This is a genomic window from Variovorax sp. TLI9-5A, assembly GCF_056867935.1.
Map to the genome: position 1 here is coordinate 4,413,680 of NZ_CP200310.1, position 54,084 is coordinate 4,467,763.

Annotated in this window: 56 protein-coding genes, 1 tRNA gene, 1 pseudogene and 1 riboswitch (2 of these 59 only partly in view); of the genes and pseudogenes, 36 read left to right on the top strand and 22 right to left on the bottom strand. The window is 66.7% G+C overall.

Going from position 1 to position 54,084, the window contains the following annotated elements:
- The 4 genes in view from AC1VNX_RS20910 to AC1VNX_RS20925 are tightly spaced (at most 49 nt apart) and all read left to right on the top strand, a layout consistent with a single transcriptional unit that may run on beyond the window.
- Positions 1-713 carry the 3' portion of a helix-turn-helix domain-containing protein gene (locus AC1VNX_RS20910; protein ID WP_483159021.1) on the top strand. Its footprint begins 508 nt before the window's first position, so only the last 713 of its 1,221 coding nucleotides appear in the window; its start codon lies beyond the left edge, outside the window; its stop codon occupies positions 711-713.
- 49 nt (positions 714-762) lie between these two features.
- The gene (locus AC1VNX_RS20915; protein ID WP_483159023.1) at positions 763-1,431 is read left to right on the top strand and encodes a Vgb family protein; all 669 of its coding nucleotides are present in this window, start codon (positions 763-765) and stop codon (positions 1,429-1,431) included.
- Positions 1,432-1,444: 13 nt separating this feature from the next.
- Positions 1,445-2,230, top strand: coding sequence for a DUF899 domain-containing protein (locus tag AC1VNX_RS20920; protein WP_483159025.1), 786 nt, complete (start codon positions 1,445-1,447; stop codon positions 2,228-2,230).
- Between the two features lie 40 nt (positions 2,231-2,270).
- Positions 2,271-2,843, top strand: a complete 573-nt coding sequence (locus tag AC1VNX_RS20925) for a hypothetical protein (RefSeq protein ID WP_483159027.1) — start codon at positions 2,271-2,273, stop codon at positions 2,841-2,843.
- Here AC1VNX_RS20925 and AC1VNX_RS20930 read toward each other — a convergent pair.
- The gene (locus tag AC1VNX_RS20930) at positions 2,840-3,742 is read right to left on the bottom strand and encodes a LysR family transcriptional regulator (protein WP_483159029.1); all 903 of its coding nucleotides are present in this window, start codon (positions 3,740-3,742) and stop codon (positions 2,840-2,842) included. The two genes, AC1VNX_RS20925 and AC1VNX_RS20930, sit on opposite strands and share 4 nt — an antisense overlap.
- Positions 3,743-3,817: 75 nt before the next feature.
- Between AC1VNX_RS20930 and AC1VNX_RS20935 the strand changes: the two genes are divergently transcribed.
- From AC1VNX_RS20935 to AC1VNX_RS20965, 7 genes are all read left to right on the top strand, one after another.
- A complete protein-coding gene (locus AC1VNX_RS20935; protein ID WP_483159031.1) occupies positions 3,818-4,687 on the top strand; it encodes an HpcH/HpaI aldolase/citrate lyase family protein in 870 nt (289 codons plus the stop codon).
- Between the two features lie 39 nt (positions 4,688-4,726).
- A complete protein-coding gene (locus AC1VNX_RS20940; protein ID WP_483159033.1) occupies positions 4,727-5,716 on the top strand; it encodes a tripartite tricarboxylate transporter substrate binding protein in 990 nt (329 codons plus the stop codon).
- A 19-nt stretch (positions 5,717-5,735) separates the two neighbouring features.
- Positions 5,736-6,917 carry a CoA transferase gene (locus AC1VNX_RS20945; RefSeq protein ID WP_483159035.1) on the top strand — a complete coding sequence of 394 codons (1,182 nt, stop codon included), beginning with the start codon at positions 5,736-5,738 and terminating at the stop codon, positions 6,915-6,917.
- A 3-nt stretch (positions 6,918-6,920) separates the two neighbouring features.
- Complete coding sequence (locus tag AC1VNX_RS20950; RefSeq protein WP_483159037.1) at positions 6,921-7,796, top strand: amidohydrolase family protein; 876 nt, start codon at positions 6,921-6,923, stop codon at positions 7,794-7,796.
- Positions 7,797-7,821: 25 nt separating this feature from the next.
- Complete coding sequence (locus AC1VNX_RS20955) at positions 7,822-8,784, top strand: tripartite tricarboxylate transporter substrate binding protein (RefSeq protein WP_483159039.1); 963 nt, start codon at positions 7,822-7,824, stop codon at positions 8,782-8,784.
- Positions 8,785-8,934: 150 nt separating this feature from the next.
- Positions 8,935-9,516 carry a thioredoxin family protein gene (locus tag AC1VNX_RS20960; RefSeq protein WP_483159041.1) on the top strand — a complete coding sequence of 194 codons (582 nt, stop codon included), beginning with the start codon at positions 8,935-8,937 and terminating at the stop codon, positions 9,514-9,516.
- 20 nt (positions 9,517-9,536) lie between these two features.
- Positions 9,537-9,662: a hypothetical protein gene (locus AC1VNX_RS20965; RefSeq protein ID WP_483159043.1), complete on the top strand. Its 126-nt coding sequence runs from the start codon at positions 9,537-9,539 to the stop codon at positions 9,660-9,662.
- A 13-nt stretch (positions 9,663-9,675) separates the two neighbouring features.
- Here AC1VNX_RS20965 and AC1VNX_RS20970 read toward each other — a convergent pair whose 3' ends face one another.
- A complete protein-coding gene (locus AC1VNX_RS20970) occupies positions 9,676-9,933 on the bottom strand; it encodes a putative hemolysin (RefSeq protein ID WP_483159045.1) in 258 nt (85 codons plus the stop codon).
- Positions 9,934-9,962: 29 nt separating this feature from the next.
- Positions 9,963-10,706 carry a response regulator gene (locus AC1VNX_RS20975; protein WP_483159047.1) on the bottom strand — a complete coding sequence of 248 codons (744 nt, stop codon included), beginning with the start codon at positions 10,704-10,706 and terminating at the stop codon, positions 9,963-9,965.
- A gap of 244 nt (positions 10,707-10,950) precedes the next feature.
- Here AC1VNX_RS20975 and AC1VNX_RS20980 point away from each other — a divergent pair, with 244 nt between their 5' ends.
- Together AC1VNX_RS20980 and AC1VNX_RS20985 are read left to right on the top strand one after the other, a co-directional pair.
- On the top strand, positions 10,951-12,339 hold the full coding sequence (locus AC1VNX_RS20980; protein ID WP_483159049.1) for an ATP-binding protein: 1,389 nt from the start codon (positions 10,951-10,953) through the stop codon (positions 12,337-12,339).
- A gap of 136 nt (positions 12,340-12,475) precedes the next feature.
- Positions 12,476-14,266, top strand: coding sequence for a cytochrome c biogenesis protein DipZ (locus AC1VNX_RS20985; protein WP_483159051.1), 1,791 nt, complete (start codon positions 12,476-12,478; stop codon positions 14,264-14,266).
- A 206-nt stretch (positions 14,267-14,472) separates the two neighbouring features.
- Here AC1VNX_RS20985 and AC1VNX_RS20990 read toward each other — a convergent pair whose 3' ends face one another.
- The 11 genes from AC1VNX_RS20990 to AC1VNX_RS21040 form a co-directional block, all read right to left on the bottom strand.
- Complete coding sequence (locus AC1VNX_RS20990) at positions 14,473-14,736, bottom strand: hypothetical protein (RefSeq protein WP_483159053.1); 264 nt, start codon at positions 14,734-14,736, stop codon at positions 14,473-14,475.
- 306 nt (positions 14,737-15,042) lie between these two features.
- Positions 15,043-15,119 (bottom strand) — tRNA-Pro (locus AC1VNX_RS20995).
- A gap of 26 nt (positions 15,120-15,145) precedes the next feature.
- Entirely contained in the window at positions 15,146-15,604 is a 459-nt protein-coding gene (locus AC1VNX_RS21000; RefSeq protein WP_483159055.1) for a MerR family transcriptional regulator, read from the bottom strand.
- Positions 15,605-15,669: 65 nt separating this feature from the next.
- Positions 15,670-16,041, bottom strand: a complete 372-nt coding sequence (locus AC1VNX_RS21005; RefSeq protein WP_483159057.1) for an integration host factor subunit alpha — start codon at positions 16,039-16,041, stop codon at positions 15,670-15,672.
- Between the two features lie 5 nt (positions 16,042-16,046).
- On the bottom strand, positions 16,047-18,488 hold the full coding sequence (pheT, locus tag AC1VNX_RS21010; protein ID WP_483159059.1) for a phenylalanine--tRNA ligase subunit beta: 2,442 nt from the start codon (positions 18,486-18,488) through the stop codon (positions 16,047-16,049).
- 41 nt (positions 18,489-18,529) lie between these two features.
- Positions 18,530-19,606 (bottom strand): phenylalanine--tRNA ligase subunit alpha, encoded by a 1,077-nt coding sequence (gene pheS / locus AC1VNX_RS21015; protein ID WP_483159061.1) that lies wholly within the window; start codon positions 19,604-19,606, stop codon positions 18,530-18,532.
- A gap of 112 nt (positions 19,607-19,718) precedes the next feature.
- Positions 19,719-20,078 (bottom strand): 50S ribosomal protein L20, encoded by a 360-nt coding sequence (rplT, locus tag AC1VNX_RS21020; RefSeq protein WP_007832499.1) that lies wholly within the window; start codon positions 20,076-20,078, stop codon positions 19,719-19,721.
- Positions 20,079-20,102: 24 nt separating this feature from the next.
- Positions 20,103-20,306 carry a 50S ribosomal protein L35 gene (gene rpmI / locus AC1VNX_RS21025; RefSeq protein ID WP_007832497.1) on the bottom strand — a complete coding sequence of 68 codons (204 nt, stop codon included), beginning with the start codon at positions 20,304-20,306 and terminating at the stop codon, positions 20,103-20,105.
- Between the two features lie 165 nt (positions 20,307-20,471).
- Positions 20,472-21,101, bottom strand: coding sequence for a translation initiation factor IF-3 (infC, locus tag AC1VNX_RS21030; RefSeq protein WP_483161997.1), 630 nt, complete (start codon positions 21,099-21,101; stop codon positions 20,472-20,474).
- A gap of 101 nt (positions 21,102-21,202) precedes the next feature.
- Entirely contained in the window at positions 21,203-23,110 is a 1,908-nt protein-coding gene (gene thrS, locus AC1VNX_RS21035) for a threonine--tRNA ligase (protein WP_483159064.1), read from the bottom strand.
- A gap of 220 nt (positions 23,111-23,330) precedes the next feature.
- Positions 23,331-23,642, bottom strand: coding sequence for a putative quinol monooxygenase (locus tag AC1VNX_RS21040; protein WP_483159066.1), 312 nt, complete (start codon positions 23,640-23,642; stop codon positions 23,331-23,333).
- A 116-nt stretch (positions 23,643-23,758) separates the two neighbouring features.
- On the opposite strand from AC1VNX_RS21040, the gene AC1VNX_RS21045 reads away from it, so the two are divergent.
- The gene (locus AC1VNX_RS21045) at positions 23,759-24,721 is read left to right on the top strand and encodes a GlxA family transcriptional regulator (protein WP_483159068.1); all 963 of its coding nucleotides are present in this window, start codon (positions 23,759-23,761) and stop codon (positions 24,719-24,721) included.
- Positions 24,722-24,794: 73 nt separating this feature from the next.
- Here AC1VNX_RS21045 and aceA read toward each other — a convergent pair whose 3' ends face one another.
- Together aceA and AC1VNX_RS21055 are read right to left on the bottom strand one after the other, a co-directional pair.
- On the bottom strand, positions 24,795-26,126 hold the full coding sequence (gene aceA / locus AC1VNX_RS21050; protein WP_301507465.1) for an isocitrate lyase: 1,332 nt from the start codon (positions 26,124-26,126) through the stop codon (positions 24,795-24,797).
- 205 nt (positions 26,127-26,331) lie between these two features.
- The gene (locus AC1VNX_RS21055) at positions 26,332-26,745 is read right to left on the bottom strand and encodes a gamma-glutamylcyclotransferase family protein (protein WP_483159071.1); all 414 of its coding nucleotides are present in this window, start codon (positions 26,743-26,745) and stop codon (positions 26,332-26,334) included.
- 47 nt (positions 26,746-26,792) lie between these two features.
- Between AC1VNX_RS21055 and AC1VNX_RS21060 the strand changes: the two genes are divergently transcribed.
- Positions 26,793-27,725: a DMT family transporter gene (locus AC1VNX_RS21060; protein WP_483159073.1), complete on the top strand. Its 933-nt coding sequence runs from the start codon at positions 26,793-26,795 to the stop codon at positions 27,723-27,725.
- 155 nt (positions 27,726-27,880) lie between these two features.
- Positions 27,881-28,318 (top strand): SWIB/MDM2 domain-containing protein, encoded by a 438-nt coding sequence (locus tag AC1VNX_RS21065; protein WP_301507468.1) that lies wholly within the window; start codon positions 27,881-27,883, stop codon positions 28,316-28,318.
- Positions 28,319-28,358: 40 nt separating this feature from the next.
- Here AC1VNX_RS21065 and AC1VNX_RS21070 read toward each other — a convergent pair whose 3' ends face one another.
- Positions 28,359-29,138, bottom strand: coding sequence for a helix-turn-helix domain-containing protein (locus AC1VNX_RS21070; protein ID WP_483159075.1), 780 nt, complete (start codon positions 29,136-29,138; stop codon positions 28,359-28,361).
- A 103-nt stretch (positions 29,139-29,241) separates the two neighbouring features.
- Between AC1VNX_RS21070 and AC1VNX_RS21075 the strand changes: the two genes are divergently transcribed.
- Positions 29,242-29,541, top strand: a complete 300-nt coding sequence (locus AC1VNX_RS21075) for a hypothetical protein (protein WP_483159077.1) — start codon at positions 29,242-29,244, stop codon at positions 29,539-29,541.
- Here AC1VNX_RS21075 and AC1VNX_RS21080 read toward each other — a convergent pair.
- Positions 29,501-31,231 (bottom strand): thiamine pyrophosphate-binding protein, encoded by a 1,731-nt coding sequence (locus tag AC1VNX_RS21080; protein WP_483159079.1) that lies wholly within the window; start codon positions 31,229-31,231, stop codon positions 29,501-29,503. The two genes, AC1VNX_RS21075 and AC1VNX_RS21080, sit on opposite strands and share 41 nt — an antisense overlap.
- Before the next feature lie 95 nt (positions 31,232-31,326).
- Between AC1VNX_RS21080 and AC1VNX_RS21085 the strand changes: the two genes are divergently transcribed.
- The 9 genes from AC1VNX_RS21085 to AC1VNX_RS21125 all read left to right on the top strand — a co-directional run bounded on the left by AC1VNX_RS21085 (position 31,327) and on the right by AC1VNX_RS21125 (position 40,729).
- Complete coding sequence (locus AC1VNX_RS21085; RefSeq protein ID WP_483159081.1) at positions 31,327-31,995, top strand: TetR/AcrR family transcriptional regulator; 669 nt, start codon at positions 31,327-31,329, stop codon at positions 31,993-31,995.
- 285 nt (positions 31,996-32,280) lie between these two features.
- Positions 32,281-33,276 carry a tripartite tricarboxylate transporter substrate binding protein gene (locus tag AC1VNX_RS21090; RefSeq protein WP_483159083.1) on the top strand — a complete coding sequence of 332 codons (996 nt, stop codon included), beginning with the start codon at positions 32,281-32,283 and terminating at the stop codon, positions 33,274-33,276.
- Positions 33,277-33,316: 40 nt separating this feature from the next.
- The gene (locus tag AC1VNX_RS21095; protein WP_132799491.1) at positions 33,317-34,090 is read left to right on the top strand and encodes an ABC transporter permease; all 774 of its coding nucleotides are present in this window, start codon (positions 33,317-33,319) and stop codon (positions 34,088-34,090) included.
- A gap of 48 nt (positions 34,091-34,138) precedes the next feature.
- The gene (locus tag AC1VNX_RS21100; RefSeq protein WP_483159085.1) at positions 34,139-35,140 is read left to right on the top strand and encodes an ABC transporter substrate-binding protein; all 1,002 of its coding nucleotides are present in this window, start codon (positions 34,139-34,141) and stop codon (positions 35,138-35,140) included.
- A gap of 57 nt (positions 35,141-35,197) precedes the next feature.
- On the top strand, positions 35,198-35,977 hold the full coding sequence (locus AC1VNX_RS21105; RefSeq protein ID WP_483159087.1) for an ABC transporter ATP-binding protein: 780 nt from the start codon (positions 35,198-35,200) through the stop codon (positions 35,975-35,977).
- Between the two features lie 16 nt (positions 35,978-35,993).
- Positions 35,994-37,424: an enolase C-terminal domain-like protein gene (locus AC1VNX_RS21110; RefSeq protein WP_483159089.1), complete on the top strand. Its 1,431-nt coding sequence runs from the start codon at positions 35,994-35,996 to the stop codon at positions 37,422-37,424.
- A 53-nt stretch (positions 37,425-37,477) separates the two neighbouring features.
- Entirely contained in the window at positions 37,478-38,653 is a 1,176-nt protein-coding gene (locus AC1VNX_RS21115) for a Gfo/Idh/MocA family protein (protein ID WP_483159091.1), read from the top strand.
- A gap of 1 nt (position 38,654) precedes the next feature.
- A complete protein-coding gene (locus AC1VNX_RS21120; protein WP_483159093.1) occupies positions 38,655-39,842 on the top strand; it encodes a dihydrodipicolinate synthase family protein in 1,188 nt (395 codons plus the stop codon).
- A gap of 8 nt (positions 39,843-39,850) precedes the next feature.
- Positions 39,851-40,729: a sugar phosphate isomerase/epimerase family protein gene (locus AC1VNX_RS21125; RefSeq protein ID WP_483159095.1), complete on the top strand. Its 879-nt coding sequence runs from the start codon at positions 39,851-39,853 to the stop codon at positions 40,727-40,729.
- 96 nt (positions 40,730-40,825) lie between these two features.
- On the opposite strand, the gene AC1VNX_RS21130 is transcribed toward AC1VNX_RS21125, so the two are convergent.
- Positions 40,826-41,065 (bottom strand): hypothetical protein, encoded by a 240-nt coding sequence (locus AC1VNX_RS21130; protein WP_483159096.1) that lies wholly within the window; start codon positions 41,063-41,065, stop codon positions 40,826-40,828.
- Between the two features lie 357 nt (positions 41,066-41,422).
- Between AC1VNX_RS21130 and AC1VNX_RS21135 the strand changes: the two genes are divergently transcribed.
- Complete coding sequence (locus tag AC1VNX_RS21135) at positions 41,423-42,889, top strand: aminotransferase-like domain-containing protein (protein ID WP_483159098.1); 1,467 nt, start codon at positions 41,423-41,425, stop codon at positions 42,887-42,889.
- Between the two features lie 305 nt (positions 42,890-43,194).
- Here the strand turns inward: AC1VNX_RS21135 and AC1VNX_RS21140 are convergent, their stop codons facing one another.
- Positions 43,195-43,464 carry a hypothetical protein gene (locus tag AC1VNX_RS21140; RefSeq protein WP_483159100.1) on the bottom strand — a complete coding sequence of 90 codons (270 nt, stop codon included), beginning with the start codon at positions 43,462-43,464 and terminating at the stop codon, positions 43,195-43,197.
- A gap of 509 nt (positions 43,465-43,973) precedes the next feature.
- Here AC1VNX_RS21140 and AC1VNX_RS21145 point away from each other — a divergent pair.
- The 5 genes from AC1VNX_RS21145 (at position 43,974) to arsC (ending at position 49,554) form a co-directional block, all read left to right on the top strand.
- Positions 43,974-45,068, top strand: coding sequence for a DNA glycosylase AlkZ-like family protein (locus AC1VNX_RS21145; protein ID WP_483159102.1), 1,095 nt, complete (start codon positions 43,974-43,976; stop codon positions 45,066-45,068).
- A 277-nt stretch (positions 45,069-45,345) separates the two neighbouring features.
- Entirely contained in the window at positions 45,346-47,532 is a 2,187-nt protein-coding gene (locus AC1VNX_RS21150; protein ID WP_483159104.1) for a TonB-dependent siderophore receptor, read from the top strand.
- A gap of 99 nt (positions 47,533-47,631) precedes the next feature.
- Positions 47,632-47,803, top strand: a riboswitch (FMN riboswitch).
- A gap of 100 nt (positions 47,804-47,903) precedes the next feature.
- Complete coding sequence (locus AC1VNX_RS21155) at positions 47,904-48,416, top strand: 6,7-dimethyl-8-ribityllumazine synthase (RefSeq protein ID WP_301507485.1); 513 nt, start codon at positions 47,904-47,906, stop codon at positions 48,414-48,416.
- A 40-nt stretch (positions 48,417-48,456) separates the two neighbouring features.
- Positions 48,457-49,143: a glutathione S-transferase family protein gene (locus AC1VNX_RS21160; protein ID WP_483159106.1), complete on the top strand. Its 687-nt coding sequence runs from the start codon at positions 48,457-48,459 to the stop codon at positions 49,141-49,143.
- A gap of 30 nt (positions 49,144-49,173) precedes the next feature.
- Positions 49,174-49,554 carry an arsenate reductase (glutaredoxin) gene (gene arsC, locus AC1VNX_RS21165; RefSeq protein ID WP_483159108.1) on the top strand — a complete coding sequence of 127 codons (381 nt, stop codon included), beginning with the start codon at positions 49,174-49,176 and terminating at the stop codon, positions 49,552-49,554.
- A gap of 8 nt (positions 49,555-49,562) precedes the next feature.
- Here the strand turns inward: arsC and queG are convergent, their stop codons facing one another.
- Positions 49,563-50,636: a tRNA epoxyqueuosine(34) reductase QueG gene (queG, locus tag AC1VNX_RS21170; RefSeq protein WP_483159110.1), complete on the bottom strand. Its 1,074-nt coding sequence runs from the start codon at positions 50,634-50,636 to the stop codon at positions 49,563-49,565.
- On the opposite strand from queG, the gene tsaE reads away from it, so the two are divergent.
- The 3 genes and pseudogenes from tsaE (at position 50,622) to AC1VNX_RS21185 (ending at position 53,033) form a co-directional block, all read left to right on the top strand.
- Positions 50,622-51,128 (top strand): tRNA (adenosine(37)-N6)-threonylcarbamoyltransferase complex ATPase subunit type 1 TsaE, encoded by a 507-nt coding sequence (tsaE, locus tag AC1VNX_RS21175; RefSeq protein ID WP_483159112.1) that lies wholly within the window; start codon positions 50,622-50,624, stop codon positions 51,126-51,128. The genes queG and tsaE overlap by 15 nt on opposite strands.
- A pseudogene (locus AC1VNX_RS21180) lies at positions 51,125-52,593 on the top strand (N-acetylmuramoyl-L-alanine amidase). Before tsaE ends, AC1VNX_RS21180 begins: the two are co-directional and overlap by 4 nt.
- 152 nt (positions 52,594-52,745) lie before the next feature.
- Entirely contained in the window at positions 52,746-53,033 is a 288-nt protein-coding gene (locus tag AC1VNX_RS21185) for a glycine zipper domain-containing protein (RefSeq protein ID WP_483159114.1), read from the top strand.
- Positions 53,034-53,109: 76 nt separating this feature from the next.
- Here the strand turns inward: AC1VNX_RS21185 and AC1VNX_RS21190 are convergent, their stop codons facing one another.
- Positions 53,110-53,781, bottom strand: coding sequence for a DedA family protein (locus AC1VNX_RS21190; RefSeq protein WP_483159116.1), 672 nt, complete (start codon positions 53,779-53,781; stop codon positions 53,110-53,112).
- A gap of 48 nt (positions 53,782-53,829) precedes the next feature.
- Here AC1VNX_RS21190 and AC1VNX_RS21195 point away from each other — a divergent pair, with 48 nt between their 5' ends.
- On the top strand, positions 53,830-54,084 hold the 5' portion of the coding sequence (locus AC1VNX_RS21195; protein WP_483159118.1) for a GNAT family N-acetyltransferase. 243 nt of this gene lie beyond the right edge of the window; only the first 255 of its 498 coding nucleotides appear in the window; its start codon is at positions 53,830-53,832; its stop codon lies beyond the right edge, outside the window.

Genomic DNA, 54,084 nt, shown 5'->3' on the forward strand with positions numbered 1-54,084 from the left:
CCCGTGCGCACGAGGCAGCGGTTCGCGCACGCGTGCCCGCCCTGCTCGCCGAAGTGGCCGAGGCGCAGGCCGCATTCGAGCGCCCGGCCGCACGGCGGATCGACGCGGCCGGCGAGCAGCCCTTGCGCCTCGACGAAGTCGCCGCCCTCCTCGCCTCGGACACGCTGGTGATCGATGCCTGCCGACGCGGCCTTGGCGCCGGCGATGCGTGGCGGCCGCTGGCCCGGCGGCCGGTGCTGTTCTCGCTCGCACGCTCGCTGGCCGAGGCGTGGCCGGGCGACGTCGATCGCGAAGCGCTGATCGAGAGCGCATTCCGCACCCGTCACCCCGACGAGACACATCGCGCCCGCCTGCGCGTGGAGATCGGCCGCCTGCGCGCACTGGTCGCCGCAATGGCGGGCATCGAGGCCACGCCGCGCGGTTTCGTGCTCAGGCCGCATGGCGAGTGCGGCGTCGCGGTGCTGGCGCCGCCCATCGACGGCGAACAGGCCTCGCTGGTGGCGCTGCTTTCCGATGGCGCCGCATGGTCGACCTCGGCCCTCGCTCTGGCGCTGGGGGCCAGCCAGCGCACGGTGCAGCGCGCACTGGTCGAGCTGGAGGCGCAGGGCCGGGTGCGTTCCATCGGCAAGGCGCGGTCGCAGAAGTGGCTGTCTCCGCCGCTGGCCGGATTCACGACGATCTTGTTACTCCCCGCTGCGCTGCCTATTGAATAGAGTTGTCTCCAGGCGCCGACCCCGGGGCGCTTCACACAAGGAGCCAACGATGAGCAGCAAGACAGGCAAGAGCAAACCCACGGTACGCGCCGCCGAGATCGTGCGCGAATACGGCCCGTTCGGCGGCGCCGGCCAGGTCCACGGCGTGACCCACGACGGCAGCCGCGTCTGGGCCGCCACCGGCGCGAAGCTGGTGGCCTTCGACCCCGCCAGCGGGGAAACCAGCCAGACGCTGGACGTCCCCTGCGACGCCGGCACCGCCTTCGACGGCAAGTACCTCTACCAGATCGCCGAGTCGCGCATCGACAAGATCGACCCCGCCACCGGCAAGGTGCTGGCGTCGATCCCCTCGCCCGGCAACGGCTACGACTCGGGCCTGACCTGGGCCGAAGGCAGCCTGTGGGTGGGCCAGTACCGCGACCGCAAGATCCATCAGGTCAACCCCGAGACCGGTGCCGTGGTGCGCACCATCGAGTCGAACCGCTTCGTCACCGGCGTGACCTGGGTCGACGGCGAGCTCTGGCACGGCACCTGGGAGGCGGAGGAAAGCGACATCCGCCGCATCGACCCGCAGACCGGCGCCGTGCTGGAGCGGCTCGAAATGCCGCGCGGCGCGGGCGTGAGCGGGCTCGAATCCGACGGCGCCGGTCTCTTCTATGCCGGCGGCGGCGCGAGCGGCAAGGTCCGCGCGGTGCGCCGTCCCCAGTCCAGCCATTGACTCAGGAGCCATCATGAACACCACGACCATCGAAGCACCCGAAGTGACGAACCATCGCGTCGTCTCCAGCGAGCAATGGCTCGACGAACGCAAGGCATTCCTGGCGCGTGAAAAGGAGCTGACGCACCTGCGCGACCAGATCGCCCGCGAGCGCCGCGCGCTGCCATGGGAGCGCGTGCAGAAGAACTACGTCTTCGACACGCCCGAGGGCAAGCGCACGCTGGCCGATCTCTTCAAGGGCCGCAGCCAGCTGCTGGTGCAGCACTTCATGCTCGGGCCGGACTGGGAGCAAGGCTGCCAGAGCTGCTCCTTCATGGCCGACCACACCGACGGCATGAACGTGCACCTCGCGCACCGCGACATCACGCTGGTGGCCATCTCGCGCGCGCCGCTCGCGAAGATCATGCAGTTTCGCGAACGCATGGGCTGGCGCTTCGACTGGGTGTCGTCGCACGGCAGCGACTTCAACCTGGACTTCCACGTCAGCTTCACGCCCGAGGAACTGGCCACGGGCGAGGTCTACTACAACTACGGCAAGCTGCCCTTCCCGCACGACGAAGCGCCCGGCATCAGCGCGTTCTACAGGAACGAAGCCGGCGAGGTGTTCCACACCTACTCGACCTTCGGCCGGGGCGTGGAAGTGATGATGGGCGCCTACAACATGATGGATCTCATGCCCAAGGGCCGCGACGAGCGCGAGGTGCCCTACAAGATGGATTGGGTGCGCCACCACGACCGATACGAGCAACAGGCCGAAACGCCCGCCATCGGCGCGTGCTGCTGCGACAAGCAGGCCTGAGCAAGCGCCGGCAGCTTCGAGGCATGAAGGCGTTCGCATCATGGCAAGCCTCTGCCCATGGCTCGCGGTCGCGGGAGTCGGCGCGCTTCACGGGCTGAATCCCGCCACCGGCTGGGCCTTCGCGGCCGCCTGCGGCCTCCGGTCGGGAGACCGGTCGCGGGTGCTGCTGGCGCTGGTGCCGATCGCCCTCGGACACGCCGCGTCCGTCGCGCTGGTCGCTGCCGCAGTCCTTTTCGCGCCCTCGATGGATCGCATCGCCCTGCAGTGGGCGGCGGGCGCGCTGCTCGTCGCCGTGGCCGTGCATCACCTGTGGCGCGGCAGGAAGGCCGGCCACGCCGGGCTCGCACTCTGGTCCTTCATGATGTCCACCGCCCACGGCGCCGGACTGATGCTGGTGCCGGCGCTGCTACCGCTGTGCATGGGCGAAGCGCCGGCGGCCCGGGAGATCACGGCGTCAGGCTCGCTTGCGCTGGCTTTCGCGGCTGTCGGGGTGCACATGGCGGCGATGCTGGCGGTCACGGGTGCGGTCGCGATCGGGGCGAGCCGCGGCTTCGACATCGCGCTCGCGCTTTTTCAGCGGCGGCCGTTCGGGATGCCACGGCCTCGACGCTAGCGCTTGCGGGAACCGCCGCCCTCGCCCTTTGCCGCCGTGACCAGCCCCGCGCTCTCGACGAAACCATGGATTAGCCTAAGCCGCGGCGATGACCGCATCCACAGAATGCCGAAGCGCCGCGTTTCCGAGGGCAGCGGCAGCGGGATCTTCACGATGCGCTGCCCGTCGAGCAGCGGAGAAGCGATGTCGGGCACGACCGACACCCCAAGGCCCCGGTCGACCATCATCGCGATGGCCAGCAGCGAGCTGAGCTCGAAGCGCTCCTGGGGCACGATGCCGGCGGCGCGCAGGTAGCGGTCGGCCTGCTTGCCGCCGCCGAGGTTGCGGTCGTAGCGGATCAGCGGCGAGGTGCGCAGCAGCTCATGGGGATCGCGCCGCGCGAGGCGGCTGGGCGCGAGCAGCACCAGCGGCTCCTCGCGCAGCAGCGCCCAGTCGAAGGTCTTGGCGAGCGCGAACTGCGGGTACAGGCACACGGCCGCGTCGAGCTCGCCCTGTTGCATGGCCTTGTAAAGCGTGGCGGTGGTGCCCGACTGCAGGAACACCTTGACGCCCGGGTGCGTCTTCACGAAGCGCGCGAGGATGTCGGGCAGCAGGCTGTGGATGGCCGTGTTGATGGTGCCGATGACCAGCTCGCCGCCCGCCGCCTCGCTGCCCACCAGCGCCTTGATGTCGCTCACCTCCCGCAGCAGCGTGCGCGCCCGCTGCACCAGCCGGTGGCCGGCCTCGGTGGGCTGCACGGTGCGGCCGGCGCGCGCGAGCAGCGGCGCGTTGAGCTCGCGCTCCAGCGCGCGGATCTGCTGCGCCACCGCGCCAGGCGTGAGGTCGAGCCGGCGCGCGGCCTCGGACATCGAGCCCGACTCCACCACCAGAAGAAAGCTTTGCAGGTAGGCCGTTTCCATGAAGATAGATTTTCTGCGATGTGATCGCAGTGAACAGCTGTTTTTCTCTTCTCATGAACTGCCGACACTGCCCTCATGAGAAGCAAACTCTTCGTTCCCGGCACCCGCCCCGAACTGTTCGCCAAGGCGCTCGCCGGCGCGGCGGACGCCATCAGCCTCGACCTGGAAGACGCGGTGTCCGAGCCGCGCAAGGACGAGGCGCGCGAGACGGTGCGCCAGTTCCTCGAAGGCGGCGACGCGGCTTCGTCGCGCAAGACGCTGATCGTTCGCGTCAACGCCATGGACACGCCGCACTTCGAACGCGACGTTGCGGCGGTGGCGCGCACCGGCGTGCAGCTCATCAACCTGCCCAAGCCGCAGAGCCCCGCGCATGTGCGTGCAGCCGCCGAAGCCATCGAGCGCGCGGAGCGGGCCAACGGCGTGCAGGCGCCCATCGGCCTGCTGCTGAACATCGAGACGCCCGCCGCCCTGCGCATGGCCGCCGAGCTCGCGCTGGCGCATCCGCGCGTGGCGGGTCTGCAGCTCGGGCTGGGCGACTTGTTCGAGCCGCTGGGCATCGCCCGGCGGGAGCCTTCCGCGATCCGCCAGGCGATGTTCGCGGTGCGCCTCGCCGCCGGCGAGGCGGGCCTGTACGCCTACGACAGCGCCTTCGCCGACATCCGCGACGCCGAGGGCTTCCGCGCCGAGGCGATGCTGGCGCGCGACCTGGGCTTTCTGGGCAAGACCTGCATCCACCCGAGCCAGATCGCCATCGCCAACGAGGTGTTCCGCCCGACCGACGAGGAGATCGCGCATGCCCGCAAGGTGGTCGAGGCGGCGCGCGAAGCCGACGCCAAGGGCGTCGGAGCCTACGTCGTGGACGGAAAGATGATCGACATCCCCTTCGTGATCCGCGCGCGCGCCATCGTCGAGAGCGCGCGCAGCCTCGGCTTGATACCAGGCTGACCCTGCTTCTCATCCATAAGAAAACCGGAGACAAGACAAATGCGCATTCCCTCGTTCCTTCGCCCGCGCGCGCTCGCCGCGGCCTCGGCCATCGCGCTTGCTGCGCTGGGCGGCACCGCGCTCGCGCAGGCCGCTTACCCTTCCAGGCCCATCACCATCGTCGTGCCCTACCCGGCCGGCGGCTCGAACGACACCTTCGCGCGGCAGGTGGCCAAAGAGCTGGGCGACCAGCTCAAGCAGCCGGTCATCATCGACAACCGCCCGGGTGCCAGCGGCAACACCGGCACGGGCCAGGTGGCCAAGGCGGCGCCCGACGGCTACACGCTGGTGGCGGTGTCGTCGAGCATGACGACCAACGCGGCGGTGCAGTCGAAGCTGCCCTTCGACCCGGTCAAGGGCCTCGCGCCGGTGGCGATGTTCGCCAAGGGGCCGTTCATCGTCGCCGTCAACAACGAGTTCCCGGCAAAGACGCCAGCCGAGCTGATCGCCGCCATCAAGGCGAAGCCCGGCCAGTACAACTACGCGTCGTCAGGCTCGGGCAGCGTCAACCAGTTCGGCACCGAGCTGCTCAAGGCCAAGGTGGGCGACCTGCAGATCGCGCACATTCCGTACAAGGGCATGGGCCCGGCCGTGACCGACCTGATCGGCAACCAGACGCAGCTGCTGATTTCCAGCGGCCCTTCGCTGCTGCCGATGGTGCGTGCCGGCAAGCTGCGCGCGGTCGGCATCACCAGCCTGAAGACCAGCCCTGTGGCGCCGGACCTCACGCCGATGTCCACGGCCGTGCCCGGCTACGAGTTCGAGCTCTGGTGGGGCCTGCTGGCCCCGGCCGGCACGCCGGGCGACGTGGTCTCGAAGCTGAACGCGGCCGTCAACCAGATCCTGGGCCGGCCCGAGATCACGGCCAACTTCCTGCGCGAAGGCGCCATCGCCACGCCACTCACGCCGGCGCAGTTCGGCAGCGTCATCGCAGAGGACGTGGAGCGCTGGAAGAAGCTGGCAAAGCAACAGAACATCACCGCAGACTGAGCAAGGAAAGAGAAAGCCCATGAGCCATACCGCCCCCGAGGACACGCGCCTGCCCGAGCGCCAGGGCCCCGCCGGGCCGCTGAGCGGCCTGCGCGTGCTCGACCTGAGCGCCTACATCGCGGGCCCGTACGGCTGCTCGCTGCTGGCCGACCAGGGCGCGGAAGTCATCAAGATCGAGCCGCCCGCCGGCGACAACCTGCGCAAGTACCCTTCGACGCTGGAGGCCGAGAGCCGAGCCTTCATCGGCGTCAACCGCAGCAAGCTGGGCGCGGTGCTCGACCTGAAGAAGCCCGAAGACCTGGCATCGCTGATGGAACTGGTGCGCGGCGCCGACGTGCTGGTGCACAACTTCAGGCCCAGCGTGCCGCCGCGGCTGGGCATCGCCTACGAGCAGCTGAAGGCAGTGAATCCGCGGCTCATCTACTGCGCCGTCACCGGCTACGGCGAGACCGGCCCGCTGCGCGAGAAGGCCGGCTACGACCAGGTGCTGCAGACCATGACCGGCATGTGCGCGCTGCAGGGCAAGCGCGGCGAACCGCCCGAAATCATCTACGGCTCGGTTGTCGACTACTACGCGGCCGCGCTGGTGGCCGCGGGCGTCGCCTCGGCGCTGTACGAGCGCGAGAAGAGCGGCGAAGGCCAGTTCGTGGGCGTCTCGCTGCTGCGCTCGGCGCTCACGATGCAGTCCGCGCGCATGGTGTGGGCCGAGGGCGAGCCGAAGGACGTGGGGCGCGACATGCGCTCCGGCGGCATCACCGGCATCCATCCGACGCGCGAGGGGCACATCTACATCTCTGCCAACACGCCGCACTTCTGGCAGGCGCTGTGCGCCAAGGCCGGCCTGCCTGAACTCGCGGCCGACGAGCGCTACGACTCGGTGCGCAAGCGCGCCCAGCACGCGGCCGAGATCGTGCCGAAGCTGCGCGCCGCGCTGGCCGCGCGAAGCGCGCTCGAATGGGAAGAGATCTTCGGCGAGGAAGTGCCCTGCTCCGCCGCACGCACCGTGGAAGACATGTTCGACAACGAGCAGGTGCTGGCCGAGGACATGGTCGCGAACTTCCCGCACCCCACGCTGGGCTCGTACCGGGGCTTCACCCGCCCGGTGCGCTTCGGGCGCACGCCCGGCCCCGAGCCCTTCGCCGCGCCGACGCTGGGGCAGCACACGGCCGCCGTCCTGGCCAGGCGACGCGCGGACGACTGAGCCATGCCCGACGAGATCGCCGTGCCCCACAGCGCCGGCACGCGCAAGCCGGCCATCGCGGCGCCCGAGGGCGCATGCGACGCGCACATCCACGTGTACGACCGGCGCTTTCCGATGCACGGCTCGCCCGATGCGATGCTCGACCACGCCACCGCCGGCGACTACCGCCTGCTGCAGCAGCGCACGGGCACGCAGCGCACGGTGATCGTGCAGCCGCGCGCCCACGGCACCGACAACAGCGTGACGCTCGCGGCCATCCAGGCGCTGGGCGCGCACCGCACGCGCGGCGTGGCGGTGGTGCGGCCCGAGGTGCGCGATGCCGAGCTGGAGCAGCTGCACGAGGGCGGCATCCGGGGCATCCGCTTCACGCTGTACACGTCGACGAACGCGGCGACGGACTTCTCCATGGTCGAGCCGCTCGCGCAGCGGGTGCACGCACTGGGCTGGCATGTGCAGCTGCACTGGAGCGCCGACCAGATCGCGGCGCACGGGGCACTGCTCGATCGCCTGCCCTGCACGATGGTCTTCGACCATCTCGCGCGGCTGCCGCAGCCGGGCGCGCTGGCGCATCCCGCATACGGCGTGGTGAGCCGGCTGCTCGACGAGGGCCGCACCTGGATCAAGCTGTCCGGCGCGTACCTCGATTCCAGGCTCGGCGCCGAAGGCGGCTATGCCGACACCGTCGACGTCGCCCGTACCTGGGCGAGGCAGGCACCCGAGCGCGTGGTGTGGGGCAGCGACTGGCCCCATCCGACCGAGCGCACGGCCAAGCCCGACGACGCGCAGCTCTTCGACCTGCTGGGCCAGTGGGTGCCCGGCGAGGCCGCGCGCCGCCGCGTGCTGGTCGACAACCCCGCGCGGCTCTACGACTTTTCCTGAACCAGAAGACTCCCGAGACATCGACATGCAAAAGCGTCTACTGAAATCCATCGCCGCGCTGGCCGCCTGCGCCGCTCCCCTGCTGGGCTGGGCCGCCTGGCCCGACAAGCCGATCCGCATGGTGGTGCCCTACGCGGCGGGCGGCGGCGCCGACAACACGGCACGCATCGTCGCCCAGCAGATGAGCGCCGCGCTGGGCCAGCAGATCGTGATCGACAACAAGCCGGGCGCGGGCGGCGTGATCGGCGCCGACAACGTGGCCAAGGCCGCGGCCGACGGCTACACCGTGCTGTACGACGCTTCGGCGTTCTCGGTGAACCCGTCGCTGCGCAAACTGCCCTTCGACGCGGCGAAGGACTTCATTCCCGTTTCGCTGGTGGCCACGGCGCCGCAGATCCTCGTCGTGCCTGCTACCGCGCCTTACAAGACAGTGCAGGAGTTCATCGACTACGCGCGCAAGAACCCGGGCAAGCTGAGCTTCGCCTCCGCCGGCGGCGGCACCGGCTCGCACCTGGCGGGCGAGGCGCTGAACGAGCAGGCCAGGATCAACCTGATGCACGTGCCCTACAAGGGCGGCGCGCCGGCGCTGACCGACGTGATGGGCGAGCAGGTGTCTGCCTACTTCGGCAACGTGGCCTCGACGCTGGGCTACGTGAAGAGCGGCAAGCTGCGCGCACTGGGCGTGAGCTCCGGCAAGCGCGTGCCGGGGCTGCCCGATGTGCCGACGCTGGCCGAGTCGGGCCTGCCGGGCTACAACGTGGTCGAGTGGAACGGCGTGTTCCTGCCCAAGGGCACGCCGGCCGAGATCGTGCAGAAGCTGGGCAAGGCGGTGCAGGCCGCCGTCGACGACCCGGCCGTTCGGCAGAAGCTGCTGCAGCTGGGCCTGGAGCCGGCCGGCACCACGCCGGAGGCCTTCGCGAAGTTCGTGAAGGATGAGACCGGCAGGGTGAGCGCGCTGGTTCGCGCACGCAACATCAGGGTCGATTGACCCTCGCGCCCGGCGGGGCGTGAAACGTAGTGTGGGGCCAGCGCCCCGCAGATACAGAGGAATACGCAATCCGCTGCGCGCGCAGGCGGCCCGGCGAAGAATCGGCTCCGTTCACAGACGAACGTCCGTCACTCTTCCGAAGGAACCGCCATGCGCTTTCGCTCTTCCGCCCTCTATTTCGCAGTCGCCATCGCCGCCTCGGCGGCCGCGCTCACGCTGACCTTTGCGGCACCCTCGCCCTTCGGCGGCGACATTCCCGCCAGCGAGGCGGGGGCAGCGCCCGAGTTCCAGAACATCGACAACTGGCTCAACTCGCAGCCGCTCAAGCTGAGCGAGCTGCGCGGCAAGGTGGTGCTGGTCGACTTCTGGACCTACACCTGCATCAACTGCCTGAACCACCTTCCCTACGTGAAGGACTGGAACCAGAAGTACAAGGACAAGGGCCTGGTGGTGGTCGGCGTGCACACGCCGGAGTTCGCGTTCGAGAAGTCGACGAAGAACGTGAAGGACGCCATCGAGCGCCTGCAGATCAAGCACGCGGTTGCGCAGGACAACGGCTACGGCACCTGGAAGGCCTTCAGGAACCAGTACTGGCCTGCCGTGTACCTGATCGACAAGCAGGGCAAGATCGTCTACTCGCACTTCGGCGAGGGCAGCTACGCGACTACCGAGAAGAAGATCCAGGCGCTGCTGGCCGAGCCTGCGCCCACCACTGCTCCTGCAGGAACCTGAAGCCGCACGGAGCAGCAAACATGAAGAAGCTCTGGCTCGCCCTGCTCTTCTTCGCGGGCGGCGTCGCATATGAAGTACGCAATCCGGTGAGTTGCCAGTGCATCTCGTCCAAGCGGGAAGACAGCTCGCGCAAGCCGTCGAAGTGAAGTTGCTGCAGCCCTACTTCGCCGGATGATCCCGGCGGTAGAGCTCCCACTCCTCGGTCTGCCCGCCATCCGGAAGCTCGCAGATGCCGTACTGGCCCTTGTCGTTCGACCTCATGAGCGTCTTGCCCCCGAGGCTCTTGCAATAGACGGAAGCCGGATTCGCCATGCCGACCGGCGACGGCAAGGGCCGCGGTGGCTCTGGCTGGGCGCATGCCGTGACCAGGAGAAGCGGAAGAAGCGCGCCCGCCGGGAGGAACAGTGGCTTGATCATTTCGCGAGTGTAGGCCCGCGCCAGCGGCCTCAGTCCAGGGCGTCCACCGTCGAAGAAAAGACGTAGCCCTCGCTGCGCACCGTCTTGATGTAGCGCGGCTCGCGGGCGTCGTCGCGCAGGCGCTGGCGCAGGCGGCTCACCAGCAGGTCGATGGAGCGCTCGAAGAGTTCGGCCTCGCGGCCCTGGGTGAGGCTCAGCAGCTGGTCGCGGCTCAGCACTTTCTGGGGATGCTCGAGAAACACCATCAGCAGCCGGTACTCCGCGCCGCTGAGCGCCACCATCACGCCGCTGTCGTCGATCAGGTTGCGCGCGGTGGTGTCGACCTGCCAGTCGCCGAAGGCCAGCTTCGAGGCCGACTCGGTGGAGCGCATGTTCGGCGGCAGCATGCGCGTGCGGCGCAGCACCGAGCGGATGCGCGCCAGCAGCTCGCGCGCGGAGAAGGGCTTGGACAGATAGTCGTCGGCGCCCATCTCCAGCCCGAGGATGCGGTCGGCCTCCTCGCTGCGGGCGGTGAGCATGAGGATGGGAGTGGCCTTGTACTTGCTCGTGCGCAGATCGCGGCACAGCGTGAGGCCGTCTTCGCCCGGCAGCATCAGGTCGAGGATGATGAGATCGAAGGGCCCCGACTCCTCCAGCGCCGCGCGCATGTGCCGCCCCGTGGGTACCGTCACCACGCGCAGGCCGTTCTTGACCAGGTAGGTGGAGAGCAGTTCGCGGATTTCCCGGTCGTCGTCGACGATGAGGATGTGGTCGGAGGTCTTGGCAATGTTCATGGCAGTGCGGTGATGCGCCCGCAGGGCGGCGGGCAGGTGCAATGTAGCCCGGCCGGGCGCCGGATCGGGCGGTTTTGTATTCCCGTGTATCCCGCTGGCCGGAGGGCCACACTATGTTGCTCGGCGGGCCCGGTGGCTGCGGGCCCGGGACGGCGGGTAATGTTGTATGTCAGGCCGCGCTGCCCAACACACTGGAATACAAAGCGCCGCGCCAGGAGGCGGGACCGGGTCTATAAACCTGCCCATGCCTACATCCGCCGCCAGCCTTCCCGCCGACATCGCCCCGGCCTCCCCCGCCACGGGCCTGCGCCGACTGCTGCCGCGCTCGCTGTTCTCGCGCGTGACGCTGATCATCGTCGTCGGGCTGGCCATCGCGCAGTTGCTGACCTTCATGGCCATCGGCTACGAGCGCGGCATCGCGATGCGCGAGCTGATGATGATCGGCATCGAGCGCGACATCGCCAGCTCGGTCGCCATCCTCGACCGGCTGCCGGCCGACGAGCGCGAAGGCTGGCTGGCGCGGCTGGAGCGGCGCAACTACCACTTCGTGCTCGGCGGGAACGCGGAGGGCAAGGCGCCCGACACGGCCTCGTCGCAGCAGTTCGCGACCGCCATCGCCGATGCGATGCGCCCCTTCGAGATCGTGAAGATCGGGCAGGTGAGCAACCCGCCGCAGGGCCTGCAGATCCAGGTGCGGCTGTCCGACGGTTCCTCTGTGGTGGTGCATGCGCGGCGCGTGGACATGCCGGTGTCGAGCTGGGTGATGTGGCTGCTGTGGGCGCAGCTGCTGGTGCTGGCGGTGTGCGCCTGGTATGCGGTGCGGCTGGTCACGCGGCCGCTGGTGCAACTGGCCGACGCGGCCGACGAACTGGGCCCCGACCTGAAGGGCCGGCAGCTGGCCGAGGAAGGACCGACCGAGGTGCGGCACGCGGCGCGCGCCTTCAACGCGATGCAAAAGCGCATCGCCGGCTACATGGCCGAGCGGGTGGAGATACTCGCGGCCATCTCGCACGACTTGCAGACGCCCATCACCCGCATGCGGCTGCGCACCGACCTGATGGACGACGGCCATGACCGCGACAAGTTCCGCCAGGACCTGGACGCCATGCACGCCCTGGTGCGCGAGGGCGTGACCTACGCGCGCACCCTGCACGGCGCCACCGAGCCACCGCGCCGCATCGACGCCAACGCGCTGTTCGAGAGCATGGTGGCCGACTACGAGGACTCGGGCGAGCAGGTGCTGCTCGAAGGCCGCGTGGGCGAGCCCATGGTGACGCGGCCGAACGCGCTGCGGCGCATCCTGACGAACCTGATCGACAACGCGCTGAAGTTCGGCACCGACGTGCGGCTGCAGGTGCATGCCGGTGCCGATGCCGGCGGCCATCGGCTGACGCTGGTCGTGATCGACAACGGCCCCGGCATTCCGCCCGACCAGCTGGAGCACGTGCTCAAGCCCTTCTACCGCGTGGAGGGTTCGCGCAACCGCAACACCGGCGGCACCGGCCTGGGCCTGGCCATCGCCCAGCAGCTGGCGACGGCGATGGGCGCGGAGCTCACGCTGCGCAACCGGGACGAAGGCGGGCTCGAAGCCCGGCTGACCATGAACACCAACGCGGCCGCGCCACCGGACTGAGCCGCGCGGCGACAGCCATAGCCCTCACCAACCGACGAAGAAGCGGCTCGCACGGCGAGACCGCGAAGGCCCCTGCTCGGCCCCAACTTTCCTTTTCAGCCATTCATAGCCAACATTCACCGACAGGAATCCGACCATGTTCCTCCTCATCGTTGCCTACCTCGGTGGCGTGCTCACCATCCTGAGCCCGTGCATCCTGCCCGTGCTTCCCTTCGTGTTCGCGCGCGCCGACCGGCCTTTCCGCTCGCACGGCCTGCCGATGCTGCTGGGCATGGCGCTGGCGTTCTCGGCCGTCGCCACGCTCGCGGCCGTGGGCGGCGGCTGGGTCGTTGCGCTCAACGAATACGGGCGGTACGCGGCGATCGCCCTGCTGGCGCTGTTCGGCGTGACGCTGCTGTTTCCTTCGGTGGCCGACCGCCTGACCCGGCCGCTGGTCGCGCTGGGATTGCGGCTGTCCGGACCGGCGGCGGATGCGAAGGCGTCGGTGTTCTCGCCGCTGCTGCTGGGCATCGGCACCGGCTTTCTGTGGGCGCCCTGCGCGGGGCCGATCCTCGGGCTGATCCTGACGGGTGCCGCGCTCAACGGCGCGAGTGTCGGCACTTCGCTGCTCTTGCTGGCCTATGCGGCGGGCGCGTGCACCTCGCTTGCGGCTGCGTTGCTCTTCGGCGGGCGGGTGTTCTCGGCGATGAAGGGGTCGCTGCACGCGGGCGAATGGGCGCGCCGCGTGGCCGGCGTGGCAGTGCTCGCCGGTGTTGCGGCCATCGCGTCGGGGCTGGACACGGGGCTGCTCGCCCAGCTCTCGATCGGCACGACCTCGGCCCTGGAGAAGGCGCTGGTGGAGAAGATCGACATGCCCGCGCCGTCGCAGCAGCCTCCGGCAGTGCCTCAGACATCCGTCGACCGCGGCGGCCTGATGCCGACGTCGACGCAGCCCGAGCCGAGGAAACCTGCGCTGTCGTTGCCCGATGAAGGCCGGCTACCCTCGCTCGGTGGCGCCACCGAGTGGATCAACTCGGCGCCGCTCACCCCCGAGAGCCTTCGCGGCAAGGTGGTGCTGGTCGACTTCTGGACCTACTCCTGCATCAACTGCCTGCGCACCCTGCCCTACGTTCGCGCGTGGGCCGAGAAGTACAAGGACGCCGGGCTGGTGGTGATCGGCGTGCACACGCCGGAATTCGCGTTCGAGAAGCAGCCGGTCAACGTGCGCCGCGCGACGAAGGATCTTGGCATCGGATTCCCTGTGGCCGTCGACAGCAGCTACGCGATCTGGCGCGCCTTCGGCAACCAGTACTGGCCGGCCTTCTATCTGGTGGACGCGCAGGGGCGCATCCGGCATCACCAGTTCGGCGAGGGCCAGTATGCGAAGTCGGAGCAGGCCATTCAGCAGCTGCTGACGGAAGCCGGTCGGCCCGTTGCGTCGGCCGGGCTTGTCTCGCCAGAGGGCAAGGGCACGCAGGCCGCGGCGGCCGCGGAGCCGGCCCTGTCCGGCGAGACCTACCTGGGCTACGAGCAGGCGCGCAACTTCGCCTCGCCCGGCGGCATTTCGAACGACCGCGCTCGGGTCTATTCCGGTGTGTCCGCCCTGCGCACCAACCAGTGGACGCTGGCCGGCGAATGGAAGGTGGAAGGCGAGCGTGCGGTGCTGGCGCAGCCCAACGGCCGCATCGCCTATCGCTTCCATGCGCGCGACCTGCACCTGGTGCTCGGCCCTTCGGCCGACGGAAAGCCGGTGCGCTTCAGGGTGCTGATCGACGGTGCGCCGCCGCTCGCGGACCATGGCACCGACATCGATGCGCAGGGCAACGGCGTCATCGATGGGCAGCGGCTCTATCAGCTGGTGCGCCAGACGGCCAACGACAAGGACCGGCTGTTCGAGATCGAGTTTCTGGACGCGGGCGCGCAGGCCTACGCGTTCACCTTCGGCTGATCGGCGGTGACCTACAGATGCTTGGCGACAAGCACCACAGCTCCGGCGACGGAGATCGCGCCGCCGACGAGTTTTCTGAAAGCTTTCATGGCGTGCTCCTTGTGGGGGGATGACGCGTCATGGTGCCGCAGAAGGAGCGCTTCGTGGGTTGGCAATCCTCATCTGCGAGATAGCCAACCCCAACCTGCGCCCGGCGGCACGGTGGATCAGCCCGACCTTGCCAAGCTCGCCGACACATCCAGGGATGCGAGCCTCTCCCGAGCGAACTGGCTGGCCCGCAGCCGCACGCGCTGCAGCGCGGCTTCCAGCGTCGGCTGCTGCATGAAGACCAGCACGCCGTACTTGAGCCCGCGCAGGTTCAGCTCGGCGACGCCCGCATAACGGCCGCTGGTGGTGCGCTTGATGTCGATACGGCTGGACCAGCCATCGGGCAGGTCGACGAGGAGTTGCAGTTGCTGTGCGGGATTCATGTTGGGCGCCGAGGATAGGCGCGAAGGTAAAGCAACCAAAGGAACTAATTCCGGGGTGCTCGCATTTCTTCGAGATCACTGCACGAGAACCCCGAAATGGGTCATTCATCCTCGATGTCTCCCAGATTGGCCGCGATCATCGCCTTGCCCGCTGCCCTCCGGCGGGCTCCTCCCTCCGACCCCATGCGAGAACGGGGTCCTTCAGCTCACCTCTGGGTGAGCTTTTTTTTGGGCGCTGCAACCGCGACCACAAAGAAAAACGGCTTACGCCTTTTGAGCGTAAGCCGTTGTTCCATCTACTGACTTTGGTCGGTGTGAAAGGATTCGAACCTTCGACCCCTTGCACCCCATGCAAGTGCGCTACCAGGCTGCGCCACACACCGAAGCTCTCGATTATAGCCTTGGAAATTCAGCGTCCAACGGTAAGCAGCTCACGAATTTCAAAGAGTTCGCGCCGAAGGTGCAACAACTGCGACAGATCGGCCGTTCGCACCGTTGCCGACGCGGGCGAATCCTCGACGACGGCGGCGTCGAATTCCTCCTGGTCGATCTCGATGGCCTCCACACCTTCGAGCGGCACTTCGCCTGCCTTGCGGCGGTCGCGCTCGCCCTGCACGAGTTCCTGCAGCTTGTTGCGCGCGCCGCTGATCGTGAAGCCCTGGTCGTAGAGCAGATCGCGGATGCGGCGGATCATGAGCACCTCGTGGTGCTGGTAGTAGCGGCGGTTGCCGCGCCGTTTCATGGGCCGCAGCTGCGTGAACTCCTGCTCCCAATAACGCAGCACGTGCGGTTTGACGCCGCACAGCTCGCCGACCTCACCGATGGTGAAGTAGCGTTTGACGGGAATCGGAGGGAGCGTTTTCTCCATTGAAATCAAGACTGTGCGCGGGAAACCTGAGAGATTACTCTACGCGGCCGCGCAGCACCAAGCACTTATTCGGCGCCGAGGCTCCACTCGACTTCGGAGGTATTGCTTTGGTCAATGCTTCCGTGAATCTGTTCCTTGAGCTTGGCGCTCGCATGGAACGTCGCGACGCGGCGCTCGCCGATCGGAATGGCTTCGCCGGTGCGCGGATTGCGCCCGGGGCGAGGCGCCTTCACGCGGATCTGGAAGTTGCCGAAGCCCGAGATCTTCACGTCCGTGCCTTCGATCAGGCTGTTGGCCACGAGCTCGAAGAACGCCTCGACCATGTCCTTGGATTCACGCTTGTTCAGGCCGATCTGCTCGAACAGCAGGTCGGCGAGATGCGCCTTGGTGAGCGCAGGCGTTTCGAGAGCCTCGAGCGTGAATTCGGCAGCGTTCATTCTCATCATCCCCTCAAGCGGCCGCCGAGCCTGGCGCCCAGTTGTTCGACGATTGCGCGGACAGCGGGCTCGACCTGCTCGTCCGTCAGCGTGGCGCTGTCGCTCTGGAAGCTCAGGCGCACAGCCATGCTCTTTTCGCCCTGTGCCAGCGCGCCGGGCGCGGCCACCGCGCCGTCGCGCAGCGGCTGCGGACGGTAGATGTCGAACAGCGTCGCATCGCGCAGCAGACCCTGGGCCGCTGCGGCAGAACGGATGGTCTGCATCAGCGCGTCGTGCGTGACGGCCTCGGCCACCACCACGGCGATGTCGCGCTCGACGGCCTGGTGCTTGGGCACCGGCTGCGCCACCGGCACGAGACGCGCCGTGACTGCGTCGAGGTCGAGTTCGAACAGCACGGGCGCCTGCGCGAAGTCCCACTTCTGGCGCCAGCGCGGATGCAGTTCGCCGACGAAGCCGATGGCCTTGCCGTCGACCAGCACGCGCGCCGAGCGGCCCGGATGCAGCGCCGGATGCTCGGCCGCTTCGAAAACCGGCTGCAAGGGCGCGAGCAGCGCCTCGACGTCGCCCTTCACGTCGTAGAAGTCGATGCGCTGCGGCTTGCCATCCCAGCGCGACTCGTCGGCGTCGCCCCATGCAAGGCCAGCCACGCGCATCGGCTGGTTCACGCCGCGCACGGTGCTGTCGGTCGTGACGACACTGTCGTCGCGCATGAACACGCGGCCCAACTCGAACACACGCACGCGCGGCGCCTTGCGGTCGAGGTTGAACTTGAGCACCTGCAGCAGCGAGCCCATCAGCGAAGAGCGCATCACGCTCATCTGGCTGGCGATGGGATTCAGCAGCTTCACGGGATTGGCGTTGCCCGCCAGGTCCTGCTCCCAGTGCGCTTCGACGAAGCTGAAATTGATGGTTTCCTGATAGCCCAGCGCGGCGATGCTGCGGCGAACCGCGAAGCGGCTGCGCTGCGCCTCGGGCCGCACGCGGGCGGTGATGGGCGCGAGCGGCGCCGTGGTCGGCAGGTTATTGAAGCCGATCAGTCGGGCGACCTCCTCGATCAGGTCTTCTTCGATCAGCAGGTCGAAGCGATGCGGCGGCGGCGTCACGGTCAGCGTGCCCTCGCCCTCGGTGATCGCGAAGCCGAGGCGGTTCAGCGCCTCGGCGCACTGCGCCTGCGTCAGCGGCATGCCGATCACGCGGGCTGCGCGCGCAACACGCAGCGTGACGGGCACGGCCTCGGGCACGCTCAGCGTCTGGTCGTCCATGCGGCCGGCCTGGCCGCCGCAGATTTCGGCGACCAGCTGCGTGATGCGCTCGATGATCTGGACGGTGCGGCTCGGGTCGACGCCGCGCTCGTAGCGGTGGCCCGCATCGGTCGAGAAGTTGAAGCGGCGCGAACGGCCCTGCACGGCCTCGGGCCACCAGAAGGCGGCTTCGACGTAGATGTTGCGCGTGTCGTCGGACACCGAAGTGGCGTCGCCGCCCATGATGCCGGCGAGCGACTCGACCTCGCGGTCGTCGGCGATCACGCCGACCTTGTCGTCCACGGTGATCGTGTTGCCATTGAGCAGCTTGAGCTGCTCGCCCGCCTTGCCCCAGCGCACCGTGAGGCCGCCGTGGATCTTGTCGAGGTCGAAGATGTGGCTGGGCTGGCCGTACTCGAACATCACGTAGTTCGAGATGTCGACCAGAGGAGTGACGCTGCGCTGGCCGCAGCGCGCGAGGCGCTCGACCATCCAGGCGGGCGTCGCGACCTTGGTGTCCACGCCGCGCATGATGCGGCCCGAGAAACGGCCACAGAGTTCGGGCGCCTCGACCTTCACCGGCAGCACATCGGCGAACGAAGTGGCGACCGGCGCAATGGCGGGCGTCTTGAGCGGCGCGCCGGTGAGCGCGGCCAGCTCGCGCGCCACGCCGTAGACGCTCAGGCCGTGCGCCAGGTTGGGCGTGAGCTTCAGCGTGAGCAGCATGTCGTCGAGCTTGAGCACGTCGCGCACGTCGGCGCCGATGGGCGCGTCGGCATCGAGCTCGAGCAGGCCGCCGTGGTCTTCGCTCAGCTGCAGTTCGCGCGCCGAGCACAGCATGCCCTGGCTTTCAACACCGCGCAGCTTGCCGAGCTTGATGAGGAAGGGCTTGCCGTCCTCGCCCGGCGGCAGTTCGGCGCCGACGAGCGCGCACGGCACCTTGATGCCGACGCGCGCATTGGGCGCGCCGCACACGATGTTCAGCAGAGCGCCCTGCCCCGCGTCGACCTGGCACACGCGCAGGCGATCGGCGTTCGGGTGCTGCACCGCTTCCTTGATTTCGCCGACCACGATGCGCGTGAAAGGCGGCGCCACCGGTCGGCGCTCTTCGACCTCGAAGCCGCCCATGGTGAGCGTTTCGGCCAGTGCGGCGCTGTCGATGGGCGGGTTGCAGAACTCGCGCAGCCAGGATTCCGGGAATTGCATCTCTTCGATCTCGATCTGGTTTTTCTGTGATGGGGTGCTGCTTACTGGAACTGCGAGAGAAAACGCAGGTCGCCGTCGAAGAAGAGGCGCAGGTCGTTCACGCCGTAGCGCAGCATCGTGAGCCGGTCGGGGCCCATGCCGAAGGCGAAGCCGATGTAGCGCTCGGGGTCGAGACCCATGTTGCGCACCACGTTCGGATGCACCTGGCCCGAGCCCGACACTTCGAGCCAGCGGCCGGCCAGCGGGCCGCTCGCGAACTGGATGTCGATCTCGGCGCTCGGCTCGGTGAACGGGAAGAAGCTCGGGCGGAAGCGCAACACGAGGTCGTCGCGCTCGAAGAAGGTGCGGCAGAAGTCGGTGAAGACGACCTTCAGGTCCTTGAAGCTCACGTTCTCGCCGAGCCACAGGCCTTCGCACTGGTGGAACATGGGCGAGTGGGTGGCGTCGCTGTCGACGCGGTAGGTGCGGCCCGGCGCGATCACGCGGATCTCGGGCGCCTTCACGGTGCCGGTGGTGTCGGCCGCGGCAGCCGCGAACTCGGCGGCGTATTTCTTGATGTGCTGGTGGGCGTAGCGCACCTGCATCGGGCTGGTGTGCGGACGCAGGTTGTAGGGGATGCCGTCGTCGCCATTCAGGTCGACGTAGAAGGTGTCCTGCATCGAGCGCGCAGGATGGTTCGGCGGGTTGTTGAGCGAGGTGAAGCTGTGCCAGTCGCTCTCGATCTCTGGGCCATCGGCCACGTCGAAGCCCATGCTCGAGAAGATTTCTTCGATGCGCTCCAGGGTACGGCTCACGGGATGCAGCCCGCCGGAAATGCGGCGGCGGCCGGGCAGGCTCACGTCGAGCGCCTCGGCACGCAGCTGCAGCGAGAGTTCATCATCGGCCAGTTGCTGGCGGCGCTCGGTCAGCGCGGCTTCGATGGCTTGCTTGCCGACGTTGATGGCTGCGCCACGGGACTTCTTCTCTTCGACACTCAGCGCGGCCATGCCCTTCATCAGCTCGGTGATGCGGCCCGACTTGCCGAGGAACTGGGCCTTGGCGTTTTCAAGCTCGGCGGGCGTCTTCGCTTCGGCGAAGGCGGCACGTGCGGTGTCGACCAGGGAGTCCAACTCGTTCATAGCAACAAAAATCTTCGAGGGGAAATAAAAAAGAGCTGGAGCCTTTTCAAGCGCCAGCCCTTGAGCCGTGGGCGCAGGAAGCCGCCCGGAGGCAGCGCCCTGCTGTGCAGAATCAAGCAGCCAGCTTGGCCTTGACCTGCTCCACGATGCCGGCAAAAGCGGCCTTGTCGTGCACGGCGATGTCCGCAAGCATCTTGCGGTCGATCTCGATACCGGCCTTGCGGATGCCATTGGCGAACTGGCTGTAGGTCAGGCCCAGTTCACGCGAGGCGGCGTTGATACGCGCGATCCACAGCTGACGGAACACGCGCTTCTTGGTACGGCGGTCACGGTAGGCGTATTGGCCTGCCTTCATCACCGCCTGTTTGGCGACGCGGAAGACATTGCCGCGGCGACCGCGGAAACCCTTGGCGAGTGCGAGAACTTTCTTGTGGCGGGCGCGAGCCGTTACACCACGTTTGACGCGAGGCATGTGTGTACTCCTTGTTCGTCTGAGTTAAATGCCACGACCGGGCAGCATGGCGGCGACAGAAACCATGTTGGTCTCATGCACTGCGACTGCACCACGCAGGTGACGCTTGTTCTTGGTGGTCTTCTTCGTCAGGATGTGACGCTTGAAGGCTTGACCGCGCTTGACGGTGCCACCGGGACGAACGCGGAAACGTTTTTTCGCGCTGCTCTTGGTCTTCATTTTGGGCATGTGAATGCTCCTTTAGTTTGTGCTCGTGAGGCGCCATGGATGCTCCACGGACTTGTTGGCCCCGAGACACTTCTTCATCCCGCCCCTGCCTGCATTTCTTTCGAAATGCGGGCAGAAGCGAAATCCCTTCAAAACCTCTCTACCGCGACTCCAGCCGTCGGCCCATCAGGCCGTGGCGGGCGCTGCTGCCGGAGCGGCACCGGCATCAGTTGCCGGCTTTTGTTGCCCCCCGCCACCGGGCTTCTTGCGACCCGGCGCGATCATCATGATCATCTGCCGGCCTTCGAGCTTCGGAAACTGCTCGACGAGAATCGTGTCGCCCAGCTCGTCGCGAATGCGCTGCAGCAGGGCCAGGCCGAGTTCCTGGTGCGTGATCTCGCGGCCGCGGAAGCGCAGCGTGATCTTGCACTTGTCACCCTCATCAAGAAAGCGCCGGATGTTGCGCATCTTGATGTTGTAGTCGCCATCGTCGGTACCGGGCCGGAACTTGATTTCCTTGACCTCGATGACCTTTTGCTTCGACTTCGCCTCGGCTGCCTTCTTCTGCTCGTGGTACTTGAATTTGCCGTACTCGATCAGGCGGCACACGGGCGGGTTGGCCGCCGCGACGACCTCCACCAGATCCACGTCCTGCTCACCAGCAAGGCGTAGAGCCTCTGCAAGACTCACGACACCCAATTGCTCGTTATCCGGGCCGATCAGGCGGACTTCCGGGGCCATGATTTCCCGGTTCAGGCGGTGTTGGCGTTCCTCGCGGTGGCGGCGGTCGCGAAATGCAGTAGCGATGGTCAGAATCCTTCAAAATTTGCTACAAAATCTGTAGCGAACGCCGCTCAGCCCTCGCGGACAAGCGGCACGATTTGGCAGGGAAACATATCGGGTGTTCCGAGGACAAATCAACGCTTGTCGGCAACATCCTGGACGAGCCGTTGCACGAACGATTCGAGGGACATTGCACCGAGGTCTTGATTGCCCCGGGCGCGCACTGCGACGGCACCTGCTTCCTTTTCCTTGTCGCCTACGACAACGATGTAAGGGAGCTTTTGCAACGAATGCTTCCGTATTTTATACGTAATCTTTTCGTTGTGCAGGTCGAGCTGGACCCTAAGCCCTTGATTTTGCAGCGTTTTCGCAACTTGAGAGGCGTAATCGGCCTGCCCTTCGCTGATATTCAGCACCGCGACCTGCACTGGAGCGAGCCATGCAGGCAGTGCGCCGGAGTGGTGTTCGATCAGCATGCCGATGAAGCGCTCCAGGCTGCCGACGATCGCGCGATGCAGCATCACGGGGTGCGCGCGGCCGCTGGATTCCGTCACGTACTCGCCCCCAAGGCGCTCGGCCGTGTTGAAGTCGACCTGCATCGTGCCGCACTGCCACTGACGGCCGATGGCATCGCGCAGCGTGTATTCGATCTTCGGACCGTAGAAGGCTCCATCGCCCGGCGCGATCACGAAGTCGACGCCCGAGCGGCGCAGCGACTCCATCACCGCATGCTCGGCCTTGTCCCACAGTTCGTCGGAGCCGACGCGGTTCTCGGGCCGCGTCGCGACCTTGTAGAGGATGTCCGTGAAGCCGAAGTCGGCATAGACCTTCTGCAGCTGCGCCGTGTAGGCAATGCACTCGTCGAGAATCTGGTCTTCCGTGCAGAAGATGTGGCCGTCGTCCTGCGTGAAGCCGCGCACGCGCATGATGCCGTGCAGCGCGCCGCTGGGTTCGTTGCGGTGGCACTGGCCGAACTCGCCATAGCGCAGCGGCAAGTCACGGTAGCTTCGCAGGTCGCTCTTGAAGATGAGCACGTGGCCCGGACAGTTCATCGGCTTGAGCGCGTACTCGCGCTTTTCCGACTCCGTCGTGAACATGTTGTCGCGATAGTTCTGCCAGTGGCCCGTTTTCTCCCACAAGCTCTTGTCGAGGATCTGCGGCCCCTTCACTTCCCAGTAGCCCGTGTCGCGGTAGATGGCACGCATGTACTGCTCCACCGCCTGCCAGATCGCCCATCCCTTCGGATGCCAGAACACCACGCCCGGCGCCACTTCGTCGATGTGGAACAGGTCGAGTTCCTTGCCGAGCCGGCGGTGGTCGCGCTTCTCGGCTTCCTCGATGCGCTGGATGTACTGGTCGAGCTGCTTCTTGTCGGCCCAGGCCGTGCCATAGATGCGCTGCAGCTGCTCGTTCTTGGCATCGCCGCGCCAGTAGGCACCGGCCAGCTTCGTGAGCTTGAAGACCTTCAGGAAGCGCGTGTTCGGCACGTGCGGACCGCGGCACATGTCGACGTATTCCTGGTGGTAGTACAGGCCCATGGCCTGCTCGTCGGGCATGTCCTCGACCAGGCGCAGCTTGTAGTCCTCGCCGCGCGACTTGAAGACCTCGATGACCTCGGCGCGCGGCGTCATCTTCTTGATCACGTCGTAGTCCTGCGCGATCAGCTCGCGCATGCGCGCCTCGATGGCAGCCATGTCCTCGGGCGTGAACGGGCGCTCGTAGGCGATGTCGTAGTAGAAGCCCTCGTCGATCACGGGCCCGATCACCATCCTGGCCGTCGGGTAGAGCTGCTTCACCGCGTGGCCGACAAGGTGGGCCGTCGAGTGGCGGATGATCTCCAGGCCCTCTTCGTCCTTCGGCGTGATGATCTGCAGCCTGGCGTCATGGTCGATGACGTCGCTGGCATCGACGAGCCTGCCGTCGACCTTGCCGGCCACCGTCATCTTGGCCAGGCCGGGACCGATGGACTGGGCAACTTCGGCCACCGAGACCGGGCCAGGGAACTCGCGGCGCGAGTTGTCGGGGAGCGTGATCTGGATCATTTTGGGAAAACCTCGGGGAGAAAAACAAAAAAGCGCGGTGGATGACCGCGCTTTGCTTGGTTGTGTAGCTGGCGAAAACCAGCGAGCGCGGGCTACCGGCCTTTTCCTTCGGTGAAGAAAAAGCCGCTGAAACCTTGCCGGGTAGTTCGCGGTGTCATAACCAAGGTGCCTTTCTCGCTCTTGTTGGAGTGCAGAGTCGGCGATTCTAGCCGCTGACCGCTCAGGACGCGGGCGCGGCGTTCTTGAGCCCCAGCACCTCGATGGGCTCGATCGAGGGCGGCGCGGCAAAGAGTTCGGGAGCCTTCGCCATCAGCGCCTGAGCGATCGGGCCGCTCAGGTGGGCCTGGCGCCCGGCTTCGTTCTCGAACGCATCGAACACGCCGAAGGTGGTCGGCGACAGGCGCAGCGCAAACCAGATCGGCGTGGTCTTTTCGTCGCGCGCCATGGCCAGGCCCGCTTCGAGGAACTTCTCGACATCGCCTTCCTTGCCCGGCTTGGCTTCGAGGCGGGCGAACAGTGCGTACTTGATCATGGGTCAATCTCCTGAGTTGAACGGCGCGCGACATTGCGCGGCGTTGGCATGAACTCTAGGCCGCCTCCACCTCTGTAGCCATTGGCATTTTTGACATCTTTAATATCGTTATGGCCATGAAGCTCGACATACTCGCCCTGGACGGCGTGTTCGACACCGGCCTGTCCACGGTGCTCGACGTGTTCACCACTGCCAACGAACTCACGGCCATGCTGCAGCTCGACGTGGCGCCGTTCGAAGTCGTGGTGACGGGCGTCCGCAAGCGCGTGCGGACCTCTCAGGGCTTCGCTGTGCCGATTGCTCGCGCCCTCGACGCCGGCACGGCCGACTGGCTGATCGTTCCCGCACTGGGCTGCAAGATGCCCGAGACGCTGGAACCTGCTCTCGGCCGCCCCGACGTGCGCGACGCCTGCGCCGCACTGCGGGAGCGCTCGGACAGGAACGCCAACGTGGCCGCAGCCTGCATCGGCACCTTCGTGCTCGCCGAATCGGGCGCGCTCGACCGGCACAAGGCAACCACGACGTGGTGGCTCGCAACGCTGTTCCGCCAGCGCTACCCTGGCGTTCAGCTGGAAGACTCGCGCATGCTGGTCAGCTCAGGCCATCTGGTCACCGCTGGCGCGGCGCTGAGCCATGTCGACATGGCGCTGTGGATCGTTCGCCAGGCGAGCCCCGAACTCGCCACGCTGGTCGCACGCTACCTGATCGTCGATTCGCGCCCGTCGCAGTCGGCCTACGTGCTCTCCGACCACCTCTCGCACTCCGACCCGATGGTGGAGCGCTTCGAGCGCTGGGCGCGCGGCAGGCTGGCCGAGGGTTTCTCGCTCGACGAAGCGGCTCGGGCCGCGGGAACCAGCAAGCGAACACTGGCTCGCCGCATGCAGCAGGTGCTCGGCAAGAGCCCGCTCTCGTACGTGCAGGACCTGCGCGTCGAGCGCGCCGTGCACCTGCTCAAGACCAGCGACAAGAGCCTGGAACAGATCGCCGGCATGGTCGGCTACGCCGACGGTGTCACGCTGCGCACCCTGCTGCGCCAGCGCCTGGGTCGCGGCGTGCGCGAAGTGCGGCTCGAGGCCTGATCCCGCTGCGGCAGAAACAAAAAAGCCCGGCACGCGGCCGGGCTGAAAGTGACAGCGAAAACTGTCCGTCGGATCAGTGGAACTGTTCTTCCTCGGTCGAGCCCGACAGCGCCTTCACGCTGGACGAACCACCCTGGATCACGGTGGTCACGTCGTCGAAGTAACCCGCGCCCACTTCCTGCTGGTGCGACACGAAGGTGTAGCCCTTGTCGCGCGCTGCGAACTCGGGTTCCTGGACCATGTTCACGTAGTGCTTCATGCCTTCGCCGCGAGCGTATGCGTGGGCGAACTGGAAGGTGTTGAACCAGTTGACGTGGATGCCGGCCAGCGTGATGAACTGGTACTTGTAGCCCAGCGCCGACAGGTCTTCCTGGAACGAGGCGATCTGCTTGTCGTCGAGGTTCTTCTTCCAGTTGAAGGAAGGCGAGCAGTTGTACGACAGCAGCTTGCCCGGGCAGGCGGCGTGCACGGCTTGGGCGAATTCGCGGGCGAAGCCGATGTCGGGCACGCCGGTTTCGCACCACACCAGGTCGGCGTAGGGCGCATAGGCCACGCCGCGGCTGATGGCTTGCTCCAGGCCGTTCTTGACGCGGAAGAAGCCTTCCTGCGTGCGCTCGCCGGTCAGGAACGGCTTGTCGTTGGCGTCGTGGTCGGAGGTGATCAGGTTCGCGGCTTCGGCGTCGGTGCGGGCCAGAACGATGGTCGGCACGCCCAGCACGTCGGCGGCGAAGCGCGCGGCGATCAGCTTTTCGCAGGCTTCATGCGTCGGCACGAGGACCTTGCCGCCCATGTGGCCGCACTTCTTCACGGCAGCCAACTGGTCTTCGAAGTGCACGCCGGCGGCACCGGCGGTGATCATGTTCTTCATCAGTTCGAAGGCGTTGAGCACGCCGCCGAAACCGGCTTCCGCGTCGGCCACGATGGGCAGGAAGTAGTCGATGAATTCCTTGTCGCCCGGGTTGATGCCGCGGCCCCACTGGATTTCATCGGCACGGCGGAAAGTGTTGTTGATGCGACGGACCATCGTCGGCACCGAGTCGTAGGCGTACAGCGACTGGTCGGGGTACATCGTCTCGGAGGTGTTGCCGTCGGCGGCGACCTGCCAGCCCGACAGGTACACGGCTTCCAGGCCAGCCTTGGCCTGCTGCATCGCCTGGCCGGCGGAGATCGCGCCGAAGGCGTTCACGTAGCCCTTCTTGGCACCGCCGTTGATCTTGTCCCAGAGCTTCTCGGCGCCGCGCTTGGCCAGCGTGTGCTCGATGGGGAACGAACCGCGCAGGCGCACGACGTCGGCTGCGCTGTAGCCGCGCTTGACGCCCTTCCAGCGGGGGTCGGTGGCCCATTCTTTCTCGAGTGCGGCGATCTGCTGTTCGCGGCTCAGTTGTTCTGTGAGGGTCTGGGGCATGGTCACTCCGTGAGGTTGATTGAAGGTTGGGCGCTGTGGCCGTGGAGTTACTGTAACCCCGCCGCAGACTCTTATGTCTTATAGAAGACATATTTTTCAATCAACAAAATCAACAAGTTACGGCGATATTTCTCAATGCAGAATTATTTTTCTCATATTGAGAAAAATATTGCGGCGCAGCAGTCGGGTTTTTCGCAATGCGCAATCAATCTTTCGGTTGTGAAAACGAGGTGTCGCCGCGCGCCGCATGCGCGATCCAGTCGCCGCTTTCGATCACTGCTCGGCCTGCAATGCGCGTCGGGTGGATCTCGTAGACCAGGCAATCGAACCACTGCCCGCCCACTTCCACGCGCACCTGCCGCTTGATGTACTCACCCGAGTCGTCGTCCGCCACTTCCTCCAGCACATCGAGCGCCGCTTCCACCGCAGGCTCGATGGCGTAGACCTCGCCCCTCACCCGCCCCTCACCTTCGAGCACGATGCCCGGATAGGCGCCAAGATCGAACAGCGTGCCGGCGATGTTCGCTTCGCCGATCAACTGCGGCGCGGGCCGGTAGCGCGCGATGTCGTTGCGTCCGCCGCGGCGCAGCGTGCCGTAGACAAAAACGTGGGGCATCATCGAAAGCACGCTCCTTCATTCGCAACAAAAACACTTCGTCCAGTCTATTGAACTCCGCTGCCCCTGCATCAGGCCGTCTCGCGGCCTATGGCTGCCTGGCCTTGAGCATGTCGCTCGTCGGCGGCTACGTCGCCCTCTCCAAGCCCCTTGTCGCCGCCTTTCCGGTGCTGCTGCTCGCATGGCTGCGCTTCGGCATCGCCGCGCTGGCCATGCCGCACTGGCTCAAGCGCGCACCAGACGAGCCGCCGATGACGCCGCGCACGCGCTGGCTGGTGTTCCTCGAATCCTTCCTCGGCAACTTCATGTTCTCGATCTGCATGCTCTTCGGCGTGAGCCTCACGAGCGCGGTTTCGGCGGGCGTGATCATGGCTTCGATCCCGGCATGCGTCGCCGTCGCGAGCTGGCTCTTCCTGCGCGAACGCATCACCGTGCGCATCGGCCTGGCCATCGCGTGCGCGGCATTCGGCATCGGACTGCTGGCGCTGTCGCCGTCGGCATCGCATGCGCCTGCATCGACAACCGCTTCGTCTTCAGCGTCGATGCCCTGGCTCGGCAACCTGCTCGTGTTCTGCGCGGTGCTCTGCGAGACGGCCTACGCGGTGATCGGCAAGTCGCTAACCGGACGCCTGGAGCCCAAGCGCATCGCCTCGCTCATCAACCTCTGGGGCTTCATGCTGTCGATGCCCTTCGGCATCTGGTTCGCGCTGCAGTTCGACTTCACCGCGGTGCGCTTCGGCACCTGGGCACTGCTCGTGGCCTACGCACTGGCAGCAAGCATCTGGACGGTGTGGCTCTGGATGACCGGACTTCGTCACGTGCCAGCCGCACAAGCGGGTGTTTTCGCCGTGATGCTGCCCGTGAGCGCGGCCCTCGTGGGCGTGCTCGTGCTCGGCGAAAACCTCTCTTCCCCACAGCTGGTTGCGTTCGTCGTTGCGCTCATTGGCGTGGTGCTCGCGACATGGCCCGGGCGCCGAACGTGAAAAAGAGGGCTTCTCCCCTCTGAAAAAACAACAACTCCCAATGAAAAAAGCGCTTTTTCCCTTGGAAACGCGTTTTTTCTCATTTAGCATCCGCATTGCCACTGGAGACGCAAGTTTTTCATTGGTGAGTGTTCAACCAAAAAAGGAAATCAACCATGGCAACTGCAAAGAAGGCTCCGGCCAAGAAAGCTCCGGCAAAGAAGGCCGCTCCCGCAAAGAAGGCGGCTCCGGCGAAGAAGGCTGCACCGGCCAAGAAGGCGGCTCCTGCAAAGAAGGCCGCACCGGCGAAGAAGGCTGCTCCTGCCAAGAAGGCACCCGCAAAGAAGGCTGCTCCCGCCAAGAAGCGCACGCCCAACGCCGCGTTCATGAAGGCACTGACCCCCAGCCCGGCACTGGCCGCCGTGGTCGGCTCCACGCCGCTGCCGCGTACCGCTGTCGTGAGCAAGCTGTGGGACTACATCAAGAAGAACAACCTTCAAGACAAGGCCAACAAGCGCAACATCAATGCCGACGCCAAGCTGAAGGAAATCTTCGGCAAGGCTCAAGTGTCGATGTTCGAACTGGCCGCGCTGATCGGCAAGCACGTCAAGTAAGCGCTCAGGGGCCTCGCGCTCCTGAATCAAAAAGCCCGCTTCATGCGGGCTTTTTTTTCGCCTGCGGCATCGCCCCGCCCTCCTCGAAGAAACGCGCAGGCGTGCAGCCGAAGTGCTTGCGGAAGGCCTCTATGAAGGCGCTGACGGAGCTGTAGCCCACCGTCAGCGCCACAGCGGTGACGCTCTCTCGCAGGCTCAGCAACTCCACCGCCTTGAGCAGCCGCGCCTGCTGGCGCCATTGCGCGAAGCTCAGGCCCGTCTCGGCCGCGAAGCGCCGCGTGAGCGTCCTGCGGGCCATGCCGATGCGATCGGCCCATTCGTCGATGCCGTCCGGCAATGCCGGGTCGTCGGCCAGCGCTGCCGCCATGGCCGCAAGCCGCCTGTCCTGCGGCATCGGCAGATGCAGCGACGGCTTGTCGCCCGCCGCAAGCTCGTCGACCAGCACACCCACCAGACGCCCACGGCGCGGCTCCAGCAGCGGCTCGGATGCATCCATGCCAGTCAGCCGATCCACCAGCGCACGCACCAGCGGCGTGACGGCAAACACGTGCGGCCCATCGGGCAATGCCTGCGCCATCGCCGCATCGATGTGCAGGCTCCAGCCCGCCGTGGCGCCGAAGCTCTGCGCCGCATGGGCGCAGCGCGGCGCTATCCAGCCGATCCATCCTGGGGGCTGCACCCAGCGGCCCGAGGGCGTCTCGATGACCTGCAGCCCCTCCCGCAAGGCGAACAGCTGCCCGGTCTCGTGCGAGTGATGGCCCGTGACGCGCGCCGCCTCGTAGGCGGTGATCCAGAGCGTCGCAGGCGCCTGTTCAGCCATGGGTGGCCCGCCGGAGGTATCGATTGGCCTCGCGCCGCAAGACCGAAAGCATCGCGCTGCCTAGCATCGAACCCATCTCAACTCCCATCAAGGAACAGCCTCCATGAAAGCCCAGGACGTACTCCCCGACGGCGAAGACTTCACCGTCGTCAACGGCCGCACATTGCGCAAAGGGTCGGTCGCGGCCTTCCTCGCCAACGCGCGCGTCCTCGAGGACGCCAGCACATCCGCGGCCGACAGGCAGGCCGCCGAGCAGGACTTCGCCTCGCTGATCCCCACCCTCGACGCCCTCGGCCTGTTCGACGTGTTCGAGCTGCGCTCGCCATTCCTGCGCGAGGAGGTGGCCCGCCATCGCGCCGCGCTCAGCTCTTTGCCTGACTCGCCTGCTTCGCCGAGCGCGTGATGGACGCCAGCGTGCCGCGCGTGGTGATGACCTCGGGGTCGAGCGGAATCTCGATCAGCGTGCCGGTGTCGGCCGCCAGCGCACGAAGCAGCGCCGCCTCGAACTGCGCCGTCTGCGTCACCCGCTCGGCCGCATAGCCGTAGGCGCGAGCGAGGCCGCAGAAGTCGGGGTTGCGCAGCGCGGTGCCGCTGGTGCGTTCGGGATATTCACGCTCCTGGTGCATGCGGATCGTGCCGAACATGCCGTTGTTGAGCAGCACGATGATGCTCTTGCCGCCGTGCTGCGAAGCTGTTGCGAGCTCCTGCCCCGTCATCAGGAAATCGCCGTCGCCCGCGATGGTGAAGGCTACGCGTCCCGTCGCCAGGTTGGCCGCGATACCGGCCGGCACGCCGTAGCCCATCGCACCGCTGGTGGGCGCGAGTTGCGTCTTCGCGCCCTTGGCCAGGCCGTGATAGCGGAAGTAGCGATGCACCCAGCTCGCGAAGTTGCCCGCGCCGTTGGTGATGGCCGCATCCGCCGGCAGGTGCTTCTGCAGCAGCGCGACGACTTCCGCCATGTCGACCGCGCCGCGCGGCGTTTCGGCGGGCATGCCGGACAGCGCCTGGGGCACGAGGTTGGCTTCGTAGTCGGCATGAGCCTGCAGCGTCCACTCTTCCCACGGAAGCGTCGGCGGCGCGCTCAGCACCTCCAGGCTGCGCGCGGCCGCGCTCATGCCGGCGTTGATCGCCAGGTCGGCCTGGTAGACGCGGTTGAGTTCCTCGGCGCTCGCGTGGATGTGCACCAGCGTCTGCCTTGCCTTGGGTGCCTCCAGCAACGTGTAGCCGCTGGTCGTCATCTCGCCCAGGCGCGGGCCGATGGCCAGGATCAGGTCGGCGTCCCTCACGCGCTGCGCGAGCTTCGGATTGATGGCAATGCCGACGTCGCCCGCGTACTGCGGGTGGTGGTTGTCGAAGGTGTCCTGGAAGCGGAAGGCGTTCGCCACCGGCAGGCGCCAGTTCTCGGCGAAGCGCTGCAATGCCTGCGCGGCCTGGGCGGTCCAGCCGCCGCCGCCGGCGATCACCAGCGGGCGCTGCGACTTCAGCAGCAGCTCGCGCAGGGTGCGCAGCGCGCCCGGGTCGCTCCAGGGCTCCACCGCCTCCACCCGCGCCAGCGGACGCGCGGTGGTTTCGCTGCGCAGCATGTCTTCCGGCAGCACCAGCACCACCGGCCCCGGCCGGCCGTTCATCGCGGTGGCGAAGGCGCGCGCGATGTACTCTGGAATGCGGTTCGCGTCGTCGATGCGCTCCACGCGCTTGGCGAAGCCCTTGGTGCTCGGCCCGAAGAAGCTGGCGTAGTCCACCTCCTGAAAGGCCTCGCGGTCGCGGAAGTCGCTGCCGACATCGCCCACGAACAGCACCATCGGCGTCGAGTCCTGGAAGGCGTTGTGCACGCCGATCGACGCATTGGTCGCACCCGGCCCGCGGGTGACGAAGCACACGCCCGGCCGCCCGGTGAGCTTGCCGTGCGCCTCGGCCATGAAGGCCGCGCCACCCTCCTGCCTGTTGACGACGAAACGGGTGCGATCGCGGTACGCATGGAAACCGTCGAGCACCGCCAGGAAGCTCTCGCCGGGCACGCCGAACGCGATCTCCATGCCTTGCTCTACGAGGCACTCCACGATCAGGTGGCCTGCGGGTTGTGATGTACTCATGGGAAGTAGGAACCTCAGCTGCAAATGTCTCCGGCAATTATGTGCGTCCGCTCGGTACGCCTTGCGTTAATTCCCCAAATGGTTAAATTCGCGCCATGAAGGCCCCCAAGGACCCCACGCCCGACATCGCGATCGAGGCCACAGAACCCCGCTCGCGCGACGCGGACAGGTCGCAGTTGGCCATCCTCGCCTCGGCCCGCGACGAGTTCTCCGCGCGCGGCCTCGCCGGCGCGCGCATGGACAGCATCGCCGAGCGCGCAGGACTCAACAAGCGCCTCATCTACTACTACTTCGGCAGCAAGGACGACCTGTTCCTTGCCGTGCTGGAGCGCGTCTACGCGGACATCCGCGAAGCGGAGCAGCGCCTGCACCTGGAGGAGATCGACCCCGTGGAGGCTATCCGCCAGCTGGTGTCGTTCACCTGGAACTATTACCTCGAGCACCCGGAGTTCATCACGCTGCTCAACAGCGAGAACCTGCACTGCGCGGCGCACCTGAAGCGCTCCGAACGCATCCAGGAGATGAACTCGCCGCTGGTGCAACTGCTCGACACCGTGCTGGAGCGCGGCCGCCGCGACGACCTGTTCCGCGCGGGCGTCGACCCGGTGCAGCTCTACATCTCCATCGCCTCGCTCTGCTACTTCTACCTCTCGAACAACCACACGCTCTCGGCCATCTTCGGCCGCGACCTGCGTGCGCCCAAGGCGATGGCGCAACGCCTCTCGCACATGACCGACCTGGTCCTGGGCTATGTACTGAAATAGGCTCGCCCCCAGGCTGCGCGCACTTCGTGTCGCTTCGCCTTCCCCCTACCGGGGGCAACACCTGAGGCCCGGCAAAGCCGGTTCCTCGGTGTTCCTGGCCTTGGCTGCGCCAGTTTCTTGCGCCGCGAATCGTGCAAATCACTCCAATCCACGCCTGAGCCGAGCCTCGGGTATTCACTAGGGAGCACCGGTTGACGCTTCCGCGCAGCCATTCCTACAATCAATAATTCACTCAATGGTGAATTGATCGATTCCAAGAATGCGCCCGACCGCGCGGAGACATCCATGAAGTTCATTGCCAGCGGTGCCGTACGCACCACCGTCCTTGCTTCGCTGACCTGCATCGCGGCGCTGATGCCGGGGCTGTCGGCGGCGCAGAACGGGTATCCGAGCAAGCCGATCCGCGTGATCGTGCCGTTCGCGGCGGGCAGCACCACCGACATCATTGCCCGCGCGATCACCGACAAGATGAGCGCCAGCATGGGCCAGACGCTGGTGGTCGACAACCGCGGCGGCGCGAGCGGCACCATCGGCCAGCAGGCGGTGGCCACGGCCGCGCCGGACGGCTACACGGTGATGATCCATTCGTCGTCGCACACGGTGAGCCCCTCCACCTTCGCCAAGCTGCCCTTCGACACGGTGCACGACTTCGCCGGCATCACGCCGATATCGTCACTGCCCAACGCGCTGGTGATCTCGCCGGGCAAGAACATCAAGACGCTGCCGCAGCTGCTGGCCGCAGCGCGCGCCAAGCCCGGCAGCATGAACTTCGCCTCTGCCGGTCAGGGCAGCGCCACGCACCTGAACGCCGAGAAGTTCAAGCTGGCCGCGAAGATCGATGCCACCAACATCCCCTTCAAGGGATCGGGCGAAGCCGTCACCGAGGTGCTCTCCGGCCGCGTCGACTACTACTTCTCGCCCATCGCGCCCGTCATCGGCCAGATCAAGGAAGGCCAGCTGCTGGCGCTGGCCGTGGGCTCGCCCAAGCGCGCGGCCGCCCTGCCCGACGTGCCCACCACCACCGAAGCCGGCGTGCCGGGCTCCGAATTCAACTTCTGGATCGGAATGATGGCGCCGGCCAAGACGCCGCGCGACATCGTCGAGCGCCTGCACGCCGAAGTGGCGAAGGCACTGGCCACGCCCGAGGTGAAGGAGCGCTTCGCCAAGCTGGGCGCCGATGCATGGACGCTCAAGCCCGAGCAGTTCGACGCCTACATCAAGGAAGAAATCGCGAGCAATGCGCAGCTCGTGAAGGCGGCCGGCCTCGCCGTCCAACAGTAAGCCACCAAGCACGCTCCTCCCGAAAGTCCCGGCCTCCGCCATGTTCCGCAAGCTCCTGCTCTCCCCGGCCCTGCGCCCCTTCCTCCTGATCCTGTTGCTGCTGGTGCTGTGGGACCTGGCGATCCGCCTGTTCAGGATTCCGGCCTACCTCATTCCACCGCCGTGGGAAGTCGTGAAGCAGCTCGTGGCCGAATGGCCGCGCCTGCTCGCCGAGAGCTGGAAGACCACGCTCGCCACGCTGGGCGGCTTCGGACTGACGATCCTGATCGGCATTCCGATCGCGATGGTCATCGCCTACTCACGCGTCGTCGAGTCGTACGTGTACCCGCTGCTGGTGTTCTCGCAGAGCATTCCCAAGGTGGCGATCGCGCCGCTCTTCGTGGTGTGGTTCGGCTTCGGCATCTTCCCGAAGGTCATCAGCGCCTTCCTGCTGGGCTTCTTCCCTGTGGTGGTGTCCACAGTGATGGGCTTCAAGTCGGTCGAGCCCGACATGCTCGACCTCTCGCGCTCCATGGGCGCGAGCCGCCTGCAGACCTTCTTCAAGATCAGCCTGCCACAGGCCCTGCCCCAGATCTTCAGCGGCCTGAAGGTGTCGGTCACGCTGGCGGTGGTGGGCGCGGTGGTCGGCGAGTTCGTCGGCTCCAACTCGGGCATCGGCTACGTGCTGCAGGTGGCCAACGGCAACTTCGACCTGCCGCTGATGTTTGCGGCACTGGTGGTGCTGTCGAGCATCGGCGTCATTCTTTTCGTCGCCGTCGACCTGGTCGAGCGCGTGATGATCCCTTGGCACGCCTCGCAGCGCCACACGCACTGATTTCACTGAGTTCCTTCGCAAAAGCCAACAACTCCCGGAGACAAGACCATGAAGAAACTGCTTCCCACACTGCTCGCCGCGGCCGCGCTCGCCACCTTCGCCATCGCACCGGCCCATGCCCAGGGCGACAAGCCCAAGGACAAGGTCACGCTGATGCTCAACTGGTATCTCTACAGCGAGCACGCCCCCTTCTTCCTCGGCAAGGAAAAGGGCTTCTACGCCGACGAAGGCATCGACCTCGACATCCAGGAAGGCCGCGGTTCCGCCGTCACCGCGCAGGCGGTGGCGGCCAAGTCAGCCACCTTCGGCTACATCGACGTCACCACCATGATCAAGGCCGCCGCCAAGGGCGCGCCGCTGAAGTCGACCGGCGTGCTGTTCCAGGTGAGCCCGATGTCGGTCATGGGCTTCAGCGAGAAGAACATCAAGACGCCGAAGGACATCATCGGCAAGACGGTGGCCGTCACGCCGGGCGACTCGATGTCGCAGATGTGGCCACTCTTCCTCAAGGTCAACGACATCAAGCCCGACCAGATCAAGACCGTCTCGGGCGACGCGCAGACCAAGCTCAATGCCGTGACCAACGGCCAGGCCGACCTGCTGCTGGGCTACGTGATGGACCAGGCCATCAAGCTGCAGGACGCCACCGGCAAGCCCGTGACGCCGATCCGCTTCGCCGACTCCGGCGTGAACCAGATCAGCTCCGGGATCATCACCAACAAGAACCTGCTGACCGAGAACCCCGACCTGGTGAAGCGCTTCATGCGCGCCTCCACCAAGGCCGCCGAAGCCGCAGAGAAGAGCCCCGAGGCGGCAGTCGACGCGATGCTCAAGGCCAACCCCAAGGCCGGCGTGCGCGACACGCTGATCGTCGGCATGAAGCAGAGCGTGGCGCTCTATCACACGAAGGAAACGGCCAACCAGCGTCCCTTCCGCGTGACGACGAAGAACGTCAGCGATTCGCTCGACCTGCTGGTGCAGTACGGCGGCATGGATGCATCCACGCGCGGCAAGCCGGAAGACTACGTCACGCTCGACTTCCTGCCTTGACTTTCTCTCGCTCCTGAACGCGCGCGCCTTCTGCAGCGGCCACCTTTCACGCACCCCATGTCCCAAGTCAACCTGATCGAAGCGCGCGGCGTCTCGAAGATCTACTCAAGCAAGGACGGCCCCGTCGAGTCGCTCAAGCCGCTCGACTTCGCCATCAAGGAAGGCGAGTTCGTCTCCGTCGTCGGCCCGTCGGGCTGCGGCAAGAGCACGCTGCTCAAGATGGTGGCGGGCCTGCTGCCCATCAGCGGCGGCAGCCTCACGCTCGCGGGCAAGCCGATCAAGGGCGCGCAGAAGGACGTGGGCATCGTGTTCCAGAGCGCGGTGCTGCTGCCATGGCGCAGCGTGGAAGACAACATCCTGCTGCAGGCCGAGATGCGCCACATGCCCATGGACGCGGCCAGGGCCCGCGCCCGCGAGCTGATGGAGATGGCGGGCCTCAAGGGCTTCGAAAAGAAGTACCCGTGGCAGCTCTCGGGCGGCATGCAGCAGCGCGCGTCGATCTGCCGCGCACTGCTGCACGATCCGTCGGTGCTGCTGATGGACGAGCCCTTCGGCGCGCTCGACGCGATGACGCGCGAGAAGATGAACCTGGAACTGCAGCGCATCTGGATGGCGTCGAAGAAGACGGTGATGCTCATCACCCACAGCATTCCCGAGGCCATCTTCCTTTCGGACCGCGTGATGGTGATGAGCGAGCGCCCCGGCTCCATCGCCGCCGTGTACGACATCGACCTGCCGCGCCCGCGCACGCTGGACGTCATGTCCTCGCCCGAATTCGGCGCCTACACCAAGCTGGTGCGCGCGCATTTCTATTCGCAGGGCATCCTGGACCACTGAAGAGCGAATGCCTGCCATGGATGCGATCCGCTTTCACGTCGAGGAGATCCGCTTTGCCGAGCGCAACGTGGCGCTGCGGCTGCCCTTCCGCTTCGGCGCAGCCACCGTCACGGCCTGCCCGCAGGTGTACGTGAAGGCGCGCGTGCGCTTCGCCGACGGCCGCACGGCCGAGGGCTGCGCGGCGGAAATGATGATTCCGAAGTGGTTCGACAAGAACCCCGCGCTGAACAACGAGCAGAACTTCGAGCAACTGCGCTTCGCCCTGCGCGACGCCCGCGAAGCCTACACCGCCGAGCCCGACGCGGAGACCGCCTGGACGCACTTCGCCTCCAACTACGCCGCGCTGCAGTCGCGCGCCAGGGCCAAGGGCCTGCAGCCGCTGGTAGCCAGCTACGGCCCGGCGCTGATCGACCGCGCCCTGCTCGACGCGCTGTGCCTGCACAGCGGCGCCAGCTTCGCGGCGGCAATGAGCAGCAACCTCTGCGGCATCGACATCGCCGGCAGCGGCCTGGCAGACGACCTCGCAGGCTTCGACATGCCGGCCTTCCTCGCGAGGCAGTCGCCGCGCACGCGCATCGCCGCGCGGCACACAGTCGGGTTGGCGGACGCCATCGACGAGTACGACTCGTTGCCCGACGCGCCCGCCGACGGCCTGCCCACGACGCTGCAGGCCGCCGTGCAGCGCTACGGCCACACCCACTTCAAGCTGAAGCTCTGCGGCAACACCGCGCAGGACATCGACCGGCTCCAGTGCATCGCCCGCGTGGTCGACGGCAAGGCCCAGCTCGTCACGCTCGACGGCAACGAGCAGTACGCGGACGCCGACGCCTTCGCCACCTTCCTCGACAGCATGCTCTCCACGCCCACGCTGTGGAAGCTCGCGCAGAAGACGGTCTTCGTCGAGCAGCCGATCCGCCGCGACACGGCGCTGCAGCGCGACGTGTCCGCGCTGGGCAAGCGCATTCCGCTGCTCGTCGACGAATCCGACGCCACGCTCGACGCCTTCGTGCAGGCCCGCGCGCTGGGCTACACCGGCGTTTCGAGCAAGAGCTGCAAGGGCTTCTACAAGTCGGTGATCAATGCCGCGCGCTGCGCGCTGTGGAACGCCGGAGCGGAGAAGCCGCGCTACTTTCTCTCCGGCGAAGACCTGACCATGCAGGCCGGCATCGGCGTACAGCAAGACCTCGCGCTGGTCGCCTGGCTCGGCCTCTCGCACGTGGAGCGCAACGGCCACCACTACGTCAACGGTCTCGCGGCAGCGCCCGAGGCCGAGCAGCAGGCGCTGCTGCGCGCCCATCCGGGGCTCTACGAATCCAGCGACGGCGCAGTGCGCCTCGCCATCCGCGATGGGCAGCTCGACCTGTCCTCGCTCAACGCCGCGCCCGGCTTCGCCACCGGCAAGCCAGGCGCCGGCATCTCGTGGGACGCGATGCGTTCCGTCTACTGAACCAAAGCGCGCGTCCCGCCCGCACCAATCTCTCGCACCCAAGGAAGAAAACGATGGCCACCCAACGTCTAGGAATCATCATGCACGGCGTCACCGGGCGCATGGGCATGAACCAGCACCTGATCCGCTCGATCTGCGCCATCCGCGCCCAGGGCGGCGTCACGCTGTCGAACGGCGACAAGGTCATGCCCGACCCGATCCTCATCGGCCGCAACGCCGAGAAGATGGAAGCGCTGGCAAAGGCCCACAACATTCCGCGCTGGGGCACCGACCTCGACCGCGCACTGGAGAACAAGGACGACACCGTCTTCTTCGACGCCGGCACCACGCAGATGCGCCCCACGCTGCTCGCCAAGGCCATCCGTGCCGGCAAGCACGTGTACTGCGAGAAGCCCATCGCCACCAACCTCAACGAGGCCGTCGAGATCGCCCGCCTGGCGGAGGAAGCCTCGAAGACCAAGGGCCTGAAGCACGGCGCCGTGCAGGACAAGCTCTTCCTGCCCGGCCTGCGCAAGCTCGACATGCTGCGCCGCGCCGGCTTCTTCGGCCGCATGCTCAGCGTGCGCCTGGAGTTCGGCTACTGGGTGTTCGAAGGCGACCTGCAGCCCATCCAGCGCCCGAGCTGGAACTACCGCAAGGAAGACGGCGGCGGGATGATCCTGGACATGATGTGCCACTGGCGCTATGTGCTGGACAACCTGTTCGGCGAAGTGAAGTCGGTGTCGTGCATCGGCGCCACCCATATCCCCAAGCGCTGGGACGAGGCCGGCAAGCCCTACGAGGCCACAGCCGACGACGCGGCCTACGCCACCTGCGAGCTCACCGGCCACAACGGCGAGCCTGTGATCGCACAGATCAACATGAGCTGGGTCACGCGCGTTCGCCGCGACGACCTCGTGACCTTCCACGTCGACGGCACCGACGGCTCGGCCGTGGCGGGCCTTTCGAGCTGCCGCGCCCAGTCGCGCGTGGCCACGCCCCGCCCGGTGTGGAACCCCGACGAGAAGCAGACCATGAACTTCTTCGACCAGTGGCAGGAGATTCCGGACTCGCAGGTCTACGACAACGGCTTCAAGATCCAGTGGGAGCACTTCATCCGCCACGTGGTGGAAGACGCTCCCTACAAGTGGACGCTGCCCGAAGGCGCCAAGGGCGTGCAGCTGGTCGAGGCCGCGCTCGAGTCGTGGCAGGACCGCCGCTGGGTCGACGTGCCCGCGCTGAAGGTCTGACATGGCACTTTCGCTGAACCTCCCCACCGCTGGCGGCACGCTCGCGCCCTACGCGCTGCGCGGCACCGCGCCGGTGAAGCCCGACACAGGCGTCAAGTTCAACCGCATCGCCTACTCGGCCGCCCACGTGGTGGCCGACCCGATGGCCGCCATCGACCCGTGGCTGCAATGCGCGGTCGACTGGGACACCACCATCGCCTACCGCCGCCACCTGTTCTCGCTGGGCCTGGGCGTGGCCGAGGCCATGGACACCGCGCAGCGTGGCATGGGTCTCGATTGGCCCACCTCGCTGGAGCTGATCCGCCGTTCGCTCGACGCCGCCAAGGACGTGCCCGGCGCGCTGGTCGCCTCTGGCTGCGGCACCGACCACCTGGACATCGACAGCGTGAAGAGCGTCGACGACGTGATCCGGGGCTACGAAGAGCAGATGGCCGCCATCGAGGCTTTGGGCGGCAAGCTGATCGTGATGGCCAGCCGCGCGCTGGCCCGCGTGGCGAAGAGTCCCGCCGACTACGAGCGCGTGTACGACCGCATCCTGAGCCAGGCGAAGCAGCCGGTGGTGCTGCACTGGCTGGGCGACATGTTCGACCCGGCGCTCGCAGGCTACTGGGGCACGAAGGACGTCGATGCCGCGATGGACACCGCGCTGGGCATCATCGCCGCGCATCCAGGCAAGGTGGACGGCATCAAGATCTCGCTGCTCGACAAGGACAAGGAAATCGCGATGCGCCGCCGCCTGCCGGCCGGTGTGCGCATGTATACGGGCGACGACTTCAACTACGCGGAGCTGATCGCAGGCGACGGCTTCGGCGACGAACCGACGCACGGCAAGAGCGACGCGCTGCTGGGCATCTTCGACGCCATCGCGCCCGCCGCGAGCGCGGCCCTCGGCGCGCTCGCGCATGGCGACGAGAAGAAGTTCCACGACATCCTCGGCCCCACGGTGCCGCTGTCGCGCCACATCTTTGCCGCGCCCACGCGTTTCTACAAGACCGGTGTGGTGTTCATGGCCTGGCTCAACGGACATCAGAAGCACTTCACGATGGTCGGCGGCCAGCAGAGCACGCGCTCGCTGCAGCACTTTGCCGAACTGTTCAGGCTGGCCGATGCGGCCAACCTGCTGGAGCAGCCCGAGCTGGCGGTGCGACGCATGAAGACCCTGCTGGCCCTGTACGGCGTGGAAGGCTGAAGACGAGCATGCGCGATTTCTCGCAGAACCACGACTGGCTGTCGATCAACACCGCCACGGTGCGCAAGCAGTCGGGCGCCGAGGTGCCGCTGGACCGCATCATCGACCAGTGCGCCGAGCGGGGCATCCGCGCCATCAGCCCGTGGCGCGACCAGGTGGCGGCCGTCGGGCTCGACAAGGTGGCGAAGCAGCTGAAGGCGCACGACATCGGCCTGTCGGGCTACTGCCGCGGCGGATTCTTCCCCGCGCCCGATGCGGCCGGCCTGAAGGCCGCGCTGGACGACAACCGCCGCGCCATCGACGAGGCCAAGACGCTGAACGCGCCCTGCCTCGTGCTGGTCGTCGGCGCCCTGCCCGGCGCGCTCGAAGGCAAGGCCGCCTACAAGGACATCGGTCGCGCCCGCAGCGAAGTGCGTGACGGCATCGCCGCATCGCTCGAATACGCCCGCGAGGTCGGCATGCCGCTGGCCATCGAGCCCCTGCACCCGATGCAGGCGGCCGACCGTGCCTGCATCAACACGCTCGAACATGCGCTCGACCTGTGCGACGAGCTCGATGCGGGCAAAAGCGGCATGCTCGGCGTGGCGCTGGACATCTACCACGTGTGGTGGGATCCGAAGCTGCAGCAGCAGATCGCCCGCGCCGGCCGCGAGCGCCTGCTGGCGTACCACGTCTGCGACTGGCTCACGCCTACGCGCGATCTGCTGAGCGACCGCGGGATGATGGGTGATGGTGTGGTCGAGCTGAAGAAGATCCGCGGGTGGGTCGAGGACGCAGGGTTCTCAGGTTTCAGCGAAGTGGAGATCTTTTCGAATCTCGACTGGTGGCAGCGGACTGGCGGTGAGACGCTGGACGTCTGTATCGAGCGGCACAAGCAGGCTGTCTAACACTGTTCTGTGCTCGCGTTGTTCACCGATCCAGCGGATCGAGCGGATCGAGCCGTCAGTCGCACCGTATTCAGGCTATCGACCGAAAACTTCCAATCACCGCATGGTCAGGTCCAGACCTATCCAATTGCAAAACTCAAAGGTGAGGAAGAGCACGAGGAACGCAGAAGCGACGAACGCCGAGCCCACCTTGATGGATGTCAGGACCACTGCAGCTGTCTTTTGATTCTTGTACTTCTGTCCCCGTTCGTAGTGCCACTTGACGGCCAAATACATGCCCACGCTGAGCACGAGAACCTTGAAAATAACAAAAGAGATTGGGATTGAATTCATCATTGAAAAGACATCAGGTGACAGACCGCGAAGTGCCCGAGTGCGGCGAGTAGCTCAATAGACCGATGAAGAAGCGGAAAGATTAATTAATTAGTTGATTAATCAATCCAACGAAACGGTAGCGGTCAGCTGAATGGGCGTCTGCAAGACGCGCCGAAAGGCGGAGCAGTCCGCCTGCACACAGAAGCACTCTCATCGTGCTGTCGAGTGTTCATCTTCCAGGCTGATACGTACAGAACCAGATCAGCTGAAAATCTCCGTATCAGATGCAAGGAGGCCGGTAGTCGCGTCGGGCAGGCCGACGTCTGATATGACAATCTCGGGAGCGGTCCAGAACGACCGTATCAGAAAGAGATGCCCATGAACCGCTACGAGAAGCTTGCCGACAACATCGCCCAGCGTATTCGCGCGGGTAGCCTGAAGGCGAACGATCGCCTTCCCTCCGTGCGCGAACTGAAGTCGCAAATGGGCATCAGTGCGTCCACCGTGTTCTCTGCCTACTACCTGCTGGAGGCGCAAGGGCTTGTCGAAGCGCGGCAGCGGTCGGGATACTTCGTTCGAGCGGGGGCGGAAATGCCGACCAATGAACTCGCCGCCACCGAGCCTGTCCTTCGGTCCATGCCGGTCGACGTCTCGTCGCTTGTCTTTCAGGTCCTTGCGCAGGCTCGCGAGCGCGACATGGTCCCGCTCGGCTCGGCCTTTCCGTCGCCAGAGCTGTTTCCCTTCGAACAACTTGCCGCCGGCCTGACGCGAGCGCTCAAGCGGATGGATCCCTGGCAGACCGTCGAAGATTTGTCACCAGGAAACGCCCAATTACGCCATCAGATCTCCCTGCGTTACGGCAGCGTCGGAATGGATGTTCCTGCGTCTGAACTGGTCATCACCAGCGGGGCGATGGAGGCCCTCAATCTTGCACTCGAATCGGTGACGCAGCCGGGCGACGTCGTGGCGATCGAAACGCCAACCTTTTATGGTGCGTTGCAGGCACTGGAGCGGCGCGGTCTTCGCGCGGTCGAGGTGGAGACCCACCCGCGTACAGGCGTAGATCTCAGCTCTCTTGCTCGCGTGATCGACCAGCATCCGGTGAAGGCCTGCTGGTTCATGCCGACCTTCCAGAATCCAATGGGCTGCACCATGAGCGACGCAGCCAAAGAGCAACTGGTCAGCATGCTCGCCACCCGCGCCATACCGCTGATCGAAGACGACGTGTACGGCGAGCTCGCGCATGGGGCTCGGAGACCGCCACCAGCCAAGGCCTGGGACCGGGCTGGCTGGGTGCTGCACTGCAGTTCTTTCTCGAAATCCCTGGCCCCCGGATATCGCATCGGTTGGGTAGCGGGCGGTCGCTTTGCAGCCACTTTGGGTCGGAACAAGTTGATGAGCTCGCTGGCGACGGCACTCCCCTCGCAACTGGCGTTGCAGGAGTACCTCCAGCACAGGAGTTTTGATCGTCACCTGCGCGCCCTGCGGCATTCGCTCAGCCGCCAGCAGGCTGCATGCTTGCGACTTATCGATCGATACTTTCCGGCTGGAACGCGGGTCACGCGCCCCGAAGGCGGCTATTTCCTGTGGCTCGCGCTGCCAGAAGGCGTCGACTCGCTCGCACTGCACCAGGACGCTCTTCAGCTCGGCATAGGCGTAGCGCCGGGCCATTTGTTTTCAGCCGACCGCCGATACACCCGGCACCTGCGCATCAACTACGGGCATCTCGGCGACCCGCGCCTGGAAGGGGCTATAAGAAATCTTGGAGAACTCGCCAACGCGCAGCTGAAATCTACAACCGGAAAATCGGGGCCGATCTTCGAGGAACGTTCGTCGAGACCCTAGTTGGCGTCAATGCAGGTCGAGGTCCGCTGCCTTCGACTGACTCTCAATGTCAAGCGCGCCGCCTCTGATCAGGTGAGGATGCGATATCAGCTCCTGCCCGACTGCAACTTGTCGCTCAATCATCGCGAAAGCTCAAGGGAACCTTGACAGCAGCGCCACAAAGCGGTGGCTCGCATCTTCCGCAAACGATCAGCCTGGAACAGATAGCAGCCATCGAGCTTTACCCCGCATATTCAAGCGACCCGAATTCCCTCACCAGGAAGCCTTCACGCAGGCCGCGAAATCCGCGGCCCGCAGACCGACCGCTAGTCGCCGGTCTCAGGCGCCCCACGTCGCGCCTTCTCGCTCATCTGAAACAACTCCCCCGCCTTGCGCGCCATCTCGGCCGCAAGCCAAAGCAGATTGTTCAGTTGCCGAGGCCCATCCCCGCTGCACCAGTCGATCTCTTCGCCGTGGCAGACCCACAGGAGGGCTTCGAGCTGAGTGAGGGTGGTTTCGAGAAGATCCGCCGGGTCTTGGGCGGTTTCTGCGGAAGCTACCGGCGTGCGAGGCCGGGCTATAGTCTTGGTAGCCATTTTTGTGCGTTCCTTCCAAGGTGTGTGCACGAACTTGGTTAGACGGCTGGGGTGCTTCGAACACCCTGGCCGTCGCCTTTTGATACCTCGCATCTGCATCGCTGCTTTCGCACCGACGACCTGCCGCGAGGCAAGCAGCCTTCGAACATCTGGGTGACTTGAGTGAGTGGCGCCTTTCTGCTCCCCTTGGCGGGGTGTCGAGTGACAGGGGCATTCACTCTAGAGAAGAACCCGGCAAAGTTGCCGCTGCCACAGCACGAAGTCGCGCAGACTGCCAACAAATGCAGCTTCCGCAATGCGCCGTGCGCGAGCCCGGTAAACCCATGCCGCAGCAGCGCCGAACGCTCACGCCGATGGGGTGCCTTGCGCAGCGAAATAAAGGAGGAGGCCGAAGGCCGGGGGACATTCGCGGAGCAAGGTACCCCGTCGGCGTGAGCGCGCCCTGAACAACAGCGCCCAACAAACAACCCAGCAGAGCGAAACCGCCCCGCCTGTGCTGCAATCCGCCGATGCCTGCCCCAACCATCGACGACCTGCGCCGCTACGCAGTCGCCCGCACCCTCTTCAAGCCCACGACCCTGCCCGCCGCGATCCGCCGCCTGGGCTTCGTGCAGGCCGACCCGATCCGAGCCCCTGCACGCGCACAAGACCTGACGCTGCGCCACCGGGTGAAGGACTATCGCGCCGGCGATCTCGAAAGCCGCTACACGCGCCTCGCCGTCGAGGAAGACTGCCTCGTCAACTACGGCTTCCTGCCGCGCGAGCATCTGGCGCTGATGCACCCGCGCGAAGCCAAGCGCGCATGGGACGCCGACACCCGGCGCAAGGCGGCCGACGTGCTCGCCTACGTGAGGGAGCATGGTCCGGTGCATCCGCGCCAGGTCGAACTGCACTTCGCACACGGCCGCGTCAAGAACTACTGGGGCGGCTCCAGCAACGCGACCACGCATCTGCTCGACGGCATGCACTACCGCGGCATGTTGCGCGTGGTGCGGCGCGACAGCGGCACGCGCGTCTACGAAGCGGTGACGCATGCGCCGGCGGACGACAGCCCCGCCGGGCGCGCGCGCCGTGCGGCGGCGCTCATCGAGCTGGTGGTGCGCAAGTACGCGCCGCTGCCGGCCTCCAGCCTCACCTACCTCGTGCGGCTGCTCGGCTACGGCGCGCCGCACCTCGCGGCGCAGACACAGGCCGCGCTGCGCATCGCGCGCGAGGAGCTCGCCAACTGCGGCATCGAGGGCACCACCTGGTTCTGGCCCGCCGATGAGAACCCGGCCTCGCGCCGCCACGCGCCCGACGATGCGGTGCGCCTGCTCGCGCCCTTCGACCCTGTCGTGTGGGACCGCCGCCGCTTCGAGCTGCTCTGGGGCTGGACCTACAAGTTCGAGGCCTACACGCCCGCGCCGAAGCGCCAGTTCGGCTACTACGCGTTGCCGATGCTGTGGCACGACCGCGTGATCGGCTGGGCCAACTTCGGCAGCTCGCCCGAGGGCCGGCTGAAGCCGGTGTTCGGCTATGCCGACAGCAAGCCGCGCGATGCGGCCTTCCGCGCAGCGCTCGACGAAGAACTGCAGCGCATGACGCGGTTTCTGGCTGGGCGTTGATGTCTTTCTTCCTATAATCCGCCCGCTCAGCCAGCCGCCCGCAACGGGCGTGCAAGCCGTCTTCGAAGGAACGAAGACCGCAGCCCAAAAAGCTGCCCGCGACGACGCAACAAGAACCCATAAAACCCACCGGCCGCCAGCCCGAAGCGAGCCGCCGGTTTGCGCTCGTTCGGATCGACGGAATCAACCGGATCAGAGACGAGAAGCCATGGCGCGCCCGCACCCGGCGCGCGCCGCAGCCACTCCCCCCAAACGCAGGACACAGGAGAAGCTGCACATGACATCGAAGAAGCATCGCCGCCCGGCTTGGCGCCTTTCTCATACCCGCCGAGCCACGCTCGCCGCAACCGCCATGGCGCTGGGCGCCGCCGTGCCGGCCTACGCCGAGGAAAAGGACGACCCCGTCGAGACCCGCAAGGCCCTGCCCACCATCACCGTGACCGGCGACGCGGGCGAAACCGCCACCGGCCCCGTGACCGGCTTCGTCGCCAGGCGCGGCGGCACCGCCACCAAGACCGACACGCCGCTGATCGAGACGCCGCAGGCCATCTCGGTGGTCACGCGCGACCAGATGGAGGCGCAGAGCGCGCTCACGCTGCGCGAGACCACCAACTACACGGCCGGCGTGGTGTCGAGCTACTTCGACAGCCGCGTCGACTCGTTCAAGGTGCGCGGCGGCGACGCCATCCAGTACCTCGACGGGCTGCAGCGCAGCTACGGCACCTACAACACCACGCGCGTAGATCCGTACATGCTGGAGCGCGTCGAGCTGCTGCGCGGGCCCTCTTCGGTGCTCTACGGCCAGGGCGGCATCGGCGGCGTGCTGAACCTGGTGTCGAAGCGGCCGCAGGCCGAGCAGCAGCGCGAGGTGCAGGTGCAGCTGGGCAGCCACAACCGCAAGCAGGTCGCGGCCGACTTCACCGGGCCGCTCGACACCGAAGGCAAGTGGCTCTACCGCCTTGTGGCGGTGAACCGCGACAGCGGCACGCAGGTCGACCACGTGCCCGACGACCGCATCCTGCTCGCGCCCTCGCTCACCTGGCGCCCGAGCGCCGACACCTCGCTCACGCTGCAGGCGCTCTACCAGAAGGACAAGAGCGGCTCGCTGATCGGCTTCTTCCCGTGGCAGGGCACGCTGCTGCCGTCGCTGTATGGCCAGATTCCCACCTCGACCTTCACCGGCGAGCCGGGCTTCGACCGCTACGACACGCGCAACACCTCGCTGGGCTACCTGTTCAGCCACCGCTTCAACGACACCTGGACCTTCAGGCAGAACCTGCGCTCGACCGAGAGCAAGGTGGTCTACAACTCCTCCTACACCAGCTTCACGGCCAACCGGCTCACCGGCCGCCCGGCACGGCCGGTGTTCAACGCCGACCAGCGCACCATCGAGCGCGACCTGGTGACGCAGATCAACGGCGGCAAGATGCTGCTGATCGACAACCAGGCCGAGGCGCACTTCAAGACCGGCGCGGCGGAGCACACGCTGCTCGTTGGCGCGGACTTCCAGCGCAACGAGACCTCGCAGCTCACGGGACGCGGCCGCGCGGGAGCGCTGGACGTCTACGCGCCGGTGTACGGCAACTACACGGCGCCCACCTTCCTCACGCGGCAGCCCGCTGTGGTGCAGAAGCAGGCCGGCATCTACGTGCAGGACCAGGTCAAGTACGGCCGCTGGATCGGCCTGCTCGGCCTGCGCCACGACAAGGCCACCACCGACACCGAGGGCCGCCCCGCGGTGGCGGTCGACGACAAGGCCACCACCAAGCGCGCCGGCCTCGTCTACCTGGCCGACGGCGGCTGGGCGCCGTACCTGAGCTATGCCGAATCGTTCCTGCCGCTGGGCGGCGCGGACGTGAACAACACGCCCTTCAAGCCGCAGCGCGGCAAGCAGTGGGAGGCTGGCGTGAAGTGGGAGCCCGAAGGCCAACGCACCTCGTTCATGGCGGCGGTGTACGACCTGCGCGACACCAATCGCAAGACCACCGACCCGACCAACCCGCTCAACAGCGTGCAGCTCGGCGAGGTGCACGTGAAGGGCCTGGAGCTCGAGTACAAGGGCAGCATCGGGCGCGACTGGGACTGGGTCGCCTCCTACGCCTACACCGACGCTCGCGTCTCGCGCAGCACCGGCACCGATCTGGGCAAGCGCATCTCGGGCGTGCCGAAGCACACGGCCTCGGCCTGGCTGATGCGGCGCTTCTCCATCGGCGGCGTGCCCGGCTTCTCGCTGGGCGGCGGCGTGCGCTACATCGGCAAGTCGTGGGACGGCATGGACGCCAACCCGGTGCCCTCGGTCACCCTGCTCGACGCTATGTTCGCCTGGGACAACGGCCCGCTGCGCCTGTCGCTCAACGTGGGCAACCTGACCGACAAGGTGCAGCTCACCACCTGCCTGGCGCGTGGCGACTGCTTCTACGGCCAGCGCCGTACCGTGACTGCGGCGGCCACGTATCGCTTCTGAAGAAAATCCTTGCCCGGGCGAAGGTCTGGCGCGGGGGTGACAGGCCGGCACCGCAGGCGCCACCTAGAATCGCCCCCGCTGCGCGGTTCGCCGGGCGGCAAGCGTTCTCAGGGCGGGGTGAAACTCCCCACCGGCGGTGATGGCGGTGTCTTCCGAAAGAAAGAGCCGCACAAGCCCGCGAGCGCCCGGAGCTTGCAACGAGCTTCGGGGTCAGCAGATTTCGGTGCGATTCCGAAGCCGACGGTCACAGTCCGGATGAAAGAGAGCGCGAAATGCGGGCCTGCCCGCGCGTCCGGCTTCGGCTTGCGCGCGAGCTGCCTTGCGGTTTCGTGCGCCCTGATTCAGGAAACCTGCTTTCTCAGAGGCACACCATGAGTCAGATCAACGACCTTCCCCTTTCCGCCGTCACCGCGTCGGGTTCGCCGCGCGGCACGCGCATCGCCTTCGTCGAGGCGCAATGGCATTCCGACATCGTCCACCAGGCGCGCGACGCCTTCCTCGAGGAGATGGACCGCCAGGGCGTGGCGCGCGATCTCATCGACATCTTCGACGTGCCCGGCGCCTTCGAGATCCCGCTGCACGCCAAGCGGCTTGCCAACTCCGGCAAGTACGCGGCCATCATCGGCTGCGCGCTGGTGGTGGACGGCGGCATCTACCGTCACGAGTTCGTGGCCAACACGGTGGTCAGCACGCTGATGTCGCTGCAGCTGGAGACCGACGTGCCGATCTTCTCGGCCGTGCTCACGCCGCACCACTTCCACGAGCATGTGGAGCACCGCAAGTACTTCCACCGCCACTTCGCGGTCAAGGGCACGGAAGTGGCCGAAGCCTGCGTGAAGACGCTCGAAGGGCTGAAGAAGGTGGACGCGCTTCTGGCCGCCTGACCTACGTGACATCGGAGGCGGGCCTGCGTAACCTGCGCGGATGAGCACCTCGTCCACCCCCGCCCGCGAAGACCGCTACACGCTCTACGGCGCCCCCGGCTCGGGCGCCACGCCCGTCCACGCCGCGCTCACGCTGATCGGCGCGCAGGTCGAGACAGTCGACATTGCCCCATGGGAGGGCGAGGCAGAGCGCGAGCGCGTCTCCACCGTCAACCCCATGCGGCAGGTGCCGGCGCTCGTGCTGCCTTCGGGAGAGGTGATGACCGAGAGCGCGGCCATCCTCATCTGGCTCGGCGACCGCTATCCGGAAGCCGGGCTCTGCCCTGCGCCCGACGACCCGCTGCGCGCACGCTACCTGCGCTGGATGGTCTACCTGCCAGCCGCCATCTACTCGATGTTCTGGGTGCGCGACGAGCCCTCGCGCCTGGTGCCGGACCCGGCCGCGCAGGCGGCGATGCTCGAGCGCACCGCCGAGCGCATCGCGCACTGCTGGCAACTGATGGATTCGCAGATCGACGAGCCCGCGCCCTACCTGCTCGGCGAGAAGATCAGCATGCTCGACCTGTACGTGACCGTGATGTCGCGCTGGACGCCGCGCCGCAGGCGCTTCTACCGCGTGGCGCCGCGCATGGCGCGGGTGGTGCGCCGCGTGGATGCCGATCCGCGCCTGGCGGAGTTCTGGGCGGCGCGCTTTCCGTTCTCGACGGACGACACTCAGCAAAGCTGAGCTGCCTCCGGTTTTCCTATCATCGACGCCATGACCGCACGCACCCCGACCACCGCCTACCCGATGACGATCTACCACAAGCCCAACTGCAGCACGTCGCGCAACGTGCTGTCGTTGATCCGCGAAAGCGGCGTGGAGCCCGAGATCGTTCTCTATCTTGAAACGCCGCCTTCGAAGAAGAAGCTGCGCGAACTCTCGAAGGCCATGGGCATGGGCGCGCGCGACCTGCTGCGCGCCAAGGAGGCTCCCTACGAGGAGCTGAACCTGGCCGACGCGAAGTGGAGCGACGACCAGATTTTCGACTTCATCGTCGAGCACCCGATCCTGCTGCAGCGGCCCATCGTGGTGTCGCCGCGCGGCACGCTGATGTGCCGGCCCTGGGAGCGCGTGCGCGAGATCCTGCCGGCCTGAGCCGGGCCTCAGTCCACGGTCTCTTGCGCGAGGCCCCAGACGACGTGCTCGCGCACCAGCTCGCTCGGGTGCTCGGCACGCGTCGCCAGCGCTTCCTTCGCGCCGCCCTCGCCCGAGCGTGCCGCGTTGCCCAGCGCCACCGCGATGTTGCGCAGCCAGCGCTCGTGGCCGATGCGGCGGATCGGGCTGCCTTCGGTGCGGCGCAGGAAGTCCTGTTCGGTCCACGCGAACAGATCGGCCAGCGTGCGGCCGGTGAGCTCCTCGCGCGCGTCGAAGTCGGGCAGCGTGCTCTTCTTCGCGAACTTGTTCCAGGGGCAGATCAGCTGGCAGTCGTCGCAGCCGTAGATGCGGTTGGCCATCAGCGGGCGCAGTTCGAGCGGGATCGGCCCGCTGTGCTCGATGGTGAGGTAGGAGATGCAGCGCCGGGCATCGAGCCTCTTCGGCGCCACGATGGCCTGCGTCGGGCATACGTCGATGCAGGCGCTGCAGCTGCCGCAATGCGCGGTGACGGGCTCGCTCGGCGGCAACTCCATGTCGACGTAGATCTCGCCCAGGAAGAACATCGAGCCGGCGTCGCGGTCGAGCACCAGCGTGTGCTTGCCGCGCCAGCCCTGGCCGCTGCGCGAGGCCAGCTCGGCCTCGAGCACCGGGGCCGAGTCGGTGAAGGCGCGATGGCCGAAGGGGCCAACCTCCTCGGCGATGCGCTCGGCCAGCCTGGCGAGCCGGTTGCGCAGCACCTTGTGATAGTCGCGACCCCGGGCGTAGACCGAGACGATGGCCTCGCCGGGCCGCTTCAGCCGGTCGAACTCGATGGCCTGCCACTCGGGCTCGGTGCTGCGCGGCAGGTAGTCCATGCGCGCGGTGATCACGCTGACCGTGCCCGGCACCAGCTCGGCCGGACGCGCGCGGCGCGTGCCGTGCGTTTCCATGTATTGCATCTCGCCATGGAACCCATGGGCCAGCCATTGCATCAGACCGACCTCGGCGCTCGATAAATCGACGCCCGCGATTCCGATTTGGGAGAATCCGAGTTCCCTGGCCAAGGCCTGAATACGAACAACGAGTGGATGGCTGACGATCACTTGCCGATTGTAGAAACGCACAAGAGCACCCGCAGCCTGCGCTGGTGCAGCGAAGCCGACACCGAAGCCTTTGCGCAGGCGCTGGCCGCATCGCCCGCATTGCGCGACGCATTCATCGAGCTGCATGGCGACCTCGGCGCAGGCAAGACCACTTTCGTACGCCACCTTCTGCGCGCCCTGGGCATCGCCGGGCGCATCAAGAGCCCCACCTATGCCGTGGTCGAGCCCCACGAGGCGCCCGACGGGCTGCAGATCTTCCATTTCGACTTCTATCGCTTCGCCGATCCGCGCGAATGGGACGACGCCGGCTTCCGCGACATCTTCGCCGGGCCGGGCCTCAAGCTGGCCGAGTGGCCGGAGAACGCCGCGGGCCGTACGCCAATTGCCGACCTCGCTATTAAAATAGAAGCAATGACTGACGACACACGCAGCGTGACCCTCCTCGCGAACACCCCTCGCGGCAGCGATCTGCTGGCGCGCATCGCCGCATGAAGGCGGCCGGCCTGAAACGGCGCGTGCTGCTGCAGGGCGGCAGCATTGCGCTGATGCTCGGCGTGCACCAGATCGCGCGCGGAGCCACCATCCTCGCCGTGCGCGTATGGCCCGCAGCCGACTACACCCGCGTGACCATCGAGTCCGACGCACGCCTGAACTCGCAGCAGCTCGTGGTGGGCAGTCCGCCGCGGCTCGCGGTCGACATCGAGGGCATCGACCTCAACCCCGAGTTGCGCGAACTGGTCGGCAAGATCAAGCCGGGCGACCCGTACATCAACGGCCTGCGCGTGGGGCAGAACGCGCCGAAGGTGGTGCGCATCGTGTTCGACCTGAAGCAGGCCGTGGTGCCGCAGGTGTTCTCGCTCGCGCCCGTGGCCGCGTACAAGCACCGGCTGGTGCTCGACCTGTATCCCGAGCAGGCGATCGACCCGATGGAAGCGCTGATCGCCGAGCGCCTGCGCGATGCGCCGCGCACTTCAAGCGGCGGCTCCGCTGTCGCCGGGGTCGTGCCGCCCCCCCTGCCCCGGCTGCCGATCCACTCGGTGACCTGATGGCGCAGCAGTCGATGCGCCCCGGCCCGCAGACGCCTCCGCCCGCCGTCGCGATCGCGCCCGACCGCCCTTCGGCCCCGCCTCCGCCCGTGGTCGGCACCGCGCCCGTCAGGCCCGTCGCGCCGCCTCCGCCGGTTGCGCCTGCGTCGCGAGGCCCCAGCAGCACCGCCACCGCCAGCCGCACCGACCGCATCATCATCGTGGCGCTCGACCCCGGCCACGGCGGCGAAGACCCCGGTGCCATCGGCCCCGCCGGCACGCGCGAGAAGGACATCGTGCTGCAGGTGGCCCACCGCCTGCGCGAGCGCATCAACGCGAGCAGCGTGAACGGCAGCCCGATGCGCGCCTTCCTCACGCGCGATGCCGACTTCTTCGTGCCGCTGGGCGTGCGCGTGCAGAAGGCGCGGCGCGTGCAGGCCGACCTGTTCGTGAGCATCCACGCCGACGCCTTCACCACGCCCGCCGCGCGCGGCGCCAGCGTGTTCGCGCTAAGCCAGAGCGGCGCATCGAGCAGCGCCGCGCGCTGGCTCGCCAACAAGGAGAACGACGCCGACCGCGTGGGCGGCGTGAACGTGGGCAACCACGAGGCGCAGGTGCAGCGCGCGCTGCTCGACATGAGCACCACCGCGCAGATCAACGACAGCCTGAAGCTCGGCGGCGCGATGCTCGGCGAGATCAAGGGCATCGGCGCGCGGCTGCACAAGAGCTCGGTCGAGCAGGCCGGCTTCGCGGTGCTGAAGGCGCCCGACATTCCGAGCGTGCTGGTGGAAACCGCCTTCATCAGCAACCCGGAAGAAGAAGCGAACCTGCGCCGCGTCGACTACCAGGAAAACCTGGCCGATGCGCTGATGCGCGGCATCCAGCGCTACTTCGCGCAGAACCCGCCGCTGGCGCGCAGCCGGCAGCTCTAGCCCTACCGGCTCTGCCTGTAGAGCCAAAGCATGCACTCCTGTCCCACGCGGTGCGCCCCGCGAGGCCGCACAGGCACGTGCGGCTGGTTCCTACACGGCACGCGGGGGTGAGCTGGACATGATGAGCCATCACTCATCGAAAGGTGGACATCATGAACACACGTCTCTGGATCGCTGCAGCCGCAGCCACTTCGGTCATGGCCATTGCGGGCTGCGCGAGCGGTCCCAATCAGAACCTCGGGACCGGCGTGGGCGCCGTGGGTGGCGCACTGGTGGGCAATGCCATCGGCGGCAACACCGCGAGCACAGTGGGCGGCGCGGCCATCGGCGGCATCATCGGCAACCAGATCGGTCGCAATGCCGATGAACGCAACTATTACAACCAGCAACGCTATCCGCGCGGCAGCGGCTACTACCCGGGCAACGGGCCGAACTACTGATACACAGCCTGAACGACAGGCCTGAACGAAAAAGCGCGCTCCCGGCGCGCTTTTTCATTGGTTGGCGGATCGAAGATCAGGCCTGCGAAGCCTGCTGCGCTTCGCGCGCCTTCTCCGCCTTCGAGGCGCGCCACGCGCCATAGATCGCCAAGAGGCCCGGCACGAAGATCAGCGCCCAGATGATCTTGTCGAGATGCTGGCGCACGAACGGCAGGTTGCCGAAGAAGTAGCCGGCAGTGGCGATGCCCAGCACCCAGATCAGCGCGCCCACCACGTTGAACATCGTGAACTTCGCGCGGTTCATCTCGGCCACGCCGGCCACGAAGGGCGCGAAGGTGCGGATGAAGGGCATGAAGCGCGCAAGGATGATGGTGATGCCGCCATAGCGCTCGTAAAAGGCATGCGCCTGATCGAAGGCCTTGCGGTTGAAGAAGCGCGAGTTTTCCCACTGGAACACCTTCGGCCCGAAGTAGCGGCCGATGGAGTAGTTGCACTGGTCACCCAGAATGGCAGCGGCAATCAATATTCCGCAGGCCAGCGGATAGTTCATGAGCCCCGCGCCGCACAGGGCACCGACGATGAAGAGCAGCGAGTCGCCCGGCAGGAACGGCATCACCACCGCGCCGGTTTCCACGAAGACGATGAGGAACAACAAGGCATAGACCCAGGGGCCGTAGGCAATGACGAAGGCCTCGAGGTGTTTGTCGACGTGAAGGACGAAGTCGACGAGAAAGCTGATGATTTCCATGGGCGCGGATTATCCTTGCTCGACCCGACGCCCTTCGTGAATCACCCCATGCTGCACATACGCGCCGCCACAGATGCGGACTGGCCCGCCATCTGGTCCGTCCTCGAACCCACCTTCCGACGCGCAGACACCTACACCTTCGCGACCGATGTCGCAGAAGTCGAAGCACGCCATGCGTGGATGGACGTGCCCGCCGCGACCTTCGTGGCCTGCAACGATCAGGGCGCGGTGCTCGGCACCTACGTCATCAAGGCCAACCAGCCCGGCCAGGGCTCGCACGTAAGCAATTGCGGTTACGTCGTG

Bases quoted from the DNA above. Each gene is read 5' to 3' on its own strand.
- AC1VNX_RS20915 (WP_483159023.1), top strand. From the start codon at position 763: ATGAGCAGCAAGACAGGCAAGAGCAAACCCACGGTACGCGCCGCCGAG.
- AC1VNX_RS20920 (WP_483159025.1), top strand. From the start codon at position 1,445: ATGAACACCACGACCATCGAAGCACCCGAAGTGACGAACCATCGCGTC.
- AC1VNX_RS20925 (WP_483159027.1), top strand. From the start codon at position 2,271: ATGGCAAGCCTCTGCCCATGGCTCGCGGTCGCGGGAGTCGGCGCGCTT.
- AC1VNX_RS20930 (WP_483159029.1), bottom strand. From the start codon at position 3,742: ATGGAAACGGCCTACCTGCAAAGCTTTCTTCTGGTGGTGGAGTCGGGC.
- AC1VNX_RS20935 (WP_483159031.1), top strand. From the start codon at position 3,818: ATGAGAAGCAAACTCTTCGTTCCCGGCACCCGCCCCGAACTGTTCGCC.
- AC1VNX_RS20940 (WP_483159033.1), top strand. From the start codon at position 4,727: ATGCGCATTCCCTCGTTCCTTCGCCCGCGCGCGCTCGCCGCGGCCTCG.
- AC1VNX_RS20945 (WP_483159035.1), top strand. From the start codon at position 5,736: ATGAGCCATACCGCCCCCGAGGACACGCGCCTGCCCGAGCGCCAGGGC.
- AC1VNX_RS20950 (WP_483159037.1), top strand. From the start codon at position 6,921: ATGCCCGACGAGATCGCCGTGCCCCACAGCGCCGGCACGCGCAAGCCG.
- AC1VNX_RS20955 (WP_483159039.1), top strand. From the start codon at position 7,822: ATGCAAAAGCGTCTACTGAAATCCATCGCCGCGCTGGCCGCCTGCGCC.
- AC1VNX_RS20960 (WP_483159041.1), top strand. From the start codon at position 8,935: ATGCGCTTTCGCTCTTCCGCCCTCTATTTCGCAGTCGCCATCGCCGCC.
- AC1VNX_RS20965 (WP_483159043.1), top strand. From the start codon at position 9,537: ATGAAGAAGCTCTGGCTCGCCCTGCTCTTCTTCGCGGGCGGCGTCGCA.
- AC1VNX_RS20970 (WP_483159045.1), bottom strand. From the start codon at position 9,933: ATGATCAAGCCACTGTTCCTCCCGGCGGGCGCGCTTCTTCCGCTTCTC.
- AC1VNX_RS20975 (WP_483159047.1), bottom strand. From the start codon at position 10,706: ATGAACATTGCCAAGACCTCCGACCACATCCTCATCGTCGACGACGAC.
- AC1VNX_RS20980 (WP_483159049.1), top strand. From the start codon at position 10,951: ATGCCTACATCCGCCGCCAGCCTTCCCGCCGACATCGCCCCGGCCTCC.
- AC1VNX_RS20985 (WP_483159051.1), top strand. From the start codon at position 12,476: ATGTTCCTCCTCATCGTTGCCTACCTCGGTGGCGTGCTCACCATCCTG.
- AC1VNX_RS20990 (WP_483159053.1), bottom strand. From the start codon at position 14,736: ATGAATCCCGCACAGCAACTGCAACTCCTCGTCGACCTGCCCGATGGC.
- AC1VNX_RS21000 (WP_483159055.1), bottom strand. From the start codon at position 15,604: ATGGAGAAAACGCTCCCTCCGATTCCCGTCAAACGCTACTTCACCATC.
- AC1VNX_RS21005 (WP_483159057.1), bottom strand. From the start codon at position 16,041: ATGAACGCTGCCGAATTCACGCTCGAGGCTCTCGAAACGCCTGCGCTC.
- pheT (WP_483159059.1), bottom strand. From the start codon at position 18,488: ATGCAATTCCCGGAATCCTGGCTGCGCGAGTTCTGCAACCCGCCCATC.
- pheS (WP_483159061.1), bottom strand. From the start codon at position 19,606: ATGAACGAGTTGGACTCCCTGGTCGACACCGCACGTGCCGCCTTCGCC.
- rplT (WP_007832499.1), bottom strand. From the start codon at position 20,078: ATGCCTCGCGTCAAACGTGGTGTAACGGCTCGCGCCCGCCACAAGAAA.
- rpmI (WP_007832497.1), bottom strand. From the start codon at position 20,306: ATGCCCAAAATGAAGACCAAGAGCAGCGCGAAAAAACGTTTCCGCGTT.
- thrS (WP_483159064.1), bottom strand. From the start codon at position 23,110: ATGATCCAGATCACGCTCCCCGACAACTCGCGCCGCGAGTTCCCTGGC.
- AC1VNX_RS21040 (WP_483159066.1), bottom strand. From the start codon at position 23,642: ATGATCAAGTACGCACTGTTCGCCCGCCTCGAAGCCAAGCCGGGCAAG.
- AC1VNX_RS21045 (WP_483159068.1), top strand. From the start codon at position 23,759: ATGAAGCTCGACATACTCGCCCTGGACGGCGTGTTCGACACCGGCCTG.
- aceA (WP_301507465.1), bottom strand. From the start codon at position 26,126: ATGCCCCAGACCCTCACAGAACAACTGAGCCGCGAACAGCAGATCGCC.
- AC1VNX_RS21055 (WP_483159071.1), bottom strand. From the start codon at position 26,745: ATGATGCCCCACGTTTTTGTCTACGGCACGCTGCGCCGCGGCGGACGC.
- AC1VNX_RS21065 (WP_301507468.1), top strand. From the start codon at position 27,881: ATGGCAACTGCAAAGAAGGCTCCGGCCAAGAAAGCTCCGGCAAAGAAG.
- AC1VNX_RS21070 (WP_483159075.1), bottom strand. From the start codon at position 29,138: ATGGCTGAACAGGCGCCTGCGACGCTCTGGATCACCGCCTACGAGGCG.
- AC1VNX_RS21075 (WP_483159077.1), top strand. From the start codon at position 29,242: ATGAAAGCCCAGGACGTACTCCCCGACGGCGAAGACTTCACCGTCGTC.
- AC1VNX_RS21080 (WP_483159079.1), bottom strand. From the start codon at position 31,231: ATGAGTACATCACAACCCGCAGGCCACCTGATCGTGGAGTGCCTCGTA.
- AC1VNX_RS21085 (WP_483159081.1), top strand. From the start codon at position 31,327: ATGAAGGCCCCCAAGGACCCCACGCCCGACATCGCGATCGAGGCCACA.
- AC1VNX_RS21090 (WP_483159083.1), top strand. From the start codon at position 32,281: ATGAAGTTCATTGCCAGCGGTGCCGTACGCACCACCGTCCTTGCTTCG.
- AC1VNX_RS21095 (WP_132799491.1), top strand. From the start codon at position 33,317: ATGTTCCGCAAGCTCCTGCTCTCCCCGGCCCTGCGCCCCTTCCTCCTG.
- AC1VNX_RS21100 (WP_483159085.1), top strand. From the start codon at position 34,139: ATGAAGAAACTGCTTCCCACACTGCTCGCCGCGGCCGCGCTCGCCACC.
- AC1VNX_RS21105 (WP_483159087.1), top strand. From the start codon at position 35,198: ATGTCCCAAGTCAACCTGATCGAAGCGCGCGGCGTCTCGAAGATCTAC.
- AC1VNX_RS21110 (WP_483159089.1), top strand. From the start codon at position 35,994: ATGGATGCGATCCGCTTTCACGTCGAGGAGATCCGCTTTGCCGAGCGC.
- AC1VNX_RS21115 (WP_483159091.1), top strand. From the start codon at position 37,478: ATGGCCACCCAACGTCTAGGAATCATCATGCACGGCGTCACCGGGCGC.
- AC1VNX_RS21120 (WP_483159093.1), top strand. From the start codon at position 38,655: ATGGCACTTTCGCTGAACCTCCCCACCGCTGGCGGCACGCTCGCGCCC.
- AC1VNX_RS21125 (WP_483159095.1), top strand. From the start codon at position 39,851: ATGCGCGATTTCTCGCAGAACCACGACTGGCTGTCGATCAACACCGCC.
- AC1VNX_RS21130 (WP_483159096.1), bottom strand. From the start codon at position 41,065: ATGATGAATTCAATCCCAATCTCTTTTGTTATTTTCAAGGTTCTCGTG.
- AC1VNX_RS21135 (WP_483159098.1), top strand. From the start codon at position 41,423: ATGAACCGCTACGAGAAGCTTGCCGACAACATCGCCCAGCGTATTCGC.
- AC1VNX_RS21140 (WP_483159100.1), bottom strand. From the start codon at position 43,464: ATGGCTACCAAGACTATAGCCCGGCCTCGCACGCCGGTAGCTTCCGCA.
- AC1VNX_RS21145 (WP_483159102.1), top strand. From the start codon at position 43,974: ATGCCTGCCCCAACCATCGACGACCTGCGCCGCTACGCAGTCGCCCGC.
- AC1VNX_RS21150 (WP_483159104.1), top strand. From the start codon at position 45,346: ATGACATCGAAGAAGCATCGCCGCCCGGCTTGGCGCCTTTCTCATACC.
- AC1VNX_RS21155 (WP_301507485.1), top strand. From the start codon at position 47,904: ATGAGTCAGATCAACGACCTTCCCCTTTCCGCCGTCACCGCGTCGGGT.
- AC1VNX_RS21160 (WP_483159106.1), top strand. From the start codon at position 48,457: ATGAGCACCTCGTCCACCCCCGCCCGCGAAGACCGCTACACGCTCTAC.
- arsC (WP_483159108.1), top strand. From the start codon at position 49,174: ATGACCGCACGCACCCCGACCACCGCCTACCCGATGACGATCTACCAC.
- tsaE (WP_483159112.1), top strand. From the start codon at position 50,622: ATGGCTGACGATCACTTGCCGATTGTAGAAACGCACAAGAGCACCCGC.
- AC1VNX_RS21185 (WP_483159114.1), top strand. From the start codon at position 52,746: ATGAACACACGTCTCTGGATCGCTGCAGCCGCAGCCACTTCGGTCATG.
- AC1VNX_RS21190 (WP_483159116.1), bottom strand. From the start codon at position 53,781: ATGGAAATCATCAGCTTTCTCGTCGACTTCGTCCTTCACGTCGACAAA.